This window comes from Streptacidiphilus anmyonensis, from assembly GCF_000787855.1.
GTDB lineage: Bacteria > Actinomycetota > Actinomycetes > Streptomycetales > Streptomycetaceae > Streptacidiphilus > Streptacidiphilus anmyonensis.
Genome location: NZ_BBPQ01000038.1, coordinates 38,813 through 80,681 on the forward strand (window position 1 = coordinate 38,813; position 41,869 = coordinate 80,681).

Sequence of the window (41,869 nt, forward strand, 5' to 3'; positions counted from 1 at the left end):
GCCGCGACCGCCGCGGCGGCGAGACCGGCCCTCAGCCGGTGCGCGCCCGTGCTCACTTGGCGCCCTTGCCGTTGTCGTTCACGCCGCACCAGGCCTGGACGCCCTGGAGGTCCGTCTGGCGCTGCTTCAGGGTGCCGACCATGGCCTCACGGGTGTTGAGACGGTCCTGGAGGTAGGTCGCGATCGCGGTGTGGTTCAGCTTCTTGGCGTCGGCGACGCGCGCCTCCAGGCGGGCCACCGAGCCGCGCACGGTCGCGCCGCCGGCCAGGCGCGTGAGGTCGCGCTCGATGCGGCGCTGCAGCTTGGGCACGCGCAGGCACAGCGCGTGCGCGCCGTCGCCCTTCGGCGCCTGCGCGGCGGTGCTCGCCGTGCCGCCGGACGCGGCGAACGCCGGGCCTCCGGCGAGCAGCGTGCCGGCGACGGCGACTCCGACCACCACGAGACGGGCGCGCTTGAGCATGACGAGGGGCATGGTCGTCTCCTTCCGAGCTCGCAGCGGGCGGGTGCGCGTGGGCACGCGTCGGTGGGCTTCGCCCGCTGGCTCGGCGAGAGTAGGAACCCTCTTTGTGGTTTCTCTGTGGCGGTCAGTGGCACGGCCGGCGGCGTGGCCCGTGGCCCGTGGCTCGGCCGGTGGCGTGCTCCGCGGCCCAACCGGTGGCGTGCTCCGTGGCTCGGCCGGTGGCGACCGGACCGCGCTACTGCGCGTCCGCGGGATAGCTCATCGCCTCGGCGACCGGCTCGCCCCCCGTCTCCGGGAAGCGCCAGCGCGTCATCGACTCCGCGAACGCGCCCTCGAACCACCCGTGGGCGCGACGTGGCGTCACCGAGAAGACCGGTGAGCCGCCGACCACGATGGAGGCCGGCTCACCGGTCCGCGGCAGTGCGTACTTGGCGGCGTACGCCGCGTCCACCTCGGGCGGTCGCGCGGCTTCGGGCACAGCCGTGGCGACGCCGCTGACCGAGACGACCTCCGCCGCGCTCTCCAGATGGACGCTCACCCGCAGGTTGGCGGCGAGGTTCCGGGCCTTCGTCGTTCCGCTCCCGGTGCTGAACCAGAGCCGCTCCCCGACCCAGACGCCCCACACCGGCATGGCGTGCGGCACCCCGGCCGGGGACGCGGTGCACACCCAGTAGCTCCGCGCGCCGACGAGACGCGCCCGCATCTCCGCCCAACTGATCCCGATCCGTTCACTCATGGGCCAAGTGTCGCCTCGCTTCCGGCGAATGTTCTGCAAGGAACCGGTTCACGGAGCGGGCGCGGCGGGTAGCGTGACGAGCGTAGTTCGCTGTCCACCGTGCTGCCGCTGCACCCCTGCTGTTCGAGCTGTTCGAGGACGCGACCGACCTTGGGGCACGCACCGCGCGTGCCCTTCGTTCCGAACGGGAGACCTGCATGGCAACGGGCACTGTGAAGTGGTTCAACTCCGAGAAGGGCTACGGCTTCATCGCGCAGGAGGGCGGCGGCCCGGACGTGTTCGTCCACTACAGCGCCATCAACTCCAACGGCTACCGCGAGCTCATAGAGGGCGAGCCGGTCAGCTTCGACGTCGAGCAGGGCCCGAAGGGCCCCCAGGCCGCCAACGTCACCCGCGGCTGACCTCCACGCTCACCACGCACCAGCACCTGCACCACGCACAGGCCCCGGCCCCGGGCACCCCCGGCGAGCCGGGGCCTGCCCGTCTGTCCGCGAGGGCCTACAAACTGCTCCCAGGCCACTCCGCCGCCTCCCCCGCGGCCACGTCCTGCACCGGCTTCCGATCCCGCGGCACGAGCCCCTCCGACTTCGCAGCGGGAGCTGCGCGCCGAGCGCCAAGCGGAGGGCATCGCTGCGACGAAGCGCCGGCAGGAGTCCGGTGAGATGCTGCTCGGCAAGTAGAAGATGGGCCGCCCCTGCCGGATCGGCCCGTCGGAGGTCGAGACGCCGCGGCACCTGGTCGGCACCGGGAAGACGGTGACCGAGGCCGCGCGCCCGCTGGTCATCAGTCGCTCGGCGGCGTACGCCGCCCTGAAGGGATGACCACCTCACGTAGCCAGACGGTCACGACGCCGGGTAGCGTGATCACCGCATTCGCTGTCCGCTGTACCGCTCGTGCTGTTCGTGGACGCGACCAATCCAGGGGTACCCACAATCTGAGTACCCCTCCGTCCCGAACGGGAGATCAGCATGGCTCAGGGCACCGTGAAGTGGTTCAACGCGGAAAAGGGCTTCGGCTTCATCGAGCAGGACGGCGGCGGCCCGGACGTCTTCGCGCACTACTCGGCGATCTCCGGCAGCGGTTACAAGGAGCTGCAGGAGGGCGAGCGCGTGAGCTTCGACGTCGAGCAGGGCCAGAAGGGCCCGCAGGCCGCGAACATCGTCCGCGGCTGACCCCAGCACAGCAGAAGGCCCCGGCTGCCCACTCGGGCGCCGGGGCCACGCGTTTGTCTCAGTCCGCTTCAGTCGACCCGCTCGACGTCGCGCCATCGCCGGTCTCGATCACCGTGTCAGCGCTCGCCAACTCCTCGGCGTTCGTGTCCGCCCCGGTGGCCGCGGTGGTCTCCTCGGCTCCGGTGGTGTTCGTGCCGGCGTCGCCCTTGTCGGCGCCGCCACCTCCCCAGCTGGGCATGTGCTTCCCCCTCCGTGTGGTCATCGGTCGTCTGGTTGACCCGGGCAGTAGGTGCTGCTGGCGCTGCCGCCGAGGCCGATGATGTGACCTGTGCCCTGACTGCCACGGCTGGGGCTACCAGCCCGGTACCACGGGCGCCGACCGCCCGCCGAACCGGTCCCTGGCCCGGCGGCAGAGCCCGAATGGCTGGCCCTTCTGAAACCGGGCAGCGAGGCCTCATGCGCTACGGGGCGAGTTGCACCACAAACTCGATATCCGTGCCGAGCTCCGCGATGATCTCCCGCACATCCACGGTCTGGTCCCCAGCCACTTCGGTCCCGACTGAGGTCGTGTCTCTGTCGATGCGGTGCATCCACCCCGGCTCCCTCCCCGTCAGGTCACGCAAGATCGCTTTTGCGTCCTCGACGCGCCCGTTCGGGACCGTCGCATTGATGCGCGTTCGCTGGCTCATGCATTCAGCGTCCCCAGCAGCCTGTCACGGGACCCGCAAAATGCGGGGTGCCACCCGAATGCCCCGACCCCGAGATGTCGCATCTACGCGCCCTTGACGGGGCGTCTGCTCGGCCACGACGGTGTCCGGGAGCGATCCATGCGCTGACAACGGAGGGATCATCGTTCTTCGGTCCGTGCACCGGGGCTCCCAGTTGCAGCAGCGGGAATGCCTGCCGGTGGGCGTCATCAAGACGCTCGGCAGCGGTCCGGATGGGTGTGGCTGCCCCTGCCACGACGGGCGGCGCGGCACCAGGTAGAGCCGCCTGGCCGGGGACTATCGTGCCGCTGCGCGCCCAGGGTCGGCCTGTCCGCATCCATCAGGGAGAGCGTGCGGACAGCAAAGAGCCCCCGTGCACCGGCTCGTGCACGGGGGCTGTCGCTTGATCGAAACAGGGTCAGTTGACGGTGACGATCGTGGTTTCGGGATTGCCGCTGTTGCCCTGGTAGACACTGTCGCCGCTGTAGACCGCGGTGATCGTGTGGGTGCCGGTGGTGCGGAAGGCGGTGACGGTCCCGGCTGCCGCGCAGTTGCCCAGGGACAGGAAGAGGCGCCCGGTGCCGAGGGTCTTGCCGGTGGTGGCGTCGGTGAACGTGACGGTGCCGGTGGGCCGGGTCGTGGAGCCTGCGGTCGGGCAGACGATGTCGCTGAGGACAACCGGCAGGCCGACCCGGGTGCGAGGCGGCAGCGCCGTCAGGGTCGTCTTCACCGGCTTGCCCACGGTGTAACTGATGGTCACCTGCGCCGGTCCCGACGCAGTCCCGGAGGTTCCGCCGGAGGGGACGAGGTTCGACCCGCCTCCACCGCCACCAGGCCCCACGGCGCCCATCTCTGCGACGGAGCCGCAGCCTCCGCCGCCGCCCCCGCCGAACCAGCCGCCTCCTCCTCCGCCTCCGCCGAACGCGCTATCACTGAATGCTCCGCCCTGGCCTCCGGCACCCGGCTGGCCGCCGATCCCGGCAGATCCGGGGCTGACTGCGCAGGTAAGTCCCCCACTGCCGCCGGCGGTCGGGGTTCCGCCGCCACCGCCATGGGCGGCTCGTGGGGGCGTGCCGCTGCCGCCGGCCGTTCCGGTGTCCCCGGCGTTCCCGCCGGTGGCCGAGGGGTTGGCGTCAAGTGAGTCGCCTCCGCCGCCTCCTCCGCCGCCGCCGCCGGCGACGATGAGGCGGGGGTCGGTTGCGGGGACGCCGGTCAGGACGCAGCCGGCGGTGGTCGAGTTGCAGGTGCGGAGGTCGCTGGAACCTCCGCCGGTACCGCCGCCGCCATCATCTGGACCGTCGGTGGGGTCGCCGCCGGGGCCGCCCCCGGTGGCGACGTTGACGTAAAGGGTGCTGCCCGGTGTGACGGTGACGGTGCCGGTCACCGTGGCGCCGCTGCCGCCTGTCCCGCCGAAGGTCGCGCTCTGGCCTGAGGCGCCGGTCACGGTGACGGCCAGTCGGGTGACTCCGGCGGGGACGGTGAAGGTCTGGTCGGCGCCGGTGGTGGCGTAGGTGCAGGTGGTGGTTTGGCCGGTGGTGGTGCAGTTGCCCGCCGCAAGGGCGGTACCGGACAGCGCGACCGGCACGACAGCGGCGCAGAGCACCCCGGCCGCGACGGCTAGCGTCCGGCCCCGGCGACCCGCACCGGGGACCTGCCGGTCGGCGGCCCCTGACGGTGAGAACGTCACGATCAACTCCAGACGACGGAAGGAGGTCTCGGCGAGGGATCGCCTTCTGCCACTGTCGATCGCCGGATCCAGGCCAGGACCCTCCTTCGATCCGACACACCGCCCGGTTCACACCAGCGGACCCCGGTCCGGGTGCTGGGAGCATGCCAGGCCCTGACCGGCCTGCTTGCCTGCGATGTCTCGCCACAAGCCACGCAGGATCACCGCCATGATCGCGAGGGCGAGCGCGGCCAGTTCGAGGGCGAGGGCGGTCGAGCGGCGAATGGGCGAACACGGAGGCGATCACCGTGCGGGCATCGGAGGCTGGCCGGCATGACCGAGCCGTCCCACGCTGAGCACCACCATGCTGAGTTCTGCCGCCGCGCCGCCTGGACGAGCTCGACCTCGACGCCGACTACGTGGTTGACAGTGACCTTGCCGCGGCGTGGGCGGCGTCCGGCCGGATGGTGCCGGGGCGCCCGCATCCGGAGTGGGACCGATTGGTCGCGGGAGGATCAGGGCGTCGACGTCGCAGGAGTCGGGTTCCGCGCCAGCAGGCGGCTTGCAAGGTGGTGGCCCTGCCGACGGGGGGATGCGGCAGGGCCATCGGCGGCGATCTTGGCGAAGCAGACGGTTCCCGTCAAGGGCTGCATCCGCGCAGGGGACCGCTCAGCCCAGTAGGGTGCGTCCGATGTAGCGGAACCCGTGGATCCGCCGCTCGGCCATCCAGTCCTCAAGAGCGGTGCGGTCCTCCACGGCCTCCAGGTGTGCCGCCGGTTCCGCGGTGGTGACGCGCCGAGTGGCCCAGCGCAGAGCCTCCCGGGCGGTGGACGGCTCCATGGCTGCGCGCTCCCGCCACAGCGTCTGCCGCTGCCGCAGGAATACCGCCGCGGGCGTTGACGCGTCGGGGCCACCGGCTGCGATCAGTGGGGCAGTGAAGTATCCGGTCATCGCGCGGTCCATGCCGGCGCCCATGCTGTGCCGCCTTCCGAAGACCCCGCATACCACCTACCCCCTGCGAGCCCATCCACCCGCTCCCGGGTGCGGAGCGGTCGCGCTCGGGACGACCGCCGGTCGTCCGGACGGTCCACCGCGTTTGCTCCCGGCGCCGCATGCCGGGCTTGATGGGTACGACGCAGGTCCGGGCCTCCCACCCGACGACCGCGCCCTGCCGTGCGGCGTCCACGCAACCGCCCGGCAACGGGAGCCCTGGTACACCTCCTCCGGGGCTCCCACCCAGACGGCACGAAGAGTGGCCCTGGCTCGTCGACCGGGGCCCCTCTTGCCTACTAGAGGCGGGCACGACGAGCGCGAGGATGGCGAGCGCGAGGATGGCGAGCGCGAGCGCGGAGAGGCCGACGGCGACGGCGACGGCGACGGCGACCCAGGGTGAGCGAGGCCCGGAAGTGGAGCAGGCCGAGCGGGAGTTGGCGGAGCGTCGGGCGCGCAGGAGCGGCCGGCCACGCAAAGGGACGCCCGGACGCGCCACCGAGGCACGATCGTCTGCGCTTCGAGCGAGCAGCGAGCGAGCAGCGCCCGGTTTGACCGTTCCCCAGAGACACAGAAAGCCCCAGCCGGAGGTGTTTTCCCTGGCTGGGGCTTGATCGTTGAGTGGGGCGCGTGGGGCTCGAACCCACAACCTACGGATTAAAAGTCCGCAGCTTGTTCTGATTCGCTCTGATCAGCCGTGCGTGCCCGTGACTCCCACTTCGCGAATCCCCAGCTCAGAGCACTGTATCGCGCTCGCCACGTGATTCTCTCTGATTCAATCTGACTGCTCATTACAGTGCATTCGGGCCAGCAGCGGGCCAGCAGAAAGGCCCCCGCCACCTGGTCCGATGGACCGGTCCGCGAGGGCCTTCAAACTGCTCCCAGACTACTCCGCTACCTCCCCCGCGGCCACGTCCTGCACCGGCTTCCGAGCCCGCGGCACGAGCCCCTCCGACTTCGCAGCGATCTCACGGTCCACCTCGGGCAGCAGACTCGTGTACGTGTCCGACGTCAGCGTGATCGTGGAGTGCCGCAACACCTCCTTGATCGCGTGCAGATCACCGCCGCCCGCGTGGATCAGCGTGGCAGCGACGTGCCGCAGGTCCCGCAGGTTGATCGGTGGCAGGCCGGCGGCCTCGTACAGGCGCTGGAACTCGTCGGATACGTACTCCGGGTGCAGCCACTCCCCCAACTCGGTTGTGAAGACCTTCCCCGTGTCCGCCCACGTCTTGCCTGCCGCCCGCTGCTCCGCCAGCTGGCGGGCCTGGTGCTCGCGCAGTACCTCGACCGTCGCCGGGCCGAGGCCGATCGTCGCGGCGCTGTCGTCTGTCTTCGGCGCCGTCTCCACGACGTCCCAGCCGTCCTGCACCAGCTCGGTGACGTAGGTGAGCTGTGCGCGGTCGAGGTCGATGTCAGGCCAGTTCAGGCCGATCGCCTCGCCCCGCCGCGGACCGCGCATGGCGATCAGCCAATACAGGGCGAACAGCCGGTGCCCCTCGGCCTGGTCGAAGAACACGCCGAGCTGGTCCGGCGTCCACACCATGACCGGAGACGGCTTCTCTCCACTGCGGCGCCAGTGCTCGACCCGGTCAGGCGTCCACAGCAGGGCCTTCGGGCGCTTCGCGGCGTCCATCTCAAGGTGCTCGGCGCAGTTGTGCGTGATGAGCTGCCGTGTGATGGCGGTGTTCAGCGCAGCCCGGAGCGTCGCGCGGATCCGCTGCCGGGTGGTCGGGCCGGTGATGCGGCGGAACGGCGGCATCGCGGCCAGCTTCGCCCGCTCCACCTCGAGCCGGGCGCGGTTCTCGTCGCTGGGCCGGCCGGGACGCCCGGCCTTGCACCGTTCCACCTGCTCACGGCGGGCCTGATTCTCCGCCTGGATGACCTCGTTAGCGTCCGCGATGGCGTCGAACATCTCGACCAGGTGACCGGCGGTGACCCGGTCGAGGCGATGGTGGCCGATCCGCGGCTTGAGGTGCACCCGAATGTGGGACCGGTAGCCGTTCGTCGTGTTGTCGCGGGTCTTCTTGGCCGCTGCCCATCGGTCGAGCCACTCGCCGACGGTCATCTTGCCGTCGAGTTCGACGCCGACTGAGAGCTTGCGCTTGACCTCGGCCGCGTCCGGGATCGGCGTGCGGTCGCGGGCGACCTGCTGCAGGAGCTGGGCAACGCGCTCGGCACCGTCGGGGTCGTCGCTGACGAGGTCGAGGACGGCGCGGAGCTTGTCGAGGTCTGCTTGCGCATCCTTGACGGTGGCGTAGCCGACGCGTCGGAAGATCCGACGCTGCTCACTGCCATCCTCGCGCTTCCCAGGCGGGAGTTCCTGTCGGACGAAGGGGCTGCCGTGGGTGCGCTTGGCCAGCTCGGGGCAGGCTTTGCCGAGCAGCTTGCCGTCCGGGCCGCGGCACTCACACCGCCGACTGACACCGCCGCCGCGACGCGAAGAAGACACAAGCCCTCCAATTAGTCCTGACCAATAGGCGGAATGAGTCCCTTCCGTCGCGCTGCACCAACCCACTTTGCCGCCGTTGAGTGTGGAGCCTTGAAGTGGTCAGCAACCGCCCGCGTGGGCGGGAATCCAGCCTCATCCTCCAGCATATATACGCGAGCGACCTCGCGCAGGAATTCGTCTGTGATTCGGCGCCGCCTCCCCGGAGTAGGGGCATTGCGCGCAGCCGCGTATGCCTCGGCGGCTTCACCCCTGAGCTTTTCTTGCCACTCCACAGCACTCTTGGGGTTGTCGTGGGACCCAAGCGCCGAGACGTCCCACAGGTTGTATGGCAGGTCAGGCACGTGGCCTTGATTTACGAACTCAACCAAATATTGGGTGATGAAATGAATAGCCGTGGGAATCCAGCGGTCAGCCGGAAGAACGGTCATGGCCTTTGAAAAGGCTGACGCAATATCATCCCCAAAGCATTGCGCGGACTGCATCCGCACAGTTCCCTCGAGAATTTGTAGATTGGCATACAGGACGAAGTCCCTGTCACCAATGGGCTGCTTCGTATCCCACATCCCCTCGGTGCCAATCGTGAAGTGAAAGAACTGAGGGAGAAGGACGGGCCCAACCTGGACAAGCTTCGGAAGTTCGTCGACTTCATCCATGGCGAACCACGGATAAGCAGCAAAGCGCCAGCCAGGAGGGGCAACGAGACTCGGGTCCATGCGGCCATGATGCCGTAGCGCCACCGGCTCGGCAAGGATCAGGCCAGCCAATGGCCAGATGACGGGCAGCCACTCCCATGCCGCTTATTGCCTTAATGGCAAGGCAGTGGCTAAGGTTTGGTTATGGCACAAGCACACGCTCTGCGCCTCGTAGAGGTTCGCGCTGCCCTGAGCAGTGGCGAAGCTCAGCGCCTGCGAGCCGCAGCACAGCTATCCATCAGCGAGGTCGCCAACGAGTGCGGCGTGGACCAGTCCACCGTCTGGCGCTGGGAGAAGGGCATCCGGAAGCCTCGTGGCATCGCCGCGATCCGCTACGGAGCCCTCATTGCTGCACTCCGCGAGCACTTCTCTGCTCCAGCGGAGGCGGCGTGACCGCCCCGACGGACGCGACTCGCGTCGACCCGATGAGCGTGGACGAGATCCTCGCCCTGCCTGCGATCGTCCCCGTCTGGCCGACTGCCTCAGCTGCGCTTGGCGGGAGCCCGGCCGGCCTCTCACGGCCCACTACGTACGCAAGGGCGAAGGCCGGGACCTACCCGGTTCCTGTCCTGCTTGAGGGCCGCCGACGCCTCGTCCGCCGCGCCGACGTCCTCGCGTACCTGGGCATCAACGGCGACGGCGCCAGGGTGGCACCCCTGACGCCGCTTGCCGAGCACGACACCGTCCCAACCGTCTGACCAGCAAGAAGGTGCACATGCTCCACAGACATGGTCCCACGACGACAGCACCGAGAACCAGCGCCATCCCGGCCACCGTGTCCGCTCCGGTCGCCACCCAATTCGGCATCCTGTCGATGCCTCAGCACCCCGCCATCGCCGCCGCCCCCACGGGCGAGGAGCTCTACGACCTGGCCAAGGAGCTCGACAAGGTGGCCTTCTTCGTGACGCTGATGGGCGTCCTGAAGTCGCCGCGCCCGGTCGAGTGCCTCGAGTGGCTGATCGAAGTCGAGACCGACACCACCACCCACCGCGACCTCGAGGTCGCCCTCGGCGTCCTCCGCGCCAGCCGAGGCGGTGACCTGTGAGCGACACCACCTGTGTTCGCTGCTCGGGTGACACCGACGCCGCACCCGCTGCACTCCCCGCGCCTGACCAGCCCGACTGGCTGATCTGCGCCACTCTCGACGGCCAGACCGGCGCCGTCGCCTGCGGGATGACGGACACCCAGGTCGCCATCTGGGACGAGCTCTACGCCGCCGCCCACCGGGATAGCCCGCGGGGCGACTTCGCCGCCGCCAAGGCCGCCGCCGAGCCGCTGCTCGACACCATCGCCGACGGCCTCGCCGCCTACCTCGTCCGCGAAGACGGCGCGTGGCTCGCCATCGCCCGCTACGCCCTCGACAAGGCCGCCGCCAGTGCCGCGGTCCACGAGCAGCGCAACGTCGTCGCGCTGATCCCCAGACCTGACTGAGCTCCACCCCTTGCTCGACCCCGTGTCCGGTGGGTCCGCCGGTCTACCGGCACGGGCTTCCCCCCGCTCATTGCTCCCAGAGGTGGAGAACCCAAGTTGACCAGCTACGACGGCCGCCCCGGTGGTGGCCGCGACGAGGACGACGACGGTGTGACGTCGTCCTTGCAGGTGCGCCCGAGGTACGACCAGCTGATGGCCGACATCGGCGCGTACATCCGCGATAGGCCCACGCCGAACCTGCAGCGCTCCACCGCCCGCCGGATCGCGCACGTGGTCATCCAGCTCGGCGACGACATCGCCGAAGCCTCTGCCCGCTCAGGGGGCCATCCATGATGACCGAGAAGGAGGCAGAGGACCGGAAGTACCTCGAAGAGGTCGTCGCGGCGACGGCTCGCGCGCACCCCGCAGACTTCGACCGCCTAATCGAGCTCGCCGGCGGTATCCAGTCCTTCCGAACGCCCGCCGCCCGCAAGTTGGTCGAGATGCTCTCCGACCGCATTCCGGCCGGCCTGCCCATCGACCCGCCAGCGCTCGCCTTGGACCTGACGCCCGATGAGATTCGGCGCATCGGCGGCCAGCACATCATCTCGATGCTGTGCGACAGGGATGTCGGTGTCGCGGACTACCAGGCGGAGAAGCTCCGGCTCACCGCGGTAGGCCAGCAGGCCGTGACGGATCTCGAGAGCGCCGCATTCCGCGTCAGGACCGGCGAAGACCTGGAGCGGTCGCTTGAGGCCGCCGCCGAGACAGTCGCCTCACTGCAGGCGAGGGCGGCCGGCCTCGCGCCTACGAAGCCCACAACATCCAGCTGGGGCTTCACGGACCTGTCCGACGTCTTGGACGGCACGCATAAGCCGATCATGCCGACCGTGGGCGCCCGCCACGACGGGGTTGGCCTCTTCTACCCTGGCCGGCTCAACGACGTCTCCGGCGAGTCCGAAGGCGGTAAGACCTGGTTCGCACTCATCGCCTGCCTCGTTGAGGTCGGTCGCGGGAACCACGTCGTCTACCTCGACTTCGAGGACGAGGCCGCTGGAGTGATCGGCCGGGCCATGCAGCTCGGCGGCAAGCCCGACCAGCTGCGCGCGTACTTCCACTACGTCCGCCCGGAGCTCGCACCGGGAACTGGGGATGTCGACCGGTTCGTGCGCATGGTCAGCGGTGTCACACCGACGCTCGTCGTCGTGGACGGCATCACTGAGGCCATGGCCATGTTCGGCCTGGAGCTGAAAGACAACACCGAGATCGCCAAGTTCGGGCGGCACCTGCTGAGGCCCCTCGCCTCCACCGGAGCCGCTGTCGTCACCCTCGACCACGTCGTGAAAGACCGGGACAGCCGCGGCCGGTACTCCCTCGGCGGTGTGCACAAGCTGAACGGCATCAACGGCGTGAAGTACGTGGTGGAGGCCGTCGCGCCCTTTGGGGTCGGTCTCACCGGCAGGTCGCGGGTGCGGATTGCCAAGGACCGTCCGGCGCAGTTGCGTCGGCATGCCCTTCCGGGCGGTGAGCGAATGCACTGGTTCGCCGACCTGGTCGTCGAGTCGTGCAGCGAAACCGAGGTCCGCGGCTTCCTGTACGAGCCGTACGAGCGCCCCGCTGAAGAGGTCTCCCAGGCCACCCCAGAGGAGTTGGCGCACGAGAAGGAGACCGTTGAGATCGAGGACCGCAAGAAGGCCATCGTCGCGGCCCTCCAGCGGGCCAAGAAGCCCTTGAGCAAGAAGGACATCGAGGAGCGGGTATCTGGGCGCGCCACGGTCACCCGCAGGGCGTTGAACGACCTGGTCGACAGTGGCGCGCTGCTCACGGAACCAGGTGCCCGAAACGCGGTGCTGCACAGCCTGCCCAGCGGTGAGCTCCCGCTCGAGGAAGGGGAAGCGGCTTGATGTCCGCGACCTCGTCCCGCTCGTCCCGGAGACTTCCTGCCGCTCTTGGGGCGTCCCCTATAAGCCCAGGTCAGACGGCAAATGACCTCGTCCCGGATCTTGACCTGACCTCGTCCCGCCCTGACGGGTCGTCATGGGACGAGGTCACGCAGCATCTGGCCTGCGCTAACGACAGCTTTCACGACCTCGTCCCGCTCGTCCCGACCTCGTCCCGGACGGGGTCATACGACCTCGTCCCTCGTCCCCCCTCTTATAGGGGGACGAGGACGTCGTCGGACCGGGACCCCTCCAGCGGACGGCTTTCCCAGGAGTTCCACATGCCCGATCAGACCCACCTGGTGCTCACCGGCTTCGACCCGGCAAAGCCCGAGCACGTCCAGCAGATCACCGACCTGTTCACCCTCTACCTCGCCGAGGACTTCGAGCGCACCCGCTTCGCCCCCATGGGACACCCCGTCGGCTTCCACCTCCGAACCCTCACCGTGTGGGACGGCCCGGCCATGGTCGCGTTCTGCTCCATCGACACCGCTCGCTACTCGATCGAACTGATCTACGTCACGCCCACACACCGGCGGCAGGGCATCGCGGAGACCGTGTACCGCGACCTCAAGAGCTCCTGCCCCCGTGAGCTGCACGTGAAGGGTCCACTCAGCCCGGCTGGCCTCGCACTCGCCGAACGAGTCGGCCTTCCCGTCGACCACGGCACCGAGGACGAGATCGCAGAGTCGGCCAAGGTGGACGCGGAGTTCCACAGCACCCTCCGGGCCGTCTGCGGGCACAGCCGAGGCAACCCCTTGCACGCCTGCTCGCGCTGCTACCAGCGGGCGTTCAGGCGCGTGGCACGCGCGATCGTCGGCAACTACGCCGAGGCCTGCCAGCTGATCGCCGAAGGCAAGGCGGTGCTCATATGAGCGGCCTCGATCCCGAGCTCGCGGCGCAGCTGCGCGAGCTGTCCGAGGCCCGCGTCCGCGCCCAAGTCGCCTCCGCCAAACAGCGCGCCGACCAACGCCGACAGACCCGAGCCGAGTTCAGCGAACGCCGCCAAGTCGGAGTCGAGCACAGAAACGGACTCCGCGCGGCCCGCCTCCGCATCGCCGACCACCACCAGCAGAAAGGAACCCAGCCATGACCCGGCCCCGCATCGTCGAGCACCAAGAGCCCCGCGAAGGCACCTGCCCCAGGTGCGGCGACGAGACCCCGTTCGAGCACTACGTCGTCGTCACACCCGCTGGCACCCTCTGCGAGAACTGCGCCTTCGACACCGGCCTCGGCGACGCCGCCCACGGCCTCAGCCTCATCAAGTTCGCGCTGATCCACTCCATCGAGCAGACCGACCGGGCCACCGTGCAGCGCCACTGCCAGGAGCTCGCCACACTCGCCGCCGACCTCGCCAGCGGCGCCACCGTCATCTACACCGAAGGCCCCAACGGCGAGATGCAGCCCATCCGGCCCGGTGGCAACGACCCCCACGCCACCGTCCGCCGCCACTTCCTGCGCCCGGTACCGACCGGCGGCCAGCCGTGACCCATCCTGACGACTTCGACCCCGCCGCCTTCCAGGCGTTCTGCGCCCGGTTCGGGATCGAGGCGACGCCGTACACCGATGCCTTCGGCCGCATCGACTTCAGGCTCGACCGCGCCAACGTCGAGAAGCTCGCCCACCTCAAGCAGCTCGCCGACCACCGCCAGAAGAAGGGCGAGCAGCGTTGATCCAGCGTGACCGACGACTTCGGCACCTCCCCTGCCCTACCGCAGGCTGCGCTTCAGATCTGCCTTGGCACGGGATCGGGCCACTCGCTCCGGATCCAGGTTGAACCAGAACACCCACCCCGCCCAGGACCACGTGAGCGTGATGAGCCCGATACGGATCGCCCAGTGCACCGGACTGCTGGTTGCCGGACTGCTCAGCACGAGCGCCGTAATGACCGCGGGGAAGACAAGGCACCGGAGTACAAGACGAGTGGTGTTGGACATGCCGCGCACTGTAGGGCCCGACCGAGGGCCTGGTCGAGCGTCAACAATCCCCCTGATCAGGCAAATCACCCACGACCGACCACAAACACCATCTCCGAAGGGAGCGTGATCCACGTGACCACCCGTCTCGCCCGCGTCAGCACCAAGAGCCAGAGGAAGGTCGTCGTGCAGCTGCTGTGCCCGTCCTGCCGCGGCGTCGTCCGCGCCCAGCACGTCGGCCACGCCGTCATCGGCGGCACCCGCAAGGAAGTCGTCCGGTGCCTCTCCCAGTCGTGCGGCCTGGTCTGGGTACCCGAGCGCAGAAGCATCCCGGCCGCCGCCTGAACGGCGAGATCCGGTAGTCCGAGGACGTCATCAAGTTGTCGGACTACCCGACGTAGGCCAGCTCCGACCGGCCCCTCGGCCGCGCGCGTGGAGGGCACGACGAACGTTCGCGATGACCACCGAAGTGCCGTCCCCTGAAGGCCGCCGTAAAAAACGGAGACACCCGTGACCACACCCCAGCGAGCCCACATCAGACGCTGGCACCAGTACCGCGCCGACCAAGGCCGCGGCGACCCCATCCTCGGCCCCGCCGGCACCTACCGCGTCCTCGACGACCGCGTCCTTGCCTGGGTCGACCAGACCGCCTTCCGCACCACCGACCTCTACTCGGCACTCAGCGAAGCCGCCCGGCACACCAGGCTCCGCCAGATCACCCTGATCGGCCCCAGCAGCGAAACCCAGCGCGTCTACAACGCCCTCCACGACTGGTGGGACGCCGTCATCCCCCCGGAGCCCCCGAAACCCAAGCCCGCCAAGGCCCCGAAGACCCACGGGCCACACCCGCGCTGCGGACGCCCCCGCAAAGACGGCCAGCCGTGCCAGCAGTACACCGGCCACGGCGCCGACGACCCACTCGGCCCCTGCCGCGCACACGGCGGCTCGACCGTAGGCCGGCATCGGAGAGCCGAAGAGATGGTCGAGGCCGCGCTCCGCTGGACCGAACTCCTCTCGAAGGCCAGGGAGGCACCACTGGCCACGGCCGAGGAGGTGGAGCGCATCAAGTCCGCGCGAACGCTCCTCGCCTACCAGCTCCGGGCCAAGCGGCACCCGCCGCCTGACCGGGGAAATCTGAGACCCGCTGCCTTATAAGACACAGCGTCACCAAACCGGGGCTTCCGCCGGAGCCCCGCTCGTGCCCCACCCGTTCGAACGACCCGAAGGACCGCTCATGCCCCAGCTCATCCCAGCCCGTTGCCGGCGGTGCAACAGGCTCTTGCGCGACCACCTGTCCGCCCGTGCGGGCATCGGCGCCCGCTGCTCCCAGTACGAGGCCGCCGAGGCTGCTGACAGCCCCCCAGAGGCCGCGTACGACGATGCGCCTGCCGCCGCCCTCGCCGCGGTCACAGCCTGCCTCTGGGGGCTGTCGGACGACGTCGTCGAGAGCATCGTCGCCGAGGCCGACACGGACGTCACCAAGGTGCTCGCCGGCCTGCTCGCGTGGTGCATCCGCGAGACCGACGGCGGCCCGGAATGGCTGCGGTGCCTGGCGCTCGACTGGGCCGCCGAGGGGGCGGTCTGAATGGCCGTACGCCTCCGCGGTCCCCTCGTCGTCCTCGACGGCTCCGACTGTGCCGAGCTCAACCGTCACCTGGGTCAGCTCCTCGATGCCCTGGGCCGCCGCGACGGCCAGGTGCCCCGTCGCCTGGTCGAGATCCGCGAGGAGGTCCGGCGTGCCGCGATCCAGTTCCGCACGGAGCAGCTTCAGGCGCGCACGTCAGAGGCCGGTTCCGGAACCGCACGCGACACCCGAAGTTCCGTCACGCGACCTTCTGGAGTGTCAGAGCGGTTGTCTGCAGCGGAAGCAGCACAGCTGGTCGGCGTGAGCCCGGAGATGATCCGACGCTTGGCGTGCAAAGGCGACCTTCGAGGGACGCGGTCAGGCCATCGCGGCGCATGGGTGCTCGACGCGGACAGCGTGGCGACGTGGCAGGCGAGCCGTACGGAACGAGCCAACAAGGCGGCATGACATGAGGTCACCAGCCACAAAGGAGCAGCGTCCGGACGCCTGCTCGTGCGCCCAGAACCTCGCCCAGGTCGCCGACCTACTCAGGCAGGCCCTCGCGATCCTCGAGCGGCCGACCACCTACTCGCAGGGCGTCGCCCACTGGGAGCAGCAGGTCCGTGGATACCAGCGCAGACAGCACCCGCAAGACCGGGTGGGCGCTACCGACGGATCGAGCGCACCTCGGGCCGCCCGCCCGTCACTGACCCGAGGAGGGCAGTCATGAGTACCACCGAGACATCAGCGAATCTCCTCGCCCAGGTGCAGGAAATCCGCGACCGCGCCGTACAGCTCCGCACCGAGCGGGAGGCCGTGCTCAGCGCCGCCCAGGCCGAGGCCGACCGACTCCGCGCCGAAGCCGACCGCGTCCTGCAGGAGGCCGGGAGCAAGGCCGGGAAGCTCTCCACAGAGGCCGCGAATACCGAGCGCTCCGCCGAGCCCCTCGAGGAACGCGCTTTCGCCGTCCAGGCCGCTGAGCAGCTCGCCGACGTGATTCCCGCCGCCGAGGCTCACGTCGTCGCCCTCTACCAGGAGCTCGAAACGCTGGGCGAGACCATCAGCGGTCTGCAGGAGCGGATTGACCAACGCGGCATCGAACGCGAAGAGATCGGCATCGAGCTCGCCAAGGCACGGGACGCCGGCGACGTCGACCAGGTCGTCGCGGCGCGGAACCGTCTCAGTGCGGTCGACGAGGTCACCCAAGCCCTCGACGGGCAGAAGCGGGTAGCGGACGCCCGGGTCGTCGAGATCGGAACCACGGAGATGGACGGCCAGCTCGCGAAGGCGGCGAAGCGCGTGCTCGCCCTGCAGGGCGAGCAGCGGCGGGTCCTGAACTGGATCGACCCGACCCGTCCCGAGGCGCAGGTCGACGAGCTGGCGGGCCGGCTGCAGGACTACGTGAGTCTCGTCTACTTCGACGAAAAGCCTGAGCAGCTCACGTCGATGCCCGCCCCGTTCCGCCCGAACTTCGCCCTCATCAACCAGCGCTGACCAGGAAGGACCATCATGGCTTCCAAGCCCACCCCCCGCCCCAAGACCATCCGCCCCGTGACGAAGGCATTGATCTTGAAGGCCAAGGGCGACGACGATCCGGTTGCCGTGTTCTCCAGCAGCGGCAGGCTACTCGGCATCGTCGACCCCTCCAAGATCACACCCGTCAGCGACCCGGACGCCGACCAGGCCCCGGCGAAGAAGCAGCCGCAGCCGACGCGCTCCGCGCAGACCGAGGCCGCTGCCGGGGAGGACCCCGAACTCGGGATTGCCAAGGCTCGCGCGACCGCCCTGCAGATGAAGAAGGTGCTCTCCGGCGGCGACTACACGGCCGCCGAGCAGGACCAGGTCGCCCGGGACCTCAGTCGGGCGTCGCAGCGCGTCCTGAAGCACATCCTTGCCAACGGTCCGCGCCGCGCGCTCTGACCCACAGGAAGGGGACCGCCATGACCGCTCCTGACGAGGTGGTCGCGAAGTTCCACGACCTGAAGCAGCACTGGCACCTGCAGACCCGAACCGCTGAGGAGCAGGCCGACATCGGGGCGGACATGTCCGTCGCCGTCCTCGCGGCCTTCTCCCGCTGGCACGCCGACCGGGCCGCGGCCACCGCCCCGGACGAGCCGCCGTCCGACCACTGAACCAACCAGACCCCTCGCCGCGATCCTCGTCGGCGGGAAGCCCGGCACCTTCTTCCATGTCCGCCGGGCTGCGCGCCGGTCCCGTCGAGCCTCCGCCGGGGCTCCGGGGCCGGCGCGTTGCGCATTCCACCCACCCCCACCCCCTTGGAGGCACCCGTGAACCTCGTGGAGCGCTTCGTCGCCCTCGCCCAACACGCCACCGCCGACCAGCACGACGCCGTCCTGTACGCCGCCATCGCCGCCCACCACATGCCCGACGCCAGCGTCGAGGAGCAGGAGGGCCTGGCCGCGCGCCTGCAGCTCGAGGCCGAGAGCGGAGTGCGCCAGTGACGACTCCCACCTGGTCCGCTCCGGTCAACGGCATGCCGGGCAACCTGGGCGCCAGCTCGGCGTCCGCGCACCTGAACCAGTTCCTCGGCGCACATGGCGTCACGCCGGTCTACACCGGGGCCGGCGTCGCCACTCCGGTGCACGGCGGGCAGAACTTCCAATGGCACACCCCGGCCGGCAACGTCGACATCGACCAGCCGTTGACCATGTCCGGCACCACCCTGGGACGCGTCGTCCTGCCGCTGCTCCCGGCCGGCAACGGCGCCGACGTGCTGGTGACGCTGTACCCCGACTCCGCCGGGTCCCCGAACCTCTCCAGTCCGATCGCGGCCACGAAGGTCTCAGCTGCCTACCTGAACCAGGTTGCGGCCCAGGAAGGACTGCCCAACGGCGGCCCGGTGGCGACGGAGGCGAACAACAACGGCTTCATCACCGGCAGTGCCACCGTCGTCCCCTGGACGGAGCCGGCATCGGACTCAGGCGGGTTCAGCACCTTCGCGTCGTTCCTCGTGAACGGCAACTTCATCATCAGCGTGGGCGGACGCACTCAAACCGGCTCGGCGGCGTCGCTGCCCTACGTCTTCAGCACCTTCTACGCCGGCGGCGGCATGCTGTCGCAGCCCGTGCCGCAACCGGCGCTGCCGCAAGGCCTCGAGCTGGCGGCCCCCGTCGTCTGCAACGACACCATTGTCACGATCGGCGGGTACGCCACCGCCCCGACTGCCGTCGTCTACACCGCGTCCTGGAACTCCGGCACGGGAGTGATCGGGGCCTGGTCCCAGCAGACTTCCCTGCCCACGCAGATCAACAAGGGCGGTGCCGCCTCGTACGGCAGCTACGTCTACAGCGTGGGCGGCCTCGCGGGCGCTGCCCAGACGGCGACCTCAGCCGTCTACATGAACAGCGTCAACAACGGCCAGCTGGGGAACTGGACGGCCGTCAACCCGCTCCCGGTGGCGCTGTCGGCCCTCACCTGCTTCGCCGTGAACGGGTGGCTGATCGTCGCAGGCGGCGACACCGCCAGCTTCTCGGCCGTCGCCACGACCTACTTCGCCGCGATCCACGCGGACGGCACGCTGGGAACATGGCAAACGGGCCCCAACATGCCCGCTGTGGGCGACTCATATGTGCCCGGCTTCAGCTTGTGCCTCGCGGGGGATCTGCTGCTGTGGATCGGCGGCGGCACCTCGGAGCCCGTGCAGGTTCTGGCGGTCACGGCGAACGGCCTGGGGCCGTACTGGCGGCAGTCCGACTGGGTCACGCCTGCCGGGTTCACGTCCTTCGTCGTGGGTGCGTTCGACAACGGGGACGGCACCTACGACGTGGTCGCGGTCGACCCGTCGACGCCTCAGGTGTCGGTGAGCAAGCTGACCCCGGCGCCGATGGTCTCCGTTCCGCTGCCCGCCACGGGACTCACCAACGGCGCGACGTACCACGTGGTCGTGCGGACCGTGCCTGCGACGTCGGCCAGCGACTACGTGTCGATCGGGTTGATCGACAGTTCCTCGGCAGGTTCGGCCTACTCGGTCAGCGCCCTGCAGGGGAACCGGTGGTCGGGGACGTGGACGACGATCACGTCCGGTTCGTCGGTGCCGATGCAGCTGTACGACGGCTCCGCCTCGGGGAGGCTTCTGCACCTGTGGCAGGACCCGGATCCGCTGTTCAGCGTGGCGCAGTCCACTGGTTCGCTGCTGTACAACAACCAGGGCTTGCTGACGGCGCTGCTGGAGACCACCGGCAACCCGAACCCGCCGTTGAACGCGAACCCCACGTTCGTCACGACCACGTTGCCGTGGACGGCGACGGGCGGGACGCTCACCCGGTCGTCGGCGCAGACTCATGGCGGGTTCAGCTTCTCGGGGCTGCTGACCCCGGCCGGCGGGACGCAGGCGTTCGCCTCGACCGAGTTGCTGCCCGTCACCCAGAGTCCCTACGGCAACAGCCAGTGGGTGATGGGAACCGGGTGGTTCTACTCGCCGACGGGGTACAGCACGTTCAGTCTCAACATCAACTGGTTCGACCAGGGGCAGAACTACCTGTCGACGACGTTCAACACCGTCGCCCTGACGGCCGCGGCGTGGACCCAGGCCACGACGTACGGGCAGGTGCCGCCCACCGCCGCGTACTGCAGCCTCGCCCCGACGGAGCCCGGCACGCCGACGTCGTCGAACCTGCTCTACATCTCCGATGCCTTCCTTGTGCGCACCCCTGAGACGGCCGGCACGCTCTCCTCCGCCGGGACGGTCAACTACTCGCCGACTCAGCCGTGGGTGCCGGTCGGCACGACGCAGCTTCTGTGAAGGTGGACGGGATGGAGCAGCGCATCAGGCGGACGCCGCCAGCCGGGCTCGGCCCGCTGTTGAACCGGGCCCGGCTGCGGGCCGGCTATCGGCTACGGGAGGCCGAGCGCCTGCTCGCGGTCTCGCATCCGTACCTGCTGCGGCTGGAGTCGGGCGAGCGGGTGCCCTCGAGGGCGGTTGCTTCCCGGATCGCCGCTCTCTTCGTCCTGGACGACGACGAGCGGGCGAAGCTGTTCGCCGCGGCAGTCGACGACGCCGGCGCGGACCACCCGCTGAGGCGCCCGGCGTAGCCGGATCCGGCCCTTCCGCATGGTGCCCTAGGACACCACGAACCAGCCTCATAATTCAGGTTATGAGGCTACGATGGTGTGGTGACCATGCCTCAGAATCTGCCCGCCGTCCGGTCCTCGGCCGACGTCGCGCGGCCGGGCCTGTCCATCGGCGAGGAGATCGCCGACCATCTCCGCGCGGAACTCGGCACGGTCCGCCTCGGCTACCGGCGGACCGACCCGAAGGCCGACCGAATCGACCTCCTCGCCGAGCTGTGCGACCGCGACACCTTCCAGTCCGTCATCAAGTGGCTGTCGTCCGGCAAGCGTCGCTCCCAGGCCACCCGCCGGGCTTACGCCGACGACATCCGTTTCTGGGCGGGGTTCGCTGCCGACCTCGGTCGCACCCCGTTCCGGCTCGGCTGCTTCGCCTATGAGGACCTCACGGCGTGGCGTGTCCTGCAGGAAGCCCGCGGCGGCAGCGACCGCTCCATGGCCCGCCGCCTGTCGTCGCTGTCGTCGCTGCATGAGCACGCTGCCCGCCGCGACTGGCCCGGCTTGGTCAACCCCGTCGACTCCGAGGACCACCGGCCGCGCATCGACCGGCACGACACCTCGAGTGCAACGCCTGTGCTCGAGGTCCAGGAGCTGCAGGAGCTCGTGAAGGCCGCCGACAGCCCGTTCGAGGCCCTGGTCGTCCTGCTGCTGTACACACTCGCCGGTCGCGTCTCCGAGATGTGCGCCCTCGACGTGGGCAAGCGCATCGTAAAGCCCGGTCGCACCAGCCTCGACCTCACCCGCAAAGGCGGCAAGGAGCGGATCCTGCCGCTGTCTGCGAGCGTGGCTGGCCTCCTCGAACTCCACGTCGGCGAGCGCACCAGCGGGCCCCTGCTCGTGGACCCAGAGGGCCAGCCTCTCGACCGGTTCGCAGTCGACCGCACCGTCACCCGCCTCGGAAAGCGGGCGAAGGTGCTTGGCGGCCGGGACGTCACCCCGCACGTCATGCGTGCGTCCCGCATCACCCACATGATCGACGATGGAGAGCCGCTCGCCGAGATCCAGGCGTTCGCTGATCACGCCGACCCGTCGACCACCATCGGCTACTTCACACGCCGGAAGGCATCCGAACGGAACGGCCGCCTGGTCGACAAGGCGGACGACCTGTTCACAGACATCACCGACCAGTGGATCAACGCGAAGGATTCCGCATGACAGAGCAACAGCCGCGCCGCCCGTTGTCGACCAAGGTCGCGGCCTACCGCACCGTCGGCCAGACGTGGGCTGCCAGCCCGGAGGCGGAGGAAGCGCAGAAAAGCAAGGCAGAGGCTGAGGCAGCACAGCAGGAGCTCCTGGCTGCGCTCAAGGCCGCAGGCTTCAAGGTGCAGGCCCCGGACAGGGGGGTGGGCTTCACATGCGATCCCGAGACCGCCGTCGCCCTGGCGGAGTGGCTGCGCGCCCAGCCGCCGGCGAAGCCGAGGCGACGGAAGTGGTGAAGTAGACACGACGAAGCCCCGGCCGCCCACCACGGGCGCCGGGGCTTTTGCGCAGTAGGGGTCAGCCGTTGGTGACGGTGACGGTCCACGGGCACTCGGACGCGATCTTGAGCGTGTGGGTGCCAGCGCCGGTCGCGGTCGAGCTGCTGCTGCCCTTGGCGCCGAGCTCGTTCACGGGGATGTCGCCGTTGGGGTAGTCAACATAGACCTGGAAGTTGCCCTGCCCGCCCATGATCCCGGTGCAGTCGTAGGTGTAGTTGATCGTCCAGTTGTCGCCGGTGGTGAACTGCTTGGTGTTCTTGATGCCGTTCCCGGTGACTTTCAGGAGCGGTCCGGCCGGTGCGGCGGCCACAGTGGTGGGCGCGCTGTTGCCGCTGCCGGAGTTCACGACGCTGTGGGTGGTGATGCCCACGCTGGGGTTGTCGGTCGGGCTGCTGCTCGTGGTGGTGCTGCTCGACTTGTTGGTCGCCACGGCTGCGATCCCGATGATGACGACCACCGCGGCGACGCCGAGGCAACCTATCTTCGCGCAGCCAGCGCCCTTCTTCTGTGGCGCGGCCGGCGGCGGGGTCCATCCAGGCTGACCCGGCTGCGGCGTGTTCGGTCCCCAACTCTGTGACATTGCAAGGCTCCTGGCACTGAGGGTTTGGAGCCGCCACCATGTCAGGGGCTGAGGGACCTACCTGTGAGTTGTGTCAGGTTCGTGATCAGGATGCGGCGTTTTCGTGTGCTGTCGGATCCGGTCGCCGAGCGAGGGGCCGAGGTCGCGTCAGCCTTTGAAGTCGTCGTGTGGCTGCTTGGCGCCGGGCGGAGTCGATCTGGCGTAGCGTGATCACGTCTTCGCTGTCCGCTGTACCGCTTCATCTGCTGTTCGTGGACGCGACCCATCCAGGGGTACCCACAATCTGAGTACCCCTCCGTCCCGAACGGGAGATCAGCATGGCTCAGGGCACCGTGAAGTGGTTCAACGCGGAAAAGGGCTTCGGCTTCATCGAGCAGGACGGCGGCGGCCCGGACGTCTTCGCGCACTACTCGGCGATCTCGGGCAACGGGTACAAGGAGCTGCAGGAGGGCGAGCGGGTGACGTTCGACGTGACCCAGGGCCAGAAGGGTCCGCAGGCCGAGAACATCGTCCGCGGCTGACCCCAGCACAGCAGAAGGCCCCGGCAGCCCCGTACTCGGGTGCCGGGGCCTCGTGCTTCCCTCAGCCCGCTTCAGTCGACTCGCTCGACGTCGCGCCTTCGCCGCCGATCTCGATCACCGTGTCAGCGCTCGCCAACCCCTCGGCGTTCGTGTCCGCCTCGGTGGCCGCAGTGGTCTCCTCGGCTCCGGTGGTGTTCGTGCTGGCGTCGCCCTTGTTGGCGCCGCCACCCGACCAGTCAGGCATGTGCTTCCCCCTCCGTGTGGTTCCCGGGCCCCGTTCCGAACCTCCCCAGGCCCCCTGGGGCACAGGCCCCGGCTGCCCTTGCGGGCGCCGGGGCCTGTTTCAACTCAGTTGTTCGTGAAGGTGATCTTCACGAAGTGCCCCCCGTCAAGGGACATGCAGTCCCCGCCGAAGGTCCATGGGGTTCCCGAGATAGACGTCAGGTATCCCTTGTAGGTACCCGGGCAGATGGAACGGGCGTCCTGGATGTCCATCCAGCCTGTGTTGGAGCTTCGATTGCCGTCCCAGACGTAGCAGTAGTGTCCGTTGCCGCTGCCGTAGTCAATCCTGACGACGTCCGACAGGTTGCACGTGGAGTTCACGACCGTGGCGCTGGCCGGGCTTGCAGCGACAAGGCCAGCGGTGGTGAGGCCGGCCGCGATGGCTCCGGCTGCCAGGGTGCGCTTGGCCTTTCCGAGCTTGAGCATGGTGTTCTCCCCCAGTGTGTGGCGGCCCCCGTTGGAGCCCGTTGGACATTCCCCGTCTTCGTCCGCGTATCAGCTTGCGGTTCGCGGGCAGGCGTTGGAACGGCGTTGACTGGCCGTTCCCTTGGCGCTTCGCTGTTGTGCCAGCCGTGCGCGAAGCAGCAGGACCAGGCTGCCTGGACAGTCGTGTGGAGTCTCGTTTTCCGTACAAGTCCGTACACCCGTGGCCGGCACGACGGCGCACTCGCCCGAGCGAACATCCGGGACAGCCGCCTGCTCGCTCACCCCAGTCTTGCCAGCACTGACCTCCGCTCCCAGGCTTTCGGTTGGAACCGGTTGGATCCGGTTACGGGCTCGGCGAGGCCAGCACGTCGGATTGGTACGCCTGCCCGGGTGAACACCAGGGCGGCCGGGGGCTCGTTCACCCGGTATGAGCACCTGCGACTGCCCGCCGCCCGACCGTGACCCGTGCCCCGACTGCCGCGGCTGGGGCTACCAGCCCGGCACCACCGGTACGGATCGGCCGGCCTGCCCGCGCTGCCACGGCCACGGCGGGCAGACCCCGCACGACCTCGGCTGCCCAGTGTGGGGGCCGGTTGTGCTCGCCCCCGGCCCGGTTGCCGATCCGCAGCAATGAGCCCCGCCTGGACAACCCCGGCGGGGTCACTGTGTACCGGGTGCGGGATTCGAACCCGCACGTCCTCTCGGACAAGCGCTTTTGAGGCGCCAGCGTCTGCCATTCCGCCAACCCGGCCAGAGCAACATCATCGCAGCAAGAGGCGCCGGGCTGGCAACCGGCCGGATGCCAGTGTCTGACGGGGGTATCCCTTGCATCCGCGCGCCCTTGACGTGGCGTCTGCTCGGCCACGACGGTGTCCGGGACCGATCCATGCGCTGACAACGGAGGGATCACCATGGACGAGCCACTGGAGTACATCGGCGTCGACCCCAACACGGACGACCGGGACTCGCCGACGGTTTGGGTCGACCACGACACCGACGAGATCATCGTCCAGGGGTACAAGGCCGGCGAGCAGCTGCGGCAGAAGGTCCACGACTGCCCCGCCCCGCGCCACCAGCCCGGCATCCCCGAGCACGAGGACGTCATCCGCATCCCGGCCCGCATGGTGCCGATCCTCCGAAAGGCTTGCGATGTCGCAGAGGGACTGGACGGCTGACGACCCGTTCGAGGTCTGCCGCTCCTCCGCCGTCCACCTCGAGCTCCGGGACGTCTACGGCGTCCCCGGCGAGGCCGAGCGGTTCGCCCTCTTCCAGCAGACCGGCCGCCGCGACCCCGACCTCGACCGGGTCAAGCGCGCCGGGTGGATGACCACTGTCCGCGACATGGTCGCCCGCGGCGTCGTCGTGCGCCGCGCCCGGGTCGTGTCCGAGCCCGTCACCGATTACATCAAGTTCGAGCACGCCGGCACCGAGGACAACCTCAACGCCGGCGAGCTGGTGCGGTGGCTACCCCGCCACCAGGCGGCCGACCTCCTGCTCCCGGCCGCGGACCTGTGGATGTGGGACGACGAGGCCGTGCAGTTCACGTTCTTCTCCGGTGACGGGCAGGTCGTCGGCCGGGAGTGGTGCCTCGAACCGAAGGCCGTGGAGGCGGTCCGCTCCGCGTTCGAAGCCGTGTGGGAGCGCGCCGTCCCGCACGAGCAGTACACGCTCCGCTAGCCCGACTGGCAGGCCCGCTAACCCATGGCCAAGTCCCCCTCGTCCAGCGCCCAGGCTGCCCGCGAACGGGTCGCCGCGCAGATGCGGGAGCTGCGCCTGGACGCGGGCCTGTCCGGTCTGGAGCTGTCCTCCCGCTGCGGCTGGCACTCGGCGAAGACCAGCCGGATCGAGCACGCCAAGATGGCGCCGTCCGACGCGGACATCCGGGCCTGGTGCACCGCGTGCGGCCAGGAGACGGCGGCCACGGATCTGATCGCGGCCAGCCGTGAAGCCGATCAGATGTACGTCGAGTGGAAGCGTCAGCAGCGCGGCGGGATGCGCCGGCTGCAGGAGAGCGCCCGGCCGCTGTACGAACGCACCCGCGTGTTCCGCGTCTACTCCTCCACCCAGGTCCCGGGCCTGCTGCAGACGCCAGGCTACGCGCGGGCGCTCCTGACGGCGATCACCGGGTTCCGGCAGGTGCCGAACGACGTCGACGCCGCGGTCGAGGTCCGGCAGCAGCGCGCCGAGGTGCTGCGCCAGGGGAATCACCGCCTCGTCGCGCTCGTCGACGAGGGCGTGCTGCGGCGCCGGGTCGGCGGCCGGGAGGTGATGGCCGAGCAACTGGCCCACCTTCAGGAGGCGATGACACTGCCGTCGGTCGCGCTCGGGGTGATCCCGTTCTCGGCCGACTGGACCTCGATGTGGACGCAGGCGACGTTCCACATCTTCGACCAGGAGATGGTGAGCCTGGAGACGCTGACGGCGTCGCTGACCATCACCGCGCCGGGCGAGGTGGAGCTGTACGAGCGGGCGTTCACCGAACTGGGTCGGATGGCGGTCTACGGGCCAGCCGCTCGGAAGCTGCTGGACGCCGCGGCCGAGGCCCTGGACTAACCCGCGCGCAAAAGGCCGCAAAACCGTGGAGGCCCATATCAGACCCTCCCTACTTTCGGTGACATGGCAGTCACCGCATCCTCCACTGCGGCCGTGTCGCCGCCCCGCCCTGCTCCTGATCCCGATGTCGACCGTGCCGTGTGGGAGCGCCTGCGCAGCACAGCCTTCAAAGGCCACCTGCTCCCGGAGGGTTTCGCGCTCCTGGACCAGCTGCACGACCTCTACCCGCACTGGCGGACCGAGTGGTGACGCCGACCGTTGAGCTGGCCACGGGGCGCTGTACAGGCTGCGGCGTGTCACCAGTGCGCGGCCAGCTCGTGAACGAGGTGGAGACGAACTCGGCCCCGTTCTGGGTGAACGTCCGCTGTCCGGTGTGCGTCGACGTCCAGTTGCGGCTGTCGCCGGCGCCGTCCGGCTTCCACGCCCGGCGGGGTCGGTGACCGTGGGCGCCTACTTCAAGGTCTCGCACCCGTACCCGGAGGTGCCGCGGTTCACGTGGCCCGAGCCTGGCGTGCGGACGTGGTCGCCACCGGAGAAGTCCTTCTTCGGGCCGTGCACCGGTGCATCCTCCTGTGAGAGCCGCAACGCCTGCCCCGTGGGTGTGATCACCACGCTCGGCGGCGGCCCTCACGGCTGTGACTGCCCTTGCCATGACGAGCAGCGGAAGCAGGCAGCCAGTAGGAAGGCGGAGCCGCGGCCGGCCGTTCCGTGGTGGGACGAGATCCGGGAGAAGCCCGAGTGGAAGCGGGGCGCCTTCGGATGAGCTGCCTTCCCGGGTGCTTTCGTGCCGCTGCGCGCCCCGGGCGGGCCTGTCCGCATCCATCAGGGAGAGCGTGCGGACAGCAAAGAGCCCCCGTGCACCGGGGTGTGCGCGGGGGCCTCGACTGCTCGGACAGCGGGGCTGGGCCTAGAAAATGATGACGGTGGGCTGCCGTCCCGGAAACGCCGGCACTTCCATCGTTCCCAGACACCGGTAGGGCGTCCCTTCGTTCACGCAGATCGGATCCCGGTCAGGCGTGATTGCGTCCTCCGCGATCGTGATCTTGCCGCCAAAGCGGTCCGAGTAGATCGCGACACCCACGCCGCGGATCGTCGTCTGGGTCTCTCTGTGATCCACGCTGATGGTCTTCGGGAAGTCGCCGCCTTCGCCGTAGTCCAGGTTCAGCCGGACGATGGCGCTGCCGGCGACGATGATGCGCAGGTTGACGGTCGGGATGTCGGCGGCCCGCGGGCGCCCTACTGCGGTGGTGGGGAGGCTGGCGAGGGCTGTGGCGGCGAGGATCGCGGCGGTGGTTTTCAGGGCACGGATCACGGTCATCCCTTCGTGTTCGGGTGTGCCGAGACAGTACGAGCCGGATGCCAGGACTGCGGGGAGCGTCGCCCTGGGGGCTGGTGTCGCTCCGCCGATCGACCCACCCGCGCAAACGTGAAGGCCCCCGACGCTTCGGACTCAAGCGTCGGGGGCCTCGTCGTCCGAGCGAGGTGGCCGCCCCGGATGCAGCATGAAGCGTCCGGCCCCGGGGCAGGGACCGGACGCTGCGCCACGCCGGGGGTCGGAATCCCGGCGCCATGAATGTGTAGCCGTCGCCCGGTGCGCCGAAACGGGCTCCAACCGACAGGGTGACGACACCTGCGGGTCCATCCTTCGCGGCGGAGAGCCGAACGCGGATGCGATCACCGTGCGGGCGTCGGAGGCTGGTCGGCATGACCGAGTCGTCCCACGCTGAGCACCATCACGCCCATGTTGTCGTTCACCCTGTCCAGGCTGATGCGTCGCCCCCGTACCGGCGGGTGGACATCCTCGGCGAGTACGTCGGGAAGGCGTACGGCATCGGGGACGTGTCCGAGTTCTGCCGCCGCGCCGGCCTGGACGAGCTCGACCTCGACGCCGAGCGGATGGTCGAGTGGATCGGCGGCGGCTTAGCCCAGCAGGGTGCGTCCGATGTAGCGGAACCCGTGGATCTTCCGCTCGGCCATCCAGTCCTCAAGAGCGGTGCGGTCCTGCACCGCCTCCAGATGTGCCGCCGGTTCCGCGGTGGTGACGCGCCGAGTGGCCCAGCGCAGAGCCTCCCGGGCGGTGGACGGCTCCATCGCTGCGCGCTCCCGCCACAGCGTCTGCCGCTGCCGCAGGAATACCGCCGCGGGCGTTGACGCGTCGGGGCCACCGGCTGCGATCAGTGGCGGCCGTGAAGTATCCAGTCATCGCGCGGTCCATGCCGGCGCCCATGCTGTACCGCCTTCCGGGGAACCCCTTCAGCACCTACCCCTTGCGGGCGCTTCCACCCCTTGCGGGCGGTCGCGCTCGGGCCGACCGTCAGTCGCTCGCATGGTCCACGGCGGTTGCTCCCCCGTCGCCTGCCGGGCTTGATGGGTACGACGCGCGTCCGGGCTTCCCACCCGTCGACCGCGCCCTGCCGTGCGGCGTCCACGCAACCGCCCGGCAACGGGAGCCCTGGTACACCTCATCCGGGGCTCCCGCCCAGACGGCACGAAGAAGGACCACTTCAGCTCCGTTGGTGCCGGCCCATGGCCGGGTGCAGGCTGGAAGGGCAGCGGGTCGCCGAGACTGACTGCCGAAGGGAGTCACGTCGTGATGGAGGCAGCGGACATTCGCGAGTGGCGTACACAGCAGGTCGTCGATCCCGGCGGCCACAAGATCGGAGCTCTGGAGTCCATCTACGTGGACACGAGCACCGACGAACCCGCTATGGCCACCGTGCAGATCGGCCTGCCCACCCGGCACCGCCTGGTCTTTGTCCCCTTGGACGGTGCGATCGTCGGCCCCGACTACGTCAAGGTCAGCTACGACAAATCGCTGGTCAAGGGCTGCCCCGCGATGGGTACCGACGACGTGCTCCCCGCCACGGAGGAGCAAGCGATCTTCCAGCACTACGGCCTCGACTACCAGGCCGGCGCCGCCGGCGAGCGGCAGCTCGCCCGCCGCTGACCCCCACAGAGGAGGCGCCCGCCATGGTCCTGTTCCTGGCCTTGATCATCGTCGCGGTAGCGCTCGGCATCATCGGGGCCGTCGCGCACGGGCTGCTCTGGCTTCTCGTCATCGGCGTCGTGATTCTCGCCCTCGACCTGATGTTCGCCGGGTGGCGGTGGCGGCGATCGGGACGCACCGCGCAGCGCTAGGCACGCCGCAACGTACGAGGGGCCCCGGCTCGTCGACCGGGGCCCCTCTTGCCTACAGCGTACGTGTGTTCTACTTCCCGCCCCGCAGGTCCCTGTAGAGGCCGCGCACGACGAGCGCCATGATGGCGAGCGCCAGGGCCGCGAGTCCGAGGGCGACCGCGGTCATGGCGACAGCGAGCAAGACGCCGGCGACGACCCCGAGGACCGCCGTCCAGCCAAGAACTTCACGAACATCCGGGCCACGACGCCGCGCCTGCGGGGCGGCGTAGTGGTTGTGCACGATGATCGGCTGCTGCTGTCCGCCGTAGGGCTGTACCGGCGCGTTCTGGGGCGCGGGCATCCAGGCGGGGCGCTCGTACGGCGGCTCGACCGGCCAGCCGACCGGAACGTCGGGTGTGTGTTCACTGCGGTAGGGCATGATGCGGGTCCTCTGGTCCATGTGGAGTGGGTCGGGGGTTCCGGGGCGGTCCTGTGCTTTGAGCGGCTTCGGGGCCGCCCCGGGCTGCTACTTCTGCTTCTCGGCCTTGGCCTTGGCCTCGCGGGCGATGGCTTCCTCGGCGAGGCGGTCGAGCTGCCGCTCGAGCTTGCCGACGGGCTTCCTGCGGACGACGCGGACACTCGCGCGCAGCATCAGTCCGAGGCCGCGCATGGACTCGTCGAAGTTGTAGTGCTCGGGGCGCGGCCGGTCGTGGTCGGACATGGTGGACTCCTTCTCTCGTGGTCACGGATAGTGATCAACGTTGGGCAGGGAGGGAGGCAGTCCCTTCTGGGGACGTGCGTTCTAGGGCTGCTGAGCGGCCTGCAGGAGGGGTGCCTCCCTGACTCCCTGGCAGGCCATCAGCGCAGATCAGATCGAGGGAGGCAGTCCAGGGAGGCATTCAGGGAGAACTCCCTCCCCTCCCTGCCGCCTCCCTGTCACTCGTCGTAGTCGTCGGCCTCTTCGAGAGCCCGATTGGCAAGCGCATCGAGGACGAGCTGACGGTCGACGACCATCACGCCGTCCGACTTCCGCGGCTCCGCGCCGACGTCCGTCAGGAACGTCTTCAGGTCGGTGAAGGTCCAGTCCGCGTACTCGGCGCGGTTCCGCTCGGCCAGGCGCTGCAGCACGATCTGGGTGCGCACCCGCGGGGCGTCGAGGACGTCCGCGATGTTCTGCAGGTGGTCGATCTGCTCGCCCTCGGCGACCTGCGACGCGGTGTCGACGGCCGTCCGCCGCTCCTTGGCGCGGTCCGCGATGGCCGCGGCCTCGTCGCCGTTGATGTAGTGCGTGCGGATCGTCTTCGACACCTGACCCGGCGCCAGCTCCACGCCGCTGCCCGCGACGACGAGTGTGCCCTTGTCCAGGCCCTGCCTGAGCTTGTGCGGGGCCGCGCCGGCGTCGACCGGGGCGTCGCCGAGCGCCATCTTCGACTGCTGCTCCGTGCCCAGGGCGAGCGAGGCCCGGATGTGGTTGCCCTCGCGGGAGCGCTTGGGGAGGTTCTCGTCGGTCGGGTCCTGCGTGCCCTCCCAGATGGTGACGTTGACCGCGCGCCCCTGGTCGTGGATCGCCTTGACCGCCCGGAAGTACCGCGATGTGGCCCGCTTCCCGCCGTACGGACGCTTGTCCGGGCCGACCGCAGGCGACCCGTACGCGACCTGGGCCTCGTCGACGACGAAGACCAGCGGCCGGAAGTTCAGGTCGGTGTGGGCCATGTCGCGGGTGATGCCCTTGTTCGAGCCGGACTGCTCGACCAGCGCGATCCTGCGTTCCATCTCCTCGACGCCAGCCTCGGCCATGTGCGTCGCCGCCATGACGTGCTCGTCGGTCGGCCCCTGGATCAGCACCGTGGCCAGCCCGAGGAACATCCGCCAGTCCCCGACGCCCTTGAGGTCGGCGATCCGGAACTCGACGAACGGGTCCAGCGCGAGCCACAAGGCCAGGGCGCGGAGCGCCGCGGTCTTGCCCTGGTTCGACAGGCCGGTGACCAAGATGTGCATCTGAAACAGCGACAGGCTCGCCAGGTCTCCGCGCAGATCCTGGCCCCATGGGGCGCGGCCGTCGTAGTAGTCGGCGGTGAGGTCGGGGTCGACGACGAGCGGGGATGCGCCGATCGGCTCGTCGAGGGCACCACTGTCGGCGATCCACAGGCGCACGGTGCGGGGAGCTGGCGGGATGGTGATGAACAGCTCGTGCTCGTGGCGGCCAAGGTTTTCGGCCAGCTTGCGGCGCCGGTTCTGGATCTCGTCGGTGGAGACGCCGGACGGCAGGGTGACGTCGACCTCGACACCGCACCCGGCGGGCCGGATCAGCGACAGCATCTGCGCAGCGCTGTCCGACATGGCCTGGATCGACTTCTTGAGCTGGGAAATGCCCAGGTCGCGCAGGGCGACGACCACGATCGACGGCGTGATGGCCTCCGTGGTGCGCTCCGTCTCGGGCAGCACCCACCGGGGCACGGTGCCGCCCTGCTGGCCGGCCCGCCAGAACGACAGCAGGATCAGCACCGGGGCGAGGTAGACGCCGATGCCGAACACGACGGCGGCGATGACGACCAGGTCGCGGACGATGACGATCGCGAAGAACAGCGGCAGCAGCAGGTCACGGGGCTGCTTCTGCGCTATCGCGAGGATCACGCCCGTGAGCAGGAGCGACCCGGTGCCGATGGCGAGGGACCACAGCAGGGCCTTCGCGAGGCGCAGCGGGGCGTGCAGGAGGTCCATGCGGCGCTGGTGGCGTGAGGCGCGGAACTGGGCGGCGCGCTGCTCCCACTCGGCGGCGACGTCGTGCTGGCCGAGCTCCTCGGCGGTGCGGATCATGCGCTGGTGCCGGGACGTCGTACGGCTCTCCCAGGCCCGTTTGGCGAGGACCCGGGCACCGGCGGCGGTGTACATCCCGTGACGGACCGCCAGGAGGCCGGCAGCGCGCGTTCTCGGGTGCGTGGCGACGTGGTGGACACGGGCGGCGGCACGGCGGTGCACGCGCGGCCGGACGGGCTTCGTGCACGCCTGGACTACCTCACCCTCGACGACGCGAGGGATCGCGTCCTCTGGCACGGCGTCGGCGGGTTCGGTCCGCGGGGCGGATGGAATGGTCAGCCGCTCGAACCGCGCCGGCGGCAACACCGTGCCGTTGGCCTTCTTCGGGGTCTCGTCGGTGATGCTCACTGCGGGTTCTCCTCGTCCTGGGTCTGCCACCAGCGCTGGACGGTGCGCGTTGACACCCCGAACCGCTTGGCGATTTCGGCGACGACCGCGTCCGGGTTGTCGCGCATGTAGGCGATGCCGTCAGCGCGGCGCCGGCGGGCGGCCTCGGTGCGCTCGGCGAAGGCCTCGGGGACGGCCTGTGCGGGCTCCTGCGACAGTGCGGCGACAGTCGGAGCCACCTGCGGCTCTACGACAGCCGTGGCGTCGGCGACAGGCCGGGCGAAGCCGAACGGTGTCCGCGGCACCGGCACCGTCTCCGCGGGCTCCACAACAACCGGTGCAGGCTCCTGGAAGACGGGTGCCAGCGGCATCGTCACGGGCTTCTCCCAGACGACGGGATCGGCGGTGCGGGTCACCGGCAGCTCGGTGCCCGAGGTCAGCTCCAAGTTGGCCAAGCGGTCGGACTGGGTGACGGCCAGGCGCTGCGCGTCGGCGTTCTCGTGCACGCGCTCGACCCGGTGCCACTCCCCGGCCATGGCCTCGTTGATCCGAAGCTCCGTCACCTGGTCGGCCCAGGACTGCGTCAGGGTGGTGAACCGGTCCTTCGCCTCCGGGCTGTTCGTCTCCAGGAGCAGCTTCAGCGCAAGGCAGCCCTTGGCCAGGGGCGGGACGATCGCGGCGATGACCGCGACCGCGACGCCGTGACCGCCGAGGAGCTCCGAGGTGGCATTGATGGCGGCGGCGAGACCCGCGAGGGCCCAGCTGACGGCGGCGAGCCGGATCCGCCAGTCGACGCGGTAGCGGAGCTCGTGCTGGACGGCGACGGCGATGAGCCAGGCGCTGTCGAACATGCCCGCGACCGCGTAGGAGACCGGGTTGTGGGTGCCCAGCAGCGCGAGGACGTTGAACGCGGTCCAGCCGGCCGAGCCCAGGATCATCAGGCCGGTGAGGTGGCCGAGCAGACGAAGAATCTTGCCGTACATCAGCGCGACCCCTTGGGGTGCATCACGCGCCATCCGAGGGTGAGGACAACGCCGGCGGCGAGCGCGGCCGGCGTGTGCAGCAGCCAGACGACCACCGCGACGACGACGGCCAGGGGCACGGGCGTGGTGGTGAACAGCGCGAGCAGCAGGCCGGCCAGGAGCAGCGTCGACGGCCTGGAGCCCGACAGGTTGAAGTGCATGGCTTGTCCTTCCGGGAAGAAGGGGCGGGGCTGGCCGGGAGTACAGCCCCGCCGGTCTTGGGGGTGTCAGCGGCCGTAGTGGGCGCGGGTCGCGGCTTCGGTGCGGGCGACGGTGCTGGCCTCGCGGTCGGCCTGCCGGACGATCGCCGCGGCGACGTTGTGGCCGCCGGTGCCGGCGGGCAGCTGGCTCATGGCGTCGCGGACGGCGTCGGTCGGCAGCTCGTGCAGCGTGCGGACGGCCTGCGTCTCGGCGCTGGAGGAGTTGGCGAGGTCGTAGGTGAGGATCGCCTCGGCGGCCGTGTCGCTGGCGGTACGGGAGAACAGGCCCATCACGGGCTCCCTTCAGGGGTTGGTGGCGCAGGACGGATGGGTTAGGCGGGCCAGACCGCGGGCGGCCAGCTGCGGTCGAGCAGGCGGTCGAGGAGCTGGTCGACCCGACGTCGGATCTGCGGGGCCAGCGGACGGGCCGTGAGCTCGATGCGGGGCGGGCAGGGCTTCGGGCTGTTCTTGGGCATGACGGGGCCTTCCTGGGGCGTGTGGGTGTGAGAGGGGTGCGGGGCGGTGACATCGGCCCTACGGGCTGCCTTCCGCCCCGCTGACGTGTGATCAGAGGACATTGCGGGCGGAGCTACTGCTGGTCGGCGTCGCGGTCGGGCGGCCACGGCCAGTCAGCGGGCATCCCCGCCGGCCTGGTCGCGTCGGCCACGGCCTGCCGGGTCCGCTCGACGTCGTCGGCGAACTCCCGCAACCGGCCCGCGTGCTCGACGAGACCGTCCGCCAGCTCGTACAGCTCGGCGTGGGTGAAGGTGCCGTAGTCGTCGCCCAGGTCCACGTTCGCCCTCGGCAGGAAATCCACCGAGGAGTACGGGTCCTGCACCACGGAGAACGCGAGGATCTCGAACGCCTTCCCGCCGGCGTGCACGGGGAGCGGGATCTCGATGCCCACGTGCCTGACGTCGACCGGGTGCAGCGGGTACGGCTCGTGCTGCTGGTTGCACCACGCCGGTTCCGGGATCGTCATCCGGCCGCCGCGCCAGAGCGGAACCGTGACGGTCTTGGGGCGGCGCTTCCAGAGTCGGGGGCTCATCGCTGGGCCTCCGCAGCTTGGCGGGCCTGCTCGGCGGCCTGGGCGGCTGCGCGTGCGGCCTCCATGTGGGCCTGCGCCTGGGCGGCGAGCGCGGCGTGCGCCGCAGCCGCCTCGGCGATCGTCGGCTGGTCGCTCATGACTGCACCGCCTTGGTGGCGCGGACGACCAGGTGGCCGAGCAGGTAGCGGCCCTCGGCGTCACGACGCTCCTCCGTGGCCGCGAGCGCCCACAGCAGGTCGGTGATGGGCGGAAGGACGCGCGGCGTCACACGGGCCAGCGCAGCACTCTCGGTGGGACGCGGGATGCGGCTCTTCTTCACGCCGATCACCGCCCCACGTAGGCGCGGTACGCCGCCTGGTCGCCGTCGAGGACACTGGCACCCGTGGCGCGGCAGTCGCAGCACACCTGGTCGCCGTTGCCGTCGACCGCGAGATCGGCGACCGGCCAGTCCCGCTCGCACTCGTAGCAGCGGCCGGTCGTGTCCTCGGGCAGCTCGTCGACCGCCCGCTCGATCAGCTTCGCGACGTCCGCGAACTCCCCGGCGAGGGTGAGCAGCTGCTTGCGGGTGGTGGCGCGGACCAGCAGCGCCTCGTCCATGTCGCGGATCCCGAACACCGAGATGTGCCGGCCACCGTCGCCGTCGACGACGAGCTCGGTCGAGAGCTCCAGATCGCCGCCGATCACGGTCTTGTCCAGGAAGCGGGTGCACAGGCCCGGGTGGCCGTAGCCGTCGCAGTTGGGGATCAGGCACGGAGAGTAGTGCGACTCCCGCAGATCTGCGGGAAGCGTCGCGGGCGTGACCTGCGCGTTCATCGGGCACCGGCCAGGGTGTTCAGCTCCTGCTCGACGGCCTCCGGGTTCAGGTCCAGCTCGACGCGACGGACCTTCAGGCTCGGGGCGCTGGCCTTGACCGGGATCGGGCCGAGACCGTTGGCCTTGAAGATCCGCTTGATCTCGTCAAGATCGGCAACAGTGCGGCCGGACGGCTCGCGGGTGATCTCCCAGCCGGAGTAAGTGCCGACGCGCAGCTTGGAGAGGATCCCCTTGGCCTTCCGCTTCGCGCGGTCAGCGGAGCGGGCCTCGTCGCACGCCCGGAAGTACAGGCGGGCGGCCTCGGCGATGTCCTCCGCCGGCGGCATCTCCTGCTCGGTGAAGAACTCGGACGTGTCCGGCTCGACCACGGCGGGCGCGGGAACCGGGGCGCGGAACTCGGCGATCGATTCGGAGAGGCGTGCGAGGACCGCGCGGAAGCCGCCGCTGCGGGCGGACTTGCGAGGCGTGAGAAGGTTGATCACAGCCGGACTCCCTGTTAGCGCAGGTGGTTCGGTCAGGCCCTCGTCTGGTGTTAGCGCACCAGGCGGGGGCCGCTCCGTTTTCCGGAGCGCCGTAACCTTGTACGGACACGGTATCCACAAACCATGTACGGACACAAGAGGTTCTGTCAGAATCCCTGTGACACGACAGGGAGACCGATGGCAGAGAGCACCGACCACACGCACGCTGCGCAGTTCCGCATCCCGCGGGTGCTGTGGGCCGCATACGGCCGGATCGCCGACCGACTGGACACCGATCGGACCGCGCTGCTGCTCGACCATGTCCGCGCCGACATCCGGGAGCACGGCGACGAGGCGGATCTCGCCGATCTAGAGCAGGCCGAGCGGGAGTTGTCGGAGCGTCGGGCGCGCAAGGGTGGCCGGCCGCGGCGCACAAGCGATTGACGGGCCAGCAGCGGGCCAGCGGGACATGATCGTTTAGCACTCGGGCCAGCAGCGGGCCAGCAGCGCCCGGTTTGACCGTTCCCCAGAGACACAGAAAGCCCCAGCCGGAGGTGTTTTCCCTGGCTGGGGCTTGATCGTTGAGTGGGGCGCGTGGGGCTCGAACCCACAACCTACGGATTAAAAGTCCGCAGCTCTGCCAATTGAGCTAGCGCCCCGGGACCGCGTGCGGCCCGGCCGGCGGGAACCGGCCAGGCGTAGCCTACCTGGTAGAGCGCGTCCGCCGTACGGAACCGCCCGGGGGTGGTTCGGTGTGGTGGGGGACATGAGGCTGATACGGCAGATCAAGCACAAGCGGATCGTGTTCGGCGCTGCTGCGGCAGTCGCCGCGATCGTGCTGATCAACGTGGGGGTGTCGTTCTCGGACGCGTTCGACCGGACGGACGCCGGGGAGGTCGCCGTGGTCCGCAACGGCGGGCCCTTCGACGACCGGAACATCCGGCAGGTGATCCAGCCGGCCTCCGGGCTGACCTGGATCGGCTGGTACTCCGAGAGCCACAAGTACCCCGCGCAGCAGCGGTTCTACACGATCACGGCGGACCCCAAGCGGGGTGACCGGCCGGGCGTGGACGTGGTGTCGACGCCCTCCGCCGACGGCGTGCAGATGGGCATCGAGGGCACGCTCTACTTCTCGCTCAATCTGGACGACAAGACCCTGCGCGACTTCGACAACAAGTTCGGCACCCGTACCTTCAACTCCGTCGACGGCCAGGCCTACCACGCATGGGACGGCGACGCCGGCTGGTCCGCCTTCCTGGACGCGATCGTCCGGCCGGTGATCGACAACGACCTGCGGCAGCAGATCGGCAACTTCCGCTGCGCGGAGCTGGTCTCGTCCTGCGCGCTGGTGCAGAACAACAGCAGCGCCACCACGTCCACGGGGAGCACCGCCGCGACGAACAACTCCAACATCGCGGCGGTCCAGAACGCGATCAACACCTCCCTCACCCAGGACCTGCAGAGCACGCTCGGCGACAAGTTCCTGGTCGACCTGCACTTCGACCTGGTCAGGGTGAGCCTTCCGGACGACGTGCAGGCCGCCGTCGACAAGGCGCAGGCCGCCTTCGCGGCGGTGTCCGAGGCGCAGGCCCAGGTCGCCCAGGCCAAGGCGAACGCCCAGGCGAACGAGATCCGGCAGCAGGGCTACGCGGCCTGCCCGGCCTGCGCGACGATCGACGAGATGAAGGCCATCCCGCCGACCGTCACCACCTTCGCCCCCGGCTCCGGCTTCGCGGTCACGCAGCCGGGCGGGAAGTAGCGGCCGGCGAAAGCCCGGGGAGGGCAGCCGCTCACAGCAGTGCCCGGCGGACCCGTGCGAGCCATGCCTCGACCGGTCGTTCGTCGGGCGCCGCCGGGAGCACGCCGGTGCGGTCGAACGCGGCCTCCGCCTCGGCCAACCGGGACTCGGCCTCGGCCGGGTGCAGGGCCAGGCGCTCGGCGTCCGCGCGGAGCCGCTCCGGATCGTCCACCCGCACCCGCAGCTCACCGCTGCGGTGCAGGTGGACGCCCTGCGCCAGCAGCCGCAGCAGATGGCGGGCGTGCTTGGCCAGCCGGGCAGGCGAGGCGTCGCCGCGGCCGTCCTTGGCGACCAGCTTGCGGAACTGCTGGGTGGCGTAGCCGAGGTACGCGTTCCGCACGGCGCGCCCGCTCAGGAACGACGACCGGACGGCGATGAGCTCCTCGCCCAGCGGGGTGCGCACCAGATAGCAGTCGTCCGGCAGCCACACCAGCTCGGAGGCGGTCGGGTTGGCGCTCAGCGCGAGCCGGCACCACTTGGCGGCCTCGTGCAGGGTGCGGTCGGGCGCGGTGCTGACCAGCGACTCGCCCGGTCGGTGCAGGCCGAAGAGGCGTTCCGTCGGTACGACGAACAGGCCCAGCCGGTCCACGTCGGAACCGGCGTGGGCGAGGCCGTAGGCCGTCGAGCCGACGACGCCCTCGAGCAGGACAGTGTTCGATTCCGCGTTCATCGTGCGAGTGTCGCGGGCCTGCCCCGCGCGCAGCCACTGGATTTGCGGTGGCCCGGCAAGGGGCCGCGAAAAAAGTCATTGCGGGTCCCGAGCGGGTCTGCTTACTGTGTTCGCACACTGAAAGGAGGTGATCCTGAGTTGAGTACAAACGCAACTGCGCACGTCAGCGCGCACGACTCGCTCGGGCGCGCCTCCGTGGAGCGTACGGCCTAGCCGCAGCCCCACGGACGTCAACGCGCAGAAGTTGTCGCACCCCCGGGACACCCTCAAAGCGAGGCCCCGGGGGTTCGGCATTTCTGCGCAGCTTCATGGCGGGCCTGCCCCCAACCCGACGACGCCCCGCCCGAACGCTGGCTCAAGGGCCAGGACACCACCCGACGCCGCCAGTGCGACACCGTCCTGACCCGGCGCGCCGCGTCGCGATCTGGACCAAGGCGACCAACGAGGTCGCCGAGGCCCCGACACCGGCGTCCACCTGCGGCCCGGCACACTCACACGCGACGGCAAGGACTTCGAAGCCCGCCACGCCCGCGTAAATTGCGTACCCCCTGTCCTGCGTTCCGCGTAATTCGGGGGCTCTGGAGTCCCTGAAGGGTGGACCACCGTCCGCCGCGAGCTCGACCGGCTCCACCTCGGCACGTTCACCGGCCCTACCGGCCTGTTCCGCCAGGTCACCACCCTCACCAAGCCCCAGACCGACCTCCTGACCAGATCACCGCTCTCGGCATCCCCGCACCGAAGCAGATCATCGCCCTCGAACCCGCACCCCGCTGACCAGCACGAACAGCAGCGCCTAGAGAAACGGCTCTCAGGCGCCATCACCCATGTCCACGCAGGTCAGACCCCAGATTCGCGACCCTAGGCCGCTGAATTACGCGGAACGCAGGCCTGTTCTCGGCGTCGTTTGAACGCGGGTTCTGGATCACGCGCCGCCGACACCTGTGGCAGGCGGAAGTAGTCCCACCTGATGAGGCCTCTCACTTGCGGGACCGCCAGGCCATGAACAGCCCGCCGCCCGCCGTCGTCACGGCGGAGAGTCCGCCACTGCCGGCCTTGAGGTACACCGCCGCGGCCACTCCGACGAAGGAAACGAGCGCCATCAGCGCCAGCGCCTGACTCCAAAGCCCGGTGCGGGTGCAGCCGCGCCGAGCCTTCCCACGAGACGGCCTGTCCCGGCGGGGAGATCGTGTGTTGGTCATGGAATCCATGAAGCTGCACCAGGCTCCGGGGATCCCAGCCGGGCGCAGAGTCCCCTGCGCCCGGCGAACAGTGTCCGGCTGCAGCAGAGACCACCGAAGCCTGCAGCCTTCGGCTGTCTTCGCTCATCTTCGCCGAACTTCGCTCCTGAGAGGGCCCGTCCTTCTATCCTGGTCCGGACCGGACAGGGGGAAAGGTGATGGCCGACGGCCCCGCAACGGCCGAGGACCCGACCGCCCAGTACCAATCGGCACTCGGCGAGTTCGCCAGCCGGATGGACCGGCTCTACGTCAGCGCCGGCGCACCACCACTCAGTGAGCTGGTGAAGGCCTCCCGGGCTACAGGGGATCAAGCTGTCTCGGCTGCTGGCATGTCCGAGGTTCTCCACGGCAGGCGGTTCCCCGGGATCGACTACACCATCACCATGGTGCGGCTCTTGGCCGACGGTCAGCCGACCCTGCAGACTCTTGACGAGTGGCGGGAACGCTGGCGAGCGGTGAAGATCCTCCAGCGGTCCAGCCGGGCACACCAGCGGCAGCGTGATCAAGAGCTTCCCGTCGTGCCACGGCAGTCTGCCTCGACACCGACTCCTGCTGCACCGGCGCACCGGCCTCCCGCTCAGGCTGCACCCGCGGAGACGTCCTGCCAGACCTGCCAGGGACTGGCCCGACGGCTCGGCCACGTGCAGGAGGCCCGGAACCGCGAGAAGGAACGCACGAATCACCTCGTCGACACCCTCCTGAGCCAGTGGCCCGAGCAGGGGCTCACCTTGTTCGACCAGGGGACGGTTCCGACCGCCGTCTTCTTCCCGGACGGCACCACCATCGCGGTCAGCGCGAATGGCGGCCTGGTGTCCTTCTGGGACCCGGCAACAGGTCGGCTCAAGGGAAAACCAGTCCTTCACGGCACGGACGTCGATTCCATGGCCATCTCACTGGACGGCACCTGGCTCGTCACGACGAGCCTGGTGGACGGCCGGACCCGCTATTGGGGGACAGAGCACCGGGAACTGGTCGGTGAGCACCACATCGAAGGCTTCGACTACCTGTCGGCGATCCGGGTGACCGCGGATCTAGACCGCATTGTCGCCGCCGCAGGCCAAGCGGTCCTCCTGTGGGACGGAGCGCTGCAGGAGCCGATCTTCCGATCGGTAGGAAGCCAGCCCACAACTGCGGTCGCCGTATCCAACGACGACCCGCCGAGGCTGGCCGCCGGAACGGCGGGCGGAGCCGTTCACCTGATCTCCACGCCGTCGGGATCCGGACACACCCTGACGCCTGGCGGCACGCGGAACGTTCAGTACTTGACCTTCTCCCCCACCCCTCGCTTCCTCGGCGCTGTCGACGCAGACGGGAACGTACGCGTGTGGCGGCTTGAGGGCGAGAACGTCCAGCTCGCAGGCACCATCACTGGCTGGTCCCTGGAACTCCTCGCATTCTCCGAAGACGAGCAGTACCTGGCCACGGGCGGGACAGACGGCACAGTCCGATTCTGGGCCCTGAGTGGGGGACTGCCTCCGCTCGGCGAGCCCATCGAGCCTGCAGCCCCCGTGCCCGTCGCATCACTCAGTCTCTCCCCCGACAACCGCATCGTGGCGATCGGCTACCGGGACGGCACCATGCGCCTGCGGCGCGTACCCACCACAACGAATGGAGACCTAGCGCAGACCCCCCACGGATGACTGGCCACCAGGACAGGGCCCGAATGTCGCGCCGCATCCACCGGCAAGTCGGCCTGAGGAGAGGGAGGCTCCGTCCGGCTCGGACACG

Annotated in this window: 63 protein-coding genes and 3 tRNA genes; 35 read left to right on the forward strand and 31 right to left on the reverse strand. The window is 69.7% G+C overall.

What is annotated here, in order from left to right; translation table 11 throughout:
• Positions 1-52 precede the first annotated feature (52 nt).
• Entirely contained in the window at positions 53-472 is a 420-nt protein-coding gene (locus tag TR50_RS26990; protein ID WP_052441357.1) for a hypothetical protein, read from the reverse strand.
• A gap of 223 nt (positions 473-695) precedes the next feature.
• Positions 696-1,196 carry a pyridoxamine 5'-phosphate oxidase family protein gene (locus TR50_RS26995; protein WP_042427374.1) on the reverse strand — a complete coding sequence of 167 codons (501 nt, stop codon included), beginning with the start codon at positions 1,194-1,196 and terminating at the stop codon, positions 696-698.
• Positions 1,197-1,393: 197 nt separating this feature from the next.
• Here TR50_RS26995 and TR50_RS27000 point away from each other — a divergent pair, with 197 nt between their 5' ends.
• The 3 genes from TR50_RS27000 to TR50_RS27005 all read left to right on the forward strand — a co-directional run bounded on the left by TR50_RS27000 (position 1,394) and on the right by TR50_RS27005 (position 2,368).
• The gene (locus tag TR50_RS27000) at positions 1,394-1,597 is read left to right on the forward strand and encodes a cold-shock protein (RefSeq protein ID WP_042366921.1); all 204 of its coding nucleotides are present in this window, start codon (positions 1,394-1,396) and stop codon (positions 1,595-1,597) included.
• Between the two features lie 282 nt (positions 1,598-1,879).
• The gene (locus TR50_RS49190) at positions 1,880-2,017 is read left to right on the forward strand and encodes a hypothetical protein (protein WP_236654606.1); all 138 of its coding nucleotides are present in this window, start codon (positions 1,880-1,882) and stop codon (positions 2,015-2,017) included.
• Positions 2,018-2,164: 147 nt separating this feature from the next.
• Positions 2,165-2,368: a cold-shock protein gene (locus tag TR50_RS27005; protein WP_042427376.1), complete on the forward strand. Its 204-nt coding sequence runs from the start codon at positions 2,165-2,167 to the stop codon at positions 2,366-2,368.
• Positions 2,369-2,426: 58 nt separating this feature from the next.
• Here the strand turns inward: TR50_RS27005 and TR50_RS27010 are convergent, their stop codons facing one another.
• The 7 genes from TR50_RS27010 to TR50_RS45870 all read right to left on the reverse strand — a co-directional run bounded on the left by TR50_RS27010 (position 2,427) and on the right by TR50_RS45870 (position 8,893).
• The gene (locus TR50_RS27010) at positions 2,427-2,606 is read right to left on the reverse strand and encodes a hypothetical protein (RefSeq protein WP_042427379.1); all 180 of its coding nucleotides are present in this window, start codon (positions 2,604-2,606) and stop codon (positions 2,427-2,429) included.
• A 223-nt stretch (positions 2,607-2,829) separates the two neighbouring features.
• Positions 2,830-3,057 (reverse strand): hypothetical protein, encoded by a 228-nt coding sequence (locus TR50_RS27015; protein ID WP_042427382.1) that lies wholly within the window; start codon positions 3,055-3,057, stop codon positions 2,830-2,832.
• Between the two features lie 436 nt (positions 3,058-3,493).
• On the reverse strand, positions 3,494-4,762 hold the full coding sequence (locus TR50_RS49840) for an Ig-like domain repeat protein (RefSeq protein WP_160311193.1): 1,269 nt from the start codon (positions 4,760-4,762) through the stop codon (positions 3,494-3,496).
• A gap of 648 nt (positions 4,763-5,410) precedes the next feature.
• The gene (locus TR50_RS43005) at positions 5,411-5,716 is read right to left on the reverse strand and encodes a hypothetical protein (RefSeq protein ID WP_052441359.1); all 306 of its coding nucleotides are present in this window, start codon (positions 5,714-5,716) and stop codon (positions 5,411-5,413) included.
• Positions 5,717-6,353: 637 nt separating this feature from the next.
• Positions 6,354-6,461: transfer RNA gene (locus TR50_RS45865), tRNA-Lys, on the reverse strand.
• Between the two features lie 156 nt (positions 6,462-6,617).
• Entirely contained in the window at positions 6,618-8,180 is a 1,563-nt protein-coding gene (locus TR50_RS27030; protein ID WP_042427388.1) for a site-specific integrase, read from the reverse strand.
• Positions 8,181-8,191: 11 nt separating this feature from the next.
• Entirely contained in the window at positions 8,192-8,893 is a 702-nt protein-coding gene (locus TR50_RS45870; protein ID WP_152648660.1) for a hypothetical protein, read from the reverse strand.
• A 123-nt stretch (positions 8,894-9,016) separates the two neighbouring features.
• On the opposite strand from TR50_RS45870, the gene TR50_RS44650 reads away from it, so the two are divergent.
• The 10 genes from TR50_RS44650 (at position 9,017) to TR50_RS27075 (ending at position 13,895) form a co-directional block, all read left to right on the forward strand.
• A complete protein-coding gene (locus TR50_RS44650; protein ID WP_084701037.1) occupies positions 9,017-9,265 on the forward strand; it encodes a helix-turn-helix domain-containing protein in 249 nt (82 codons plus the stop codon).
• Positions 9,262-9,570 carry a helix-turn-helix transcriptional regulator gene (locus tag TR50_RS27035; protein WP_052441360.1) on the forward strand — a complete coding sequence of 103 codons (309 nt, stop codon included), beginning with the start codon at positions 9,262-9,264 and terminating at the stop codon, positions 9,568-9,570. The genes TR50_RS44650 and TR50_RS27035 overlap by 4 nt, the downstream gene beginning before the upstream one ends.
• 116 nt (positions 9,571-9,686) lie before the next feature.
• Complete coding sequence (locus TR50_RS27040; protein WP_152648661.1) at positions 9,687-9,917, forward strand: hypothetical protein; 231 nt, start codon at positions 9,687-9,689, stop codon at positions 9,915-9,917.
• Positions 9,914-10,303 carry a hypothetical protein gene (locus tag TR50_RS27045; RefSeq protein WP_042427393.1) on the forward strand — a complete coding sequence of 130 codons (390 nt, stop codon included), beginning with the start codon at positions 9,914-9,916 and terminating at the stop codon, positions 10,301-10,303. The genes TR50_RS27040 and TR50_RS27045 overlap by 4 nt, the downstream gene beginning before the upstream one ends.
• A 96-nt stretch (positions 10,304-10,399) precedes the next feature.
• Positions 10,400-10,636 (forward strand): hypothetical protein, encoded by a 237-nt coding sequence (locus TR50_RS27050; protein WP_042427401.1) that lies wholly within the window; start codon positions 10,400-10,402, stop codon positions 10,634-10,636.
• A complete protein-coding gene (locus tag TR50_RS27055) occupies positions 10,633-12,186 on the forward strand; it encodes an AAA family ATPase (RefSeq protein WP_052441362.1) in 1,554 nt (517 codons plus the stop codon). The genes TR50_RS27050 and TR50_RS27055 overlap by 4 nt, the downstream gene beginning before the upstream one ends.
• Positions 12,187-12,503: 317 nt before the next feature.
• A complete protein-coding gene (locus TR50_RS27060; RefSeq protein WP_042427403.1) occupies positions 12,504-13,097 on the forward strand; it encodes a hypothetical protein in 594 nt (197 codons plus the stop codon).
• Complete coding sequence (locus TR50_RS27065; RefSeq protein ID WP_042427405.1) at positions 13,094-13,315, forward strand: hypothetical protein; 222 nt, start codon at positions 13,094-13,096, stop codon at positions 13,313-13,315. Before TR50_RS27060 ends, TR50_RS27065 begins: the two co-directional genes overlap by 4 nt.
• The gene (locus TR50_RS27070; RefSeq protein ID WP_042427407.1) at positions 13,312-13,710 is read left to right on the forward strand and encodes a hypothetical protein; all 399 of its coding nucleotides are present in this window, start codon (positions 13,312-13,314) and stop codon (positions 13,708-13,710) included. The genes TR50_RS27065 and TR50_RS27070 overlap by 4 nt, the downstream gene beginning before the upstream one ends.
• The gene (locus TR50_RS27075) at positions 13,707-13,895 is read left to right on the forward strand and encodes a hypothetical protein (protein WP_042427409.1); all 189 of its coding nucleotides are present in this window, start codon (positions 13,707-13,709) and stop codon (positions 13,893-13,895) included. The genes TR50_RS27070 and TR50_RS27075 overlap by 4 nt, the downstream gene beginning before the upstream one ends.
• A 36-nt stretch (positions 13,896-13,931) precedes the next feature.
• Here TR50_RS27075 and TR50_RS45875 read toward each other — a convergent pair whose 3' ends face one another.
• A complete protein-coding gene (locus TR50_RS45875) occupies positions 13,932-14,159 on the reverse strand; it encodes a hypothetical protein (protein WP_152648662.1) in 228 nt (75 codons plus the stop codon).
• Between the two features lie 114 nt (positions 14,160-14,273).
• Here TR50_RS45875 and TR50_RS27080 point away from each other — a divergent pair, with 114 nt between their 5' ends.
• The 12 genes from TR50_RS27080 (at position 14,274) to TR50_RS27125 (ending at position 22,226) form a co-directional block, all read left to right on the forward strand.
• Positions 14,274-14,483 (forward strand): hypothetical protein, encoded by a 210-nt coding sequence (locus tag TR50_RS27080; RefSeq protein WP_042427411.1) that lies wholly within the window; start codon positions 14,274-14,276, stop codon positions 14,481-14,483.
• A 165-nt stretch (positions 14,484-14,648) separates the two neighbouring features.
• Entirely contained in the window at positions 14,649-15,293 is a 645-nt protein-coding gene (locus TR50_RS27085; RefSeq protein ID WP_042427413.1) for a hypothetical protein, read from the forward strand.
• Positions 15,294-15,372: 79 nt separating this feature from the next.
• Positions 15,373-15,723, forward strand: coding sequence for a DUF6011 domain-containing protein (locus TR50_RS27090; protein ID WP_042427415.1), 351 nt, complete (start codon positions 15,373-15,375; stop codon positions 15,721-15,723).
• Positions 15,724-16,170 (forward strand): helix-turn-helix domain-containing protein, encoded by a 447-nt coding sequence (locus tag TR50_RS44655; RefSeq protein WP_084701039.1) that lies wholly within the window; start codon positions 15,724-15,726, stop codon positions 16,168-16,170.
• A gap of 258 nt (positions 16,171-16,428) precedes the next feature.
• Positions 16,429-17,196: a coiled-coil domain-containing protein gene (locus tag TR50_RS27095; RefSeq protein WP_042427417.1), complete on the forward strand. Its 768-nt coding sequence runs from the start codon at positions 16,429-16,431 to the stop codon at positions 17,194-17,196.
• A gap of 15 nt (positions 17,197-17,211) precedes the next feature.
• Positions 17,212-17,622, forward strand: a complete 411-nt coding sequence (locus TR50_RS27100; RefSeq protein WP_042427420.1) for a hypothetical protein — start codon at positions 17,212-17,214, stop codon at positions 17,620-17,622.
• 20 nt (positions 17,623-17,642) lie between these two features.
• Complete coding sequence (locus TR50_RS27105; RefSeq protein WP_042427422.1) at positions 17,643-17,834, forward strand: hypothetical protein; 192 nt, start codon at positions 17,643-17,645, stop codon at positions 17,832-17,834.
• Positions 17,835-17,990: 156 nt separating this feature from the next.
• Entirely contained in the window at positions 17,991-18,164 is a 174-nt protein-coding gene (locus tag TR50_RS47055) for a hypothetical protein (protein ID WP_160311194.1), read from the forward strand.
• On the forward strand, positions 18,161-20,464 hold the full coding sequence (locus TR50_RS27110; RefSeq protein WP_042427425.1) for a Kelch repeat-containing protein: 2,304 nt from the start codon (positions 18,161-18,163) through the stop codon (positions 20,462-20,464). The genes TR50_RS47055 and TR50_RS27110 overlap by 4 nt, the downstream gene beginning before the upstream one ends.
• Positions 20,465-20,475: 11 nt before the next feature.
• A complete protein-coding gene (locus tag TR50_RS27115) occupies positions 20,476-20,754 on the forward strand; it encodes a helix-turn-helix domain-containing protein (protein ID WP_042427552.1) in 279 nt (92 codons plus the stop codon).
• A gap of 87 nt (positions 20,755-20,841) precedes the next feature.
• Positions 20,842-21,945: a tyrosine-type recombinase/integrase gene (locus tag TR50_RS27120; protein ID WP_236654609.1), complete on the forward strand. Its 1,104-nt coding sequence runs from the start codon at positions 20,842-20,844 to the stop codon at positions 21,943-21,945.
• Entirely contained in the window at positions 21,942-22,226 is a 285-nt protein-coding gene (locus tag TR50_RS27125) for a hypothetical protein (RefSeq protein WP_042427427.1), read from the forward strand. The genes TR50_RS27120 and TR50_RS27125 overlap by 4 nt, the downstream gene beginning before the upstream one ends.
• A gap of 61 nt (positions 22,227-22,287) precedes the next feature.
• Here the strand turns inward: TR50_RS27125 and TR50_RS45880 are convergent, their stop codons facing one another.
• A complete protein-coding gene (locus TR50_RS45880) occupies positions 22,288-22,698 on the reverse strand; it encodes a hypothetical protein (protein ID WP_160311195.1) in 411 nt (136 codons plus the stop codon).
• A gap of 467 nt (positions 22,699-23,165) precedes the next feature.
• Between TR50_RS45880 and TR50_RS27140 the strand changes: the two genes are divergently transcribed.
• Complete coding sequence (locus tag TR50_RS27140) at positions 23,166-23,369, forward strand: cold-shock protein (RefSeq protein WP_042427435.1); 204 nt, start codon at positions 23,166-23,168, stop codon at positions 23,367-23,369.
• A gap of 61 nt (positions 23,370-23,430) precedes the next feature.
• Here the strand turns inward: TR50_RS27140 and TR50_RS27145 are convergent, their stop codons facing one another.
• The 3 genes from TR50_RS27145 to TR50_RS27155 form a co-directional block, all read right to left on the reverse strand.
• Complete coding sequence (locus TR50_RS27145) at positions 23,431-23,613, reverse strand: hypothetical protein (protein WP_042427437.1); 183 nt, start codon at positions 23,611-23,613, stop codon at positions 23,431-23,433.
• A gap of 104 nt (positions 23,614-23,717) precedes the next feature.
• Positions 23,718-24,077, reverse strand: a complete 360-nt coding sequence (locus TR50_RS27150; protein WP_042427440.1) for a hypothetical protein — start codon at positions 24,075-24,077, stop codon at positions 23,718-23,720.
• A gap of 668 nt (positions 24,078-24,745) precedes the next feature.
• Positions 24,746-24,828: transfer RNA gene (locus TR50_RS27155), tRNA-Leu, on the reverse strand.
• Between the two features lie 160 nt (positions 24,829-24,988).
• Between TR50_RS27155 and TR50_RS27160 the strand changes: the two genes are divergently transcribed.
• The 4 genes from TR50_RS27160 (at position 24,989) to TR50_RS45885 (ending at position 26,879) form a co-directional block, all read left to right on the forward strand.
• Positions 24,989-25,252: a hypothetical protein gene (locus tag TR50_RS27160; RefSeq protein ID WP_042427443.1), complete on the forward strand. Its 264-nt coding sequence runs from the start codon at positions 24,989-24,991 to the stop codon at positions 25,250-25,252.
• Positions 25,227-25,754 (forward strand): DUF6879 family protein, encoded by a 528-nt coding sequence (locus TR50_RS27165; protein ID WP_042427446.1) that lies wholly within the window; start codon positions 25,227-25,229, stop codon positions 25,752-25,754. Before TR50_RS27160 ends, TR50_RS27165 begins: the two co-directional genes overlap by 26 nt.
• Before the next feature lie 24 nt (positions 25,755-25,778).
• Positions 25,779-26,630, forward strand: coding sequence for a helix-turn-helix domain-containing protein (locus TR50_RS27170; RefSeq protein ID WP_042427449.1), 852 nt, complete (start codon positions 25,779-25,781; stop codon positions 26,628-26,630).
• A gap of 63 nt (positions 26,631-26,693) precedes the next feature.
• Entirely contained in the window at positions 26,694-26,879 is a 186-nt protein-coding gene (locus tag TR50_RS45885) for a hypothetical protein (RefSeq protein ID WP_152648666.1), read from the forward strand.
• Between the two features lie 658 nt (positions 26,880-27,537).
• Here TR50_RS45885 and TR50_RS27175 read toward each other — a convergent pair.
• The gene (locus TR50_RS27175; protein WP_042427452.1) at positions 27,538-27,948 is read right to left on the reverse strand and encodes a hypothetical protein; all 411 of its coding nucleotides are present in this window, start codon (positions 27,946-27,948) and stop codon (positions 27,538-27,540) included.
• A gap of 602 nt (positions 27,949-28,550) precedes the next feature.
• Positions 28,551-28,721, reverse strand: coding sequence for a hypothetical protein (locus tag TR50_RS47060; RefSeq protein ID WP_160311196.1), 171 nt, complete (start codon positions 28,719-28,721; stop codon positions 28,551-28,553).
• Positions 28,722-29,220: 499 nt separating this feature from the next.
• Here TR50_RS47060 and TR50_RS27180 point away from each other — a divergent pair, with 499 nt between their 5' ends.
• On the forward strand, positions 29,221-29,577 hold the full coding sequence (locus TR50_RS27180; RefSeq protein WP_042427455.1) for a PRC-barrel domain-containing protein: 357 nt from the start codon (positions 29,221-29,223) through the stop codon (positions 29,575-29,577).
• A 23-nt stretch (positions 29,578-29,600) separates the two neighbouring features.
• Positions 29,601-29,768 carry a hypothetical protein gene (locus TR50_RS47650; protein WP_162837973.1) on the forward strand — a complete coding sequence of 56 codons (168 nt, stop codon included), beginning with the start codon at positions 29,601-29,603 and terminating at the stop codon, positions 29,766-29,768.
• 70 nt (positions 29,769-29,838) lie between these two features.
• Here TR50_RS47650 and TR50_RS27185 read toward each other — a convergent pair whose 3' ends face one another.
• The 12 genes from TR50_RS27185 to TR50_RS27230 form a co-directional block, all read right to left on the reverse strand.
• Positions 29,839-30,207: a hypothetical protein gene (locus TR50_RS27185; RefSeq protein ID WP_042427458.1), complete on the reverse strand. Its 369-nt coding sequence runs from the start codon at positions 30,205-30,207 to the stop codon at positions 29,839-29,841.
• 66 nt (positions 30,208-30,273) lie between these two features.
• Complete coding sequence (locus tag TR50_RS27190; RefSeq protein ID WP_042427462.1) at positions 30,274-30,468, reverse strand: hypothetical protein; 195 nt, start codon at positions 30,466-30,468, stop codon at positions 30,274-30,276.
• A 215-nt stretch (positions 30,469-30,683) separates the two neighbouring features.
• On the reverse strand, positions 30,684-32,870 hold the full coding sequence (locus tag TR50_RS27195; RefSeq protein ID WP_439654248.1) for an ATP-binding protein: 2,187 nt from the start codon (positions 32,868-32,870) through the stop codon (positions 30,684-30,686).
• 38 nt (positions 32,871-32,908) lie between these two features.
• The gene (locus tag TR50_RS27200) at positions 32,909-33,874 is read right to left on the reverse strand and encodes a hypothetical protein (RefSeq protein ID WP_042427465.1); all 966 of its coding nucleotides are present in this window, start codon (positions 33,872-33,874) and stop codon (positions 32,909-32,911) included.
• The gene (locus tag TR50_RS27205) at positions 33,874-34,074 is read right to left on the reverse strand and encodes a hypothetical protein (RefSeq protein ID WP_042427468.1); all 201 of its coding nucleotides are present in this window, start codon (positions 34,072-34,074) and stop codon (positions 33,874-33,876) included. Before TR50_RS27205 ends, TR50_RS27200 begins: the two co-directional genes overlap by 1 nt.
• A gap of 66 nt (positions 34,075-34,140) precedes the next feature.
• Positions 34,141-34,404 (reverse strand): hypothetical protein, encoded by a 264-nt coding sequence (locus tag TR50_RS45890; protein ID WP_042427470.1) that lies wholly within the window; start codon positions 34,402-34,404, stop codon positions 34,141-34,143.
• 41 nt (positions 34,405-34,445) lie between these two features.
• Positions 34,446-34,589, reverse strand: coding sequence for a hypothetical protein (locus tag TR50_RS47065; protein WP_160311197.1), 144 nt, complete (start codon positions 34,587-34,589; stop codon positions 34,446-34,448).
• Between the two features lie 113 nt (positions 34,590-34,702).
• Positions 34,703-35,161, reverse strand: a complete 459-nt coding sequence (locus tag TR50_RS27215) for a DUF6907 domain-containing protein (protein WP_042427472.1) — start codon at positions 35,159-35,161, stop codon at positions 34,703-34,705.
• Positions 35,158-35,298 (reverse strand): hypothetical protein, encoded by a 141-nt coding sequence (locus TR50_RS47070; RefSeq protein WP_160311198.1) that lies wholly within the window; start codon positions 35,296-35,298, stop codon positions 35,158-35,160. Before TR50_RS47070 ends, TR50_RS27215 begins: the two co-directional genes overlap by 4 nt.
• A complete protein-coding gene (locus TR50_RS27220; RefSeq protein ID WP_152648667.1) occupies positions 35,295-35,480 on the reverse strand; it encodes a hypothetical protein in 186 nt (61 codons plus the stop codon). The genes TR50_RS47070 and TR50_RS27220 overlap by 4 nt, the downstream gene beginning before the upstream one ends.
• A gap of 5 nt (positions 35,481-35,485) precedes the next feature.
• On the reverse strand, positions 35,486-35,974 hold the full coding sequence (locus TR50_RS27225; RefSeq protein WP_042427475.1) for a hypothetical protein: 489 nt from the start codon (positions 35,972-35,974) through the stop codon (positions 35,486-35,488).
• Positions 35,971-36,456 carry a hypothetical protein gene (locus TR50_RS27230; protein WP_042427478.1) on the reverse strand — a complete coding sequence of 162 codons (486 nt, stop codon included), beginning with the start codon at positions 36,454-36,456 and terminating at the stop codon, positions 35,971-35,973. Before TR50_RS27230 ends, TR50_RS27225 begins: the two co-directional genes overlap by 4 nt.
• Before the next feature lie 177 nt (positions 36,457-36,633).
• Between TR50_RS27230 and TR50_RS27235 the strand changes: the two genes are divergently transcribed.
• A complete protein-coding gene (locus tag TR50_RS27235) occupies positions 36,634-36,879 on the forward strand; it encodes a hypothetical protein (RefSeq protein ID WP_042427481.1) in 246 nt (81 codons plus the stop codon).
• Between the two features lie 142 nt (positions 36,880-37,021).
• On the opposite strand, the gene TR50_RS27240 is transcribed toward TR50_RS27235, so the two are convergent.
• Positions 37,022-37,094, reverse strand: a tRNA-Lys gene (locus tag TR50_RS27240).
• Between the two features lie 107 nt (positions 37,095-37,201).
• Between TR50_RS27240 and TR50_RS27245 the strand changes: the two genes are divergently transcribed.
• On the forward strand, positions 37,202-38,194 hold the full coding sequence (locus TR50_RS27245; RefSeq protein WP_042427484.1) for an SPFH domain-containing protein: 993 nt from the start codon (positions 37,202-37,204) through the stop codon (positions 38,192-38,194).
• A gap of 31 nt (positions 38,195-38,225) precedes the next feature.
• Here the strand turns inward: TR50_RS27245 and TR50_RS27250 are convergent, their stop codons facing one another.
• Both TR50_RS27250 and TR50_RS49845 read right to left on the reverse strand, forming a co-directional pair.
• Positions 38,226-38,903 (reverse strand): nucleotidyltransferase domain-containing protein, encoded by a 678-nt coding sequence (locus TR50_RS27250; RefSeq protein WP_042427487.1) that lies wholly within the window; start codon positions 38,901-38,903, stop codon positions 38,226-38,228.
• Between the two features lie 977 nt (positions 38,904-39,880).
• The gene (locus tag TR50_RS49845; RefSeq protein ID WP_269084816.1) at positions 39,881-40,003 is read right to left on the reverse strand and encodes a hypothetical protein; all 123 of its coding nucleotides are present in this window, start codon (positions 40,001-40,003) and stop codon (positions 39,881-39,883) included.
• Positions 40,004-40,299: 296 nt separating this feature from the next.
• On the opposite strand from TR50_RS49845, the gene TR50_RS27255 reads away from it, so the two are divergent.
• On the forward strand, positions 40,300-41,781 hold the full coding sequence (locus TR50_RS27255) for a WD40 repeat domain-containing protein (protein ID WP_042427490.1): 1,482 nt from the start codon (positions 40,300-40,302) through the stop codon (positions 41,779-41,781).
• Positions 41,782-41,869: the final 88 nt, after the last annotated feature.

What these genes read in the sequence shown, in the direction of transcription:
- TR50_RS26990 (WP_052441357.1), bottom strand. Translation starts at nt 472, where the DNA reads ATGCCCCTCGTCATGCTCAAGCGCGCCCGTCTCGTGGTGGTCGGAGTC.
- TR50_RS26995 (WP_042427374.1), bottom strand. Translation starts at nt 1,196, where the DNA reads ATGAGTGAACGGATCGGGATCAGTTGGGCGGAGATGCGGGCGCGTCTC.
- TR50_RS27000 (WP_042366921.1), top strand. Translation starts at nt 1,394, where the DNA reads ATGGCAACGGGCACTGTGAAGTGGTTCAACTCCGAGAAGGGCTACGGC.
- TR50_RS49190 (WP_236654606.1), top strand. Translation starts at nt 1,880, where the DNA reads ATGGGCCGCCCCTGCCGGATCGGCCCGTCGGAGGTCGAGACGCCGCGG.
- TR50_RS27005 (WP_042427376.1), top strand. Translation starts at nt 2,165, where the DNA reads ATGGCTCAGGGCACCGTGAAGTGGTTCAACGCGGAAAAGGGCTTCGGC.
- TR50_RS27010 (WP_042427379.1), bottom strand. Translation starts at nt 2,606, where the DNA reads ATGCCCAGCTGGGGAGGTGGCGGCGCCGACAAGGGCGACGCCGGCACG.
- TR50_RS27015 (WP_042427382.1), bottom strand. Translation starts at nt 3,057, where the DNA reads ATGAGCCAGCGAACGCGCATCAATGCGACGGTCCCGAACGGGCGCGTC.
- TR50_RS43005 (WP_052441359.1), bottom strand. Translation starts at nt 5,716, where the DNA reads ATGGGCGCCGGCATGGACCGCGCGATGACCGGATACTTCACTGCCCCA.
- TR50_RS45870 (WP_152648660.1), bottom strand. Translation starts at nt 8,893, where the DNA reads ATGGACCCGAGTCTCGTTGCCCCTCCTGGCTGGCGCTTTGCTGCTTAT.
- TR50_RS44650 (WP_084701037.1), top strand. Translation starts at nt 9,017, where the DNA reads ATGGCACAAGCACACGCTCTGCGCCTCGTAGAGGTTCGCGCTGCCCTG.
- TR50_RS27040 (WP_152648661.1), top strand. Translation starts at nt 9,687, where the DNA reads ATGCCTCAGCACCCCGCCATCGCCGCCGCCCCCACGGGCGAGGAGCTC.
- TR50_RS27055 (WP_052441362.1), top strand. Translation starts at nt 10,633, where the DNA reads ATGATGACCGAGAAGGAGGCAGAGGACCGGAAGTACCTCGAAGAGGTC.
- TR50_RS27060 (WP_042427403.1), top strand. Translation starts at nt 12,504, where the DNA reads ATGCCCGATCAGACCCACCTGGTGCTCACCGGCTTCGACCCGGCAAAG.
- TR50_RS27065 (WP_042427405.1), top strand. Translation starts at nt 13,094, where the DNA reads ATGAGCGGCCTCGATCCCGAGCTCGCGGCGCAGCTGCGCGAGCTGTCC.
- TR50_RS27070 (WP_042427407.1), top strand. Translation starts at nt 13,312, where the DNA reads ATGACCCGGCCCCGCATCGTCGAGCACCAAGAGCCCCGCGAAGGCACC.
- TR50_RS45875 (WP_152648662.1), bottom strand. Translation starts at nt 14,159, where the DNA reads ATGTCCAACACCACTCGTCTTGTACTCCGGTGCCTTGTCTTCCCCGCG.
- TR50_RS27090 (WP_042427415.1), top strand. Translation starts at nt 15,373, where the DNA reads ATGCCCCAGCTCATCCCAGCCCGTTGCCGGCGGTGCAACAGGCTCTTG.
- TR50_RS44655 (WP_084701039.1), top strand. Translation starts at nt 15,724, where the DNA reads ATGGCCGTACGCCTCCGCGGTCCCCTCGTCGTCCTCGACGGCTCCGAC.
- TR50_RS27095 (WP_042427417.1), top strand. Translation starts at nt 16,429, where the DNA reads ATGAGTACCACCGAGACATCAGCGAATCTCCTCGCCCAGGTGCAGGAA.
- TR50_RS27100 (WP_042427420.1), top strand. Translation starts at nt 17,212, where the DNA reads ATGGCTTCCAAGCCCACCCCCCGCCCCAAGACCATCCGCCCCGTGACG.
- TR50_RS27105 (WP_042427422.1), top strand. Translation starts at nt 17,643, where the DNA reads ATGACCGCTCCTGACGAGGTGGTCGCGAAGTTCCACGACCTGAAGCAG.
- TR50_RS27115 (WP_042427552.1), top strand. Translation starts at nt 20,476, where the DNA reads ATGGAGCAGCGCATCAGGCGGACGCCGCCAGCCGGGCTCGGCCCGCTG.
- TR50_RS27120 (WP_236654609.1), top strand. Translation starts at nt 20,842, where the DNA reads ATGCCTCAGAATCTGCCCGCCGTCCGGTCCTCGGCCGACGTCGCGCGG.
- TR50_RS27125 (WP_042427427.1), top strand. Translation starts at nt 21,942, where the DNA reads ATGACAGAGCAACAGCCGCGCCGCCCGTTGTCGACCAAGGTCGCGGCC.
- TR50_RS27140 (WP_042427435.1), top strand. Translation starts at nt 23,166, where the DNA reads ATGGCTCAGGGCACCGTGAAGTGGTTCAACGCGGAAAAGGGCTTCGGC.
- TR50_RS27145 (WP_042427437.1), bottom strand. Translation starts at nt 23,613, where the DNA reads ATGCCTGACTGGTCGGGTGGCGGCGCCAACAAGGGCGACGCCAGCACG.
- TR50_RS27150 (WP_042427440.1), bottom strand. Translation starts at nt 24,077, where the DNA reads ATGCTCAAGCTCGGAAAGGCCAAGCGCACCCTGGCAGCCGGAGCCATC.
- TR50_RS27160 (WP_042427443.1), top strand. Translation starts at nt 24,989, where the DNA reads ATGGACGAGCCACTGGAGTACATCGGCGTCGACCCCAACACGGACGAC.
- TR50_RS27165 (WP_042427446.1), top strand. Translation starts at nt 25,227, where the DNA reads ATGTCGCAGAGGGACTGGACGGCTGACGACCCGTTCGAGGTCTGCCGC.
- TR50_RS27170 (WP_042427449.1), top strand. Translation starts at nt 25,779, where the DNA reads ATGGCCAAGTCCCCCTCGTCCAGCGCCCAGGCTGCCCGCGAACGGGTC.
- TR50_RS45885 (WP_152648666.1), top strand. Translation starts at nt 26,694, where the DNA reads ATGGCAGTCACCGCATCCTCCACTGCGGCCGTGTCGCCGCCCCGCCCT.
- TR50_RS27175 (WP_042427452.1), bottom strand. Translation starts at nt 27,948, where the DNA reads ATGACCGTGATCCGTGCCCTGAAAACCACCGCCGCGATCCTCGCCGCC.
- TR50_RS47060 (WP_160311196.1), bottom strand. Translation starts at nt 28,721, where the DNA reads ATGGAGCCGTCCACCGCCCGGGAGGCTCTGCGCTGGGCCACTCGGCGC.
- TR50_RS47650 (WP_162837973.1), top strand. Translation starts at nt 29,601, where the DNA reads ATGGTCCTGTTCCTGGCCTTGATCATCGTCGCGGTAGCGCTCGGCATC.
- TR50_RS27185 (WP_042427458.1), bottom strand. Translation starts at nt 30,207, where the DNA reads ATGGACCAGAGGACCCGCATCATGCCCTACCGCAGTGAACACACACCC.
- TR50_RS27190 (WP_042427462.1), bottom strand. Translation starts at nt 30,468, where the DNA reads ATGTCCGACCACGACCGGCCGCGCCCCGAGCACTACAACTTCGACGAG.
- TR50_RS27200 (WP_042427465.1), bottom strand. Translation starts at nt 33,874, where the DNA reads ATGTACGGCAAGATTCTTCGTCTGCTCGGCCACCTCACCGGCCTGATG.
- TR50_RS27205 (WP_042427468.1), bottom strand. Translation starts at nt 34,074, where the DNA reads ATGCACTTCAACCTGTCGGGCTCCAGGCCGTCGACGCTGCTCCTGGCC.
- TR50_RS45890 (WP_042427470.1), bottom strand. Translation starts at nt 34,404, where the DNA reads ATGGGCCTGTTCTCCCGTACCGCCAGCGACACGGCCGCCGAGGCGATC.
- TR50_RS47065 (WP_160311197.1), bottom strand. Translation starts at nt 34,589, where the DNA reads ATGCCCAAGAACAGCCCGAAGCCCTGCCCGCCCCGCATCGAGCTCACG.
- TR50_RS27215 (WP_042427472.1), bottom strand. Translation starts at nt 35,161, where the DNA reads ATGAGCCCCCGACTCTGGAAGCGCCGCCCCAAGACCGTCACGGTTCCG.
- TR50_RS47070 (WP_160311198.1), bottom strand. Translation starts at nt 35,298, where the DNA reads ATGAGCGACCAGCCGACGATCGCCGAGGCGGCTGCGGCGCACGCCGCG.
- TR50_RS27225 (WP_042427475.1), bottom strand. Translation starts at nt 35,974, where the DNA reads ATGAACGCGCAGGTCACGCCCGCGACGCTTCCCGCAGATCTGCGGGAG.
- TR50_RS27235 (WP_042427481.1), top strand. Translation starts at nt 36,634, where the DNA reads ATGGCAGAGAGCACCGACCACACGCACGCTGCGCAGTTCCGCATCCCG.
- TR50_RS27245 (WP_042427484.1), top strand. Translation starts at nt 37,202, where the DNA reads ATGAGGCTGATACGGCAGATCAAGCACAAGCGGATCGTGTTCGGCGCT.
- TR50_RS27250 (WP_042427487.1), bottom strand. Translation starts at nt 38,903, where the DNA reads ATGAACGCGGAATCGAACACTGTCCTGCTCGAGGGCGTCGTCGGCTCG.
- TR50_RS49845 (WP_269084816.1), bottom strand. Translation starts at nt 40,003, where the DNA reads ATGGCGCTCGTTTCCTTCGTCGGAGTGGCCGCGGCGGTGTACCTCAAG.
- TR50_RS27255 (WP_042427490.1), top strand. Translation starts at nt 40,300, where the DNA reads ATGGCCGACGGCCCCGCAACGGCCGAGGACCCGACCGCCCAGTACCAA.